Source organism: Flavobacterium bizetiae, assembly GCF_902804475.1.
Taxonomy (GTDB): domain Bacteria; phylum Bacteroidota; class Bacteroidia; order Flavobacteriales; family Flavobacteriaceae; genus Flavobacterium; species Flavobacterium bizetiae.
In genome coordinates this window covers 1-49,506 of the sequence record NZ_CADCSU010000132.1, presented here as the reverse complement: position 1 = coordinate 49,506, position 49,506 = coordinate 1, and the positions used below count along the sequence as shown (strand labels likewise).

The following is a 49,506-nucleotide window of genomic DNA, read 5'->3' as shown; positions in this document are numbered from 1 at the left end:
GTTAAAGTCTTATTAATTTTAAACAACATTTGTATTATTATTTTTTAAAATTTAGTTGCCGCACATTCCTGTAGTTTTTATTTTTAAGCTTGCATATTTTTTATGAATTAGATCTAATAAAGAATATTCGCCAAAAGAATCCTGAGCTATTTCCCAAATCATGATACCACCTGTATTTTGAGAAGCAAATTCTACCTTTTTAGAAATTGTCGATTTTCCGTTGTAATAGATTTTTCCCAATTCATCCTGATCTGCAAATTGAGTTCCTGCTATTATAATTTCATTATAAGTGGCACTGGTAACATCAGGATTGGTAAAATTATAACCGTAAAAAGGCACACCGAGCGTTAATTTATCACTTGGTACATTTTGAAGTTTATGCCAAAAATCAATTCCTTCTTTGGCAAACTCAAAAGAACTATGCTGTCCTGGTTTATTGGGAGACCACGGACCGGTACTGTCATAAGCCATGATATTGATAAAATCGAATGCATCTAATGCAGCCTGAGTTATATTTTCGAAACGGGAATTATTAGGCAAAGCTGCCGTTATTAATTTTTTACGATCTGCAAGACTCTTTTTTAATTCGATAACAAAGCCACTATATCCTGTAGTCACAGCATTCCATTCCAGATCTACATCTACTCCATCCAATTGATGCAATTCGACAAAATTGACGATGTTCTGTATAAAAGCAGGTCTGTTTTCTGGCTTATCTATCAAAAAGGACCAATTAGAAGCCTGTTCTTCTGATATTACTCCACCGGCAAGTGAAATACTAATTATAATTTTAGGATTAACCGCCTTTGCATATTTAATAAGTGCATCGAGATCGCCATTAAATAATAAATTTCCATTCTTATCCGGGTTTGCAAACGCGATATTGAGATGCGTTAATTGGCAAAACTGAATAGAATTCATTTTACTGAAATTATCCGAAGACAAATAACCTACAACTCTGGCTGTTTTAGTTTTTGAGTTTTCAGAATCAGATTGTTTTTCTGTTGAACAGCTGTATGCTGAAAATAGAGAACTTATAAAAAAAAGGATGCCTAATAAGGCTTTATTTTTTATCATAATTTTTAATTTAAACTTGTTGTTTTTAATTTTAATTAGAATGAAAATAACACCTTATTAGGCATAACTTTATATTTTGAGATTTTTTTTTAGTTTACATCCCACCAAACTTTACCAAACCAGTCATTCTTTCCTCCTAATCTAGCTAAAGCTTCCTGATAATTTTTTTCATTTTTTTGTAGCTCATCACTTGGATAGTACAAACGTGTTGGCACAATACCCCCCGTTCCTGAATCTGAATTTGTTATTGGTATTAAGTGAGGATATCCTGTTCTTCTCCAGTTCGAGTATCCTTCTATACTATTAAACAGGTAAGTAATCCAAATTTGTGTTCCAATTTGTTCTTTTTCTGTACCAGGCAATAAAGGTTTCGCATTTACATAAGCGTCGATGCTTGCCTGACTTGCAGGAGCCGCACCATAAATAGACAATTGTTTAATTCCTGCCTCAACACCTTTTTTGTAATATTCTGCAGCAGAACCTGAAACCCATCCTCTAAAAGCAGCTTCAGCTAGTAACAATTGGCTTTCTGAATAACTTACGTGCAGGAACGGAGTTGTTCTTAATTTTAAATAAGGCTGTATACCCGAAGCTGAATTTGATCCTCCGGAAAGTTCCCATCTAAACACTCCCGGTTTAACACCTTCGTACAATGTTTCTCCCGGCTGTAGTGGCGCTCCAGGAACTATACTACTACTGGTTTTAGGAGTAGCGATCATAGTCAATCTTGGATCTCCGTTATTTTTTAGATAATCTATTAGTAATGAACTAAAATGATCTCCCTGCTCATTTCCTATAAAACCATAAGACAATCCGTTTCCTCTATAGTCCAGTCTGGCTGGATCATCACTAAACGGAAAATCTAAGTGTTGCATAATACAGTTATCAGCATTGCTTTCGAAAACGCCATTTTGCAACGCCGCTTTTGCTTGTTTTTCTGCTTCAGCCGGGCTTACTTCAGAAATTCTCATCGCCGCACGCAAACGTATAGTGTTGGCTAATTTTTTCCATTTTGAAACATCTCCCTTATAAAACAAATCTCCTTTGATCAGATCTTTTCCAACATTTAATTGGTTATAAGCTTCTTCTAATTCTCTAAAAAATGAAGCATAAATATCTTGTTGCTTATCATATTTAGGTGTTACAATTCCTTTAGAAAAAGCCAGACCAGCTTCTGAATAAGGTACATCACCATAAATATCTGTTAATCGCTGTGCCACCATTACTTTCATAATTTTAGCAACTGCATTCATATTTACAGCCGAAGGATCTTTTCCGGTTACATCCAGAATATCAACAACACTTTTCATTTCGTGAGCATATACGTTTCTCCATAAAGCTACCGCATATTCCTCTGAATTATTAAATTTACCACCGTAGTTTGTTACTGCCCACGAACCAGAATAATGCTGCACAAAACCTCCGGCATAAATTAAATTGGTTCTATGCTGATAGTATCCGTCTCCAGACATACACAATTGGGTAAATGAAAGCTGACCTCCCGGATTGGCTGATAACGCCACAGGATCTTTTTCCAGTTCGTCAAAATTTTCTGTACAGCCAACTACCGTAAAAACTGCAAGCATGGCTATTATATATTTGATTTTCATAATCTACTTTTTTAGAATGTAATTTTAATATTAAAACCATACGATTGTCTTGATGGTAATGAACCATATTCAAAACCTTGTCCGTTTCCGGAAGTATACATAGACTCCGGATCAACGTTTGGTAAATCTTTATTGAATGTCAATAGATTTCTTCCGAATACAGAAACATAAATTGAATTTATTTTTGCTCCGCCAAAAACGCTTTTAGGTATATTGTACCCTAAACTTACCTCTCTTAATTTTACATATGAAGCATCATAAATAAATGGTGCCGGAGTAGCATCTGTAACATTTCTCCAGTATTCCTGAGGATCTACAGGTTTAGTGTTTTTTACATAAACAGGATTCTGAGCTGTTCCTGTATTTACCACTCCATTTGCTACATAACCGCCTGTAGGAACCCAATTATTGATGTCGAAATTAGGATCGTTTGCAGCAGCTTGAGTTCTTGCAGCGATATACGCATCTCTTCCTTCTGTAGTAATATCTAATAATCCTCTCATTGCAGCAACTGAATTTGTCATAGAATATACATCCATACCAAATTTCATATCTAATAAAAACTGAAGCGTGATTCCTTTATAAGTAAATCTATTGGTTAAACCCGCTGACCAATCCGGAACTCCTTTTCCTAAAACTACTTTATTATCTGTATATACAGGCATACCTTGTGCATTTACAATCATTTCTCCTGAAGGTGTTCTTTCAAAATCTCTTCCAATGATAGTACCGTATTTTCCGCCAACCTGAGCAACAATTGCTGCGTTAGCCCAACGAGCTTCAGAAATTGTGTACGTATTAATTTCAGGATGTAAAGAAAGAATTGAGTTTTTATTTCTAGAATAGTTTAAGTCAATTCCCCATTCAAAGTCCTTAGTTTTTATTGGTGAACCAGATAAAAAGATCTCAATACCTTCGTTACGCAATTCACCGGCATTTACAGAAAGATATTCATATCCTGATGTTGATGAAGAAGCTAAATCAAGTGTTTGATCAGATGTATCTTCACGATACACCGTTATATCAGCTTTTAATCTGTTTTTAAAGAAAGCTGTTTCTAAACCAAACTCGATTCCTTTTTTCGTTTGAAAAGTCAGGTTTGCATTTGGTGCCGATGTATTCTTAACATTTACCACACTTTGTCCGTCGTAAGAAGAATAAGTAGTATAGTTTAATGCATTTTTATAAGCGCCCGGAGCATTAGAAACTTTTGCCCATGAAGCTCTTAATTTTCCATAAGAAAAAGTATCTCCCTGAATGTTAAATGCATCCGAGAATACAAAACCTAATGAAGCTCCCGGATAGAAAGCATCTTTATTAATAACGCTAAACCAGTCATTTCTTCCTGTAAACTCAGCATACAGATACCCTTTATAATCCAGTTTTGCAGAACCGTAAACAGAATTTGTTCTTGTTCTTGTTTCTATTGGTGCATTTATTGTCTGCGTTGAAAAATTACTAATAAACTCTGTTCCCGGCTGAATAATATTGGTTCCCTCACTAGAATTTTCAGATCTTCTAAAATCTCTTCTGGTTGCTCCTAAAATTCCTGAAAAAGTCAAATCATTAGCTAATTTAATTCCGCTAAAAGTAGCAATGATATCCGTATTCATTTCAGAAACGGTGATATCACCTACTCTAAGATAACCAGTATCTCTTCCAGGCCATGTACTTCCAGGCACCATAAAATCTTTAGAATCAAAAATGTAAGTATCTAAACCAGTTCTAAAAGTCAGCGCAACCCATTTTTCTAGTTGATACGTTCCGGCAACATTCCCGGTAAAACGATTTTTCTTAGAAGTATTGTGGTTTGCATCTACAGTTAAATAAGGATTCAATTGATAAATATTATTATTCCATTTATAAACTTCTCCTGTCTCCGGATTTCCATAATTTTTCAACCACGCCTGATCAATATTTGGCGCCAGACCACTTAAAGAATACCCCACATTGTTTGGTGAATCACCCAATCCTGGTCTGTTATTTGTAGTCTCTACCATATAATTTACATTAGCATCTAAAGTAAATTTATCTGATTTTAATGTACCATTTAAACTGGCATTGTTTCTTTCTAAACCAGAATTAGGAACAACATCATCATTTTTAAGGTTATTAAATCCAAAACGAAGAAATGCATTTTCACTTCCTCCAGAAAGTGCAATTCCGTTTGTTGTTGTAACACCGGTCTTGAAAAAATCCTGAATATTATTTTCCACCCTTGCATAAGGTCGCATAGAACCGTCAAATATTTTTACTTGTGTTCCTACACTATTTGAAAATTTAGGTCCCCAGGCACTGGTCGTATATCCGTAAACTTCGCTAGGTGCTTTTGTCGGATCTGGCAAAACTCCATGACCTCCCGTACCATATTCAGTTTGAAAATCATCATATTTTGCATTTACACGGTCAAAACTAACACCACTCGTTAATTCTACTTGTAATTTCCCTTTACTTCCTTTTTTAGTTGTAATTAAAATTACCCCGTTTAACGCTCTTGAACCATATAAAGCTGACGCAGCTGCACCTTTTAATACAGTAAGACTTTCAATATCATTTGGGTTAAGACTTGAAATTCCGTCTCCGTTATCTCTTCCGTCAAACCATTTGCTGGCTCCGGCAGTGTCATTATTCAAACCTGAGTTATCAATAGGAACTCCATCAACAATATAAAGTGGCTGGTTACTCTCACCTATACTTGAAATTCCTCTAATAATAACTCTGGAGCTTCCTCCAACTCCTGTGGCAGGCATAGAAATATCAACACCGGCAATCTTACCTGAAAGTGCCGAAGCGACATTGGTTGTAATCACCTTATTAAGCTGATCACCTTTAATGTCCTGAACTGCATAACCCAATTCTTTTTTCTGTCTCTTGATACCTAATGCGGTAACAACAACTTCGTTTAAGTTTTGTGCATCTTCTGTGAGCACAACATTTACTGTAGCTGATTGTGTTACAGTAACTTTCTCAGTTTTGATTCCGATAAACGAAAAAACAAGCACATCTCCTGCAGATGCTTGTATCGTAAATTTTCCATCATAATCAGACTGGGTTGCGGTTTTCGTACCCTGAATAATAATACTTACTCCAGGCAGCGGCAATCCGTTTTGATCGCTAACTAAGCCTTTGACTGTTTTTACCTGAGCAAGCGAGAGCTGCGCCGTAAATACAATCATAAAGATTAACATAATTTTTTTCATTTTAACATGGTTTTGTTGGTTAAGCGGTAAATTTATTGTTAAAATTAACATAAATAAAACATTTTAAACATACGGCACAAAACCTTAAACGAACGACACAAAACAATCAACAATATGTTTTACGAAAACGATATACCACACAAATAATATAAAATATGTCTTTTTTTATAAAATTTTATTCAAAAGAATTGCGTTTTACCCAGTAATTGTTTAAAGTTGCACAATATTTCCAGGATACCAAACAACCAAATCTAAATCCCCAAATTAAAGTTGACCGAAATTCAAAAATTAAAATTTGATATTAAGCTCAAGAATCACGTATGGTTCTGGGGTAGCTATTTCACTCTTAATTTTTTACGATGGGGAGCTTACTTTAATGACTATCCTTATTCGTTTAAATCTAACCTAATCGAATTCTCTTTACACATCCCTTTAGTGTATTTTAATCTTTTTGTTTTAGTACCAAAATATGTATTGAAACAAAAATACATTACCTATACCCTCGCATTAATAACAAGTCTTTTTGGAATCTATCTGTTAAAAACGGTTTTAACCTATTATATTATATCCGAAAACATCTGGCCTGAAGCCAATAGAGAATATCATCCTTTTGATATTAATCATATCCTGGCAGTTTGTATTGGCGAATTGTACGTTCTAGCGATGGCTTCATCGGTTTACCTGACCTTAACCTGGTTGAGAGAACGTGAAAGAAACAGGTCATTAAGAGAAAACCAGTTTAAAATCAAATTAAAGTACCTTGAAAATCAAATTCAGCCGCATTTCTTTTTCAATACCTTAAATAATTTATATGCTTTGTCATTAGAATCTTCAGATAAGGTTCCGGATGTTATTATAAAACTATCAAATTTGATGGAATATGTTTTATATGATGTAAAAGGCACCAAATTTGTTCCATTAATTAAAGAAATTGATTACATTCAAAATTATATCGAAATCGAGAAGTTACGCTTTGAGAATGTAGAAGTTACGGTTAATCTCGAATCGAATATCGAAGATATTATTGTGCCTCCGCTAATATTCATTTCATTGGTCGAAAACGCCTTTAAACACGGGGGAATCAACAATAATAACTTAAAAATTAAGATCAATTGTAAAGTTATCGACAATAAAATGTTAGACTTTGAAATCTTAAATAATTTTGTAAATTCACAAAATCTAAATGCTAAAGGCGGAATTGGTTTAGTGAACACAAAAAAAAGATTAAAATTAATTTACAAAAACAATTTCACTTTAAAACATACAACGAAATTAAATTACTATATAATTCGTTTGCAAATACCTATTGAAAATGAAGATTAAATGCGTGTTGATTGACGATGAGCCATTAGCGATCAAAGTCCTGCAAAATTATTTTACAAATTTTACAGATTTTGAAGTCATTGGCACATTCAATAATTCTTTAGAAGCGCTCGATTTTATAAACAGTACTACTGTCGATGCCGTGTTTCTTGACATCAACATGCCAATGATGACAGGATTTGAGCTCATTAGCTTAATCGAAAACAAAACCAAAGTTATCATCACCACAGCTTTTAGGGAGTTTGCCGCAGAAAGCTATGATCTTGATGTTTTAGATTATTTAGTAAAACCCATTCCGTTACCACGTTTTATAAAATGCATTAATAAAATCACCACCGAATACAATCTAAAAAACAATATTAAAGTCGAAACCACAAAAGGCGATTCGCATATTTTTATCAAAGTCGATAAAAAAATGATGAAGATTAATATTGAAGAAATTTTGTTTGTAGAAGGAATGAAGGAATACATCAAAGTTGTTACCCCTGATAAGACTTATATTACCCATAAATCACTTACATCTTTGTCAGAAGAATTGCCTGCTGATCGCTTCCTGCGCATCCATAAATCTTACGTAATTGCGCTAAATAAGGTAAAATCTATCGAAGGAAACCGTATTCAGATACAATCTTACACCATTCCGATAGGCAGAAATTACAGCAAAGAGGTCAAAAACAAAATTTTAGAATAAACTTTAACTTTTAAATTCATTTTCTAAGTAGGTAAAAATTAACACATTGTTGAAAAAATGAGGCCGTTGGTTTAAATTTAACATTATTTGTGCCTTTTTATTTTTTTTTGATATACTTAACAAATATATTTACGGTCTTCAAAAAACAATAAAATAAAAAATTAACCTCTTAAATTATGAGTTCAGAAAATGTTCAAACCAAATGGGGACAGTTTATCTCGTTGATAATTGTTTTCTTCTTTTGGGGTTTTGTTGGTTCAGCCAATGATATCCTGATTCCCGTATTCAAAAAAGTATTTACTTTATCTCAGGTTCAGTCACAACTAGTAGCTTGGGCGTTTTATGCCGCGTACTTCGTAGGATCAATGATTTTCTTCTTAGTATCTTTAAAATTAGATGTTTTACAAAAATTCGGATATAAAAAAACCCTTTCTGCAGGTTTACTTCTTTCAGCAGTTGGATCATTTTTATTCATTCCTGCTGCAACAATGGAAAGTTTTCCATTTTTCTTAACCGCTTTATTTACTGTAGGTTTAGGATTCTCAATCCAGCAAATTGTAGCTAATCCATTGGCAATTAAAATGGGAAGCCCTGCAACAGGAGCTCACCGTTTGACATTAGCTGGAGGTATTAACTCTTTCGGAACTACAATTGGAGCAATTTTATTAGGAATCGCTTTATTCGGAATGGGTGACAACAAAAACACATCACTTTCATTAGAAGATATCAAATTACCTTTCGTTATTCTTGGTCTTGCATTTATTGCTGTGGCCGTTTTCATGAACTTCTCTAAAATCGAAGATCCTGCAAAAGAAGAGGAAGAAGTGGTTAAAGTAGCACACGAAAAATTCAACATTTCAGATTATCCACAACTATATTTAGGAATGTTAGGAATCTTCATTTACGTTGGTACAGAGGTAACTATCATTAGTAACTTACCTGCTTTATTACACACTGCCGAGTTTGGTAATGTTCTTGAAGATGCCATTGCACCATTTATTGCCCTTTATTGGGGAAGTTTAATGATTGGTCGTTGGAATGGTGGAGTTAACGTTTTCAACACTTCAAACTTAGTAAACACAGCATTAAAATTCATCGTTCCTGCAGTTGCATTTGGAGTAATTATCGGAGCTAACATTTTTGCTGCTCACGACGTTTCTGCATTCTATATCTACCCAATCTGGATCTTATTATTTATCGCTGTAAGTTTTGTAGGTGGTAAAAACGCCGGAAAAACTTTAATGCTTTTCGGAATATCAGGATTATTAATGATGGTAGCAGGATTAGTATGGCCAGATCCATCAATTGCTAAATTCTTCTTTATCTCAGGAGGTTTATTCTTATCAATCATGTGGCCATCGATTTTCGATTTAGCTATTGCAGGATTAGGAAAAAACACCGGAAAAGCATCTTCATTCCTTATTATGATGATTTTAGGAGGAGGAGTTATTCCATTAATTCAAGGAAGTATCTGCGATATTGACCTTACAAGCCCAGGAGGAATCTTCGGAATCACCTGGACTCACTTCTCTTACATCGTTCCACTTCTTGGATTTGCTTATTTAGGATTCTACGGTTTCTATTGCCCTAAAATCTTAAAAAGACAAGGAATCAACCACGTAGAAGGTGGCGGAGGAGGTCACTAAGCCAAAACATACAAAATAAAAAATCCCAAATTCCAATCCACAAAATTAGAATTTGGGATTTTTTTTATGCTCTAAAAAAAACATAAGCCCAACAACCTTTGCCCCTCTGAACCTCTGAACCTTTATTTGGCATTAATAACATTACTCAGATTCTGCTTAAAAACAGCCTTATTCTTCGCCGATAATGTATAAACAACATCTTTATCAGCATGAACAATAACCTTATCTATATTCGCCTCCAAAAGCGCTTTAGGATCTTTAATCTTCAAGGTACACGCACCATCAAAAAAGCCATCATCTTCAATAATCTTTTTAGCCTCGATAATCGTTCCGTCCGTTAATACCGCCGAGATAGTCATCGTTTTATTCAGCGTTTTCGAATAAAACCCATCCATAACCAACAACAATCGGTACGAATTTTTCAATTCCGGACCTTTAAATTCGTGCCTCGTAATATTATAGCGCAATCCTTTTGCAAGACTCTGAAACTGCACCGAACAATCCAGTTCAAAACTCGCCACATCTCCTGCCTCACTGACCTCCTTTTTTATTTTAGCAGCCTGAGCATTTACAGATAAACCAACGAACAAAAACACAAAAATCAAGATCACTTTTTTCATATGTATTTCTTTTTGAGACACATAAAAGTAAAAAAAAATCGCCACCCTTTTTACAAGGATGACGATTTTTAAACTATAAAGATCTGATTCTTATTTATTTCCTTTTTCAAAATCAGCTACAAATTGTGCTAATCCAATATCAGTTAATGGGTGTTTCAACAATCCGTAAATTGCAGAAAGAGGTCCAGTCATAACATCAGCACCAATTTTAGCACAATTTACAATATGCATTGTATGACGTACAGAAGCTGCCAAAATTTGTGTCTCGTAACCGTAGTTATCATAAATCTCTCTGATTTCCTGAATTAAGTTCAAACCATCAGTCGAAACATCATCCAAACGACCAATAAAAGGAGAAACATAAGTAGCTCCGGCTTTTGCAGCCAATAAAGCCTGACCTGCAGAAAACACAAGAGTTACATTCGTTTTAATTCCTTTATCAGAAAAATATTTTGCAGCCATTACACCCTCTTTAGTCATCGGTAATTTAACTACAATCTGATCATGTAATTCAGCCAATTCTTCACCTTCTTTGATCATTCCATCATAATCCAGCGCATTAACTTCAGCACTTACGTCACCTTCAACAAGATTGCAGATATCTACATAATGCTTCAAAATATTGTTTTTTCCAGTGATTCCTTCCTTTGCCATCAACGATGGGTTAGTAGTTACACCATCCAAAACACCTAAAGCCTGTGCCTCTTTAATCTGAGCTAAATTAGCTGTGTCAATAAAAAATTTCATAATTATATCTATTTAATTGTGTTCCTTTTTTGGGCGTGTCCCTCCGGGTCTCCCGATAGCTATCGGGATTCGGCTTTATCTTTTGTTCCGTTTCACTTCACAAAAGGATACCGCCTCTATCCTTCACGCAAAATTCCGTGCAAAATTACAATTTATAATTTCCATAAGGTAAAAAACTAAAAAAAATAATTCCTAATCATCAAAACCAAACAACATAGAACAAGAAACAAAAAGCTAATTTTATTTTTGTATTTTTAAAAAATAAAAAAACACCCCATAAAAGTGCTAGAAGATCATTTTAAACAAGATATTCTTAATATCGAAAAAATATCAATTGTCCCTACATTACTCAACGTAATTTGCCAAACCACAGGAATGGGTTTTGCAGCTGTAGCAAGAGTTACAGACGATCGATGGATTACGTGCAGCGTACAGGACAATGTTCTTTTTGGCCTAAAACCAGGCGACGAGTTACAAATTAAAACCACAATTTGCGACGATATACGAAAAAACCTGAGACCCGTAATTATCGACAATGTTAGCGAAGATCCCGAATATCACAATCATCATACGCCAGCAATGTACAAACTTCAGAGTTATATTTCTGTTCCAATAATGCGTAAAGACGGGACTTTTTTTGGCACATTATGCGCTATCGATCCAAAACCAAACAGCCTGAAAGAATTTAAAGTAAGCGAAATGTTCAAATTATTCGCTGATTTAATTTCATTTCACCTTACGGCAGTCGAGCAGGAAGATGAAAATAATACAATCCTGAAAGAGAAAAATCAGATAATAGCAAAAACCGAAGGCGAGAAAAAAAAGATCGAAAGACTAAACTCAGATATCGAGAAAAAGTTAATTCAAAAAAACATTTCGCTCGAAAAAATGAACAGTGAACTCGAAGCTTTCAATTACATTTCAAGTCACGATTTGCAAGAACCATTGCGTAAAATTCAGCTTTTTACCGATACTATTGAGCGCGAAGAAATCAATAATTTATCCGAAAAAGGCAAAACAGCGTTTCATAAAATTCGTACTTCAGCCTTTAGAATGCAGAATTTAATAAATGATCTACTCCTCTATTCTAAAACCAAATTTGACGATCGAAAATTTGAAATAAAAGATCTGAACAATATCGCCAAAGATGTAATTGACGATCTCACCGGAGAATTAGAAATCAAAAATGTAACCTTCGACATACAAGAATTAGGAAAACTATCTGTAATCGAATTTCAATTCAGGCAATTATTATACAACCTGATCAGTAATGCATTAAAATTCGCAAGCCCAGATAGAGATTTAATCATAACCGTTTCTGCAGCAATAACAAACGGAGAATTCGAAAAACTATCACCACTGACCAAATACCACAAAATAACCATTGCCGACAACGGCATTGGATTTGACCAATCGTATAGCGAAAAAATATTTGGATTATTTCAGGCCTTACACACCAAACCGTCAAAAAGTACCGGAATTGGCCTTACCATAGTAAAACGAATTGTAGAAAACCACAAAGGATTTATAAGAGCAGAAGGAGTATTAAACGAAGGAGCAAAATTCGAAATATTTATTCCTGTAAAATAATTTCAAATTTTGCTCCCGTATTTTTTTTTATAGCTTATAATGATTCATCAGCATTTTTTCGTAGACTTTATCCGGTAATGCGCGTTTTAAAACAATCGAAAACTTCTGCATAAAAGCCCCTACTTTATAATGAACATTTGGCTTTTTTTGCTGCATAATTCTATAAATTGCTTCCGCCATTTCATTAGGATTACTTCCCGCATCAACATGTTCATTCATCGTTGCCAGATTTTCTCCGTACACTTTTGCATAAGGCGAACCCTCTACAACCGGCGCATGATAACGCCCTGAAGCAATATTTGTAGCAAAATCACCTGGTGCAACACTTGTTATTTCAACTCCAAACGACTTTACTTCCATACGCAAAGCCTCAGTAATTAATTCTAAAGCCCCTTTAGATGCCGAATATACGCTGCGATATGGCAATCCCATATATCCTGCTATAGAAGTAATATTAATAATTAAGCCAGATTTCTGTTCACGCATTTGTGGCAATACCGCTTTCATCACTTCAATAGGTCCAAAAAAATTGGTCTCAAAATTATTTCTGATTTCTTCGGTCGGAATTTCTTCAAGAGGCCCTGTAATTCCAACACCAGCATTATTAATTACCACATCTAATCGACCTGAATTCGCAATAATTTTAGATACCGCCACCTTTATAGAATCGGCATTACGAACATCTAAAGCCACCAACGGAAAAACCGAATTTAAAACTTTCTCAGGATTTCTGCTCGTTCCGTACACGACAAAACCTTTTTTTTGTAAAAATTCTCCAATTGATTTTCCAATCCCTGAGGATCCTCCGGTAATTAAAACGACTTTATTCATTTTGAAAAGTTATGAGTTTTGAGTTATAAGTTATGAGAGATCACTTTTTTTTACCGCAGAGCCCACAAAGCTTTGCGAACTTTGCCTTTTCACAAAAAACTAAGAGTAAAAAAACTTAGCGTTCTTTGCGGTTAACTTTTTTTATCCCTCCACAGTTTTAGGATTACTCCAATAACTTTTAACTTACGAAGCACCAAAAATAAAAAAATCCTCCATAAGGAAGACCACTTTTAAATTAATTCTAAAAAAAAATCCCGAAAGAACGGGATAAAAAAAAATGGCAAGCGACCTACATCGCACCGCTCAACCACGTACCCTTGCTATGTTCCCATCCTGGGGGAGTCTGCAGGAGCTGGTCGTGTAGGACTTGCCGGTGCAAATATACAATCTTTTTATATTTTTGCAAGACCTTTGTTGCTATAAAAATATCGTTGTATATTGGCTTATTCAAATTTTAAACTATGAAAAAATATAACTTCCTAACTGTCATTTTATTAGGAATCACATTAATTGGATGTGGAGATAAAAATAAAGGTGAAAATTCTTTATTTAATATTGATGATTCTGCTTTTCCGGCTCATTTTACCCAAAAAGAAGCGCTTTCTGTTGGAATTTTGAACCCAAAATCGAAAGAAATCGACAGCATTGTTTACTTTGTTAATGATAAAAAAGTGGGAAGCACAAAAGGAGCTTCCAAATTTAATTTTCCTTTAAAAGATCAAAAATTAGGATACCAATACATAAAAGCAACCGTTTATTTTGGATCAAACTCTTCTGATGCGACCAAACGAATCGAATTAGTATCTGATGTCGAAGCAAAAGCTTTAAAATATAAAATCGTAAATACATATGCTCACGACACAAAATCTTTTACTGAAGGTTTAGAGTTCTACAAAGACACTTTGTACGAAAGTACAGGACAGGAAGGCGCATCATACATCAGAAAATACGATTACAAAACAGGTAAAATTTACAAACAAGTAGATCTTGAGAAAAAATATTTTGGTGAAGGAATTACCTTTATCAATGGTAAATTATTCCAGTTAACCTGGCAAAACAAAACAGGTTTTATCTATGATGCTAATACCTTAAAACAAGAAAAAACTTTTGCCTACGATAAAGATATCGAAGGCTGGGGAATGACAAATGACGGAAAATACATTTACCAAACAGATAAAACAGAGAAAATCTGGAAAATGGATCCTGCAACTCAAAAAATGGTAGATTATATCAATGTATATTCTGGAACTTCGAAGATCAAAGCCATCAACGAATTAGAATGGATTAACGGAAAAATCTATACGAATGTTTGGTTCAAAGACGCAATTGCAGTGGTAAACCCAACATCTGGAGCTGTTGAAGGAATTCTGGATATGTCAGGTTTACGTAAATTTATGCCAGATGTAACTAAAGATGATGTTTTAAACGGAATCGCGTACAACCCAAAAACGAAAACTATTTTTGTAACTGGTAAAAACTGGAGCAAAATGTTCGAAATAACGGTTTCAGAATAGAAAAACAAAAAAAATAAAAACACGAATTTCACAGATTTCACGGATTAGTTCGTGATAATTTGTGAAATTTGTGTTTTATAACACTATCAACAATGACAACATTAATTACCAACATACAAGAACTGCTTCAGGTTCGCGAAACTTCAATTGCTAAAGTTTCAGGTGCTGAAATGGCTATTCTTCCCACCATCAAAAATGCTTTTTTAATTTTAAAAGACGATTTGATTCATGATTTTGGATCAATGGATAATCTTCCTGAAATCAACGCCGATACAATTATCGATGCAACGGGCAAAGTTATTTTGCCATCGTGGTGCGACAGTCATACACATATTGTATATGCGGGAAATCGCGAACAGGAATTTGTAGACCGCATCAACGGATTTACTTATGAAGAAATTGCCAATCGCGGTGGTGGAATTTTAAATTCGGCTAAAAAACTCAACGAAACTTCAGAAGAAGAAATCTACGAACAATCGAAAGTTCGCCTGGAAGAAGTGATGCATTTAGGAACCGGAGCTGTAGAAATAAAATCTGGTTACGGTTTAACCATAGAAGGCGAACTGAAAATGCTTCGCGTAATTAAAAAATTGGCCGAAAATTATCCGATTGCTGTAAAAGCTACTTTTCTGGGTGCACATGCCTTTCCTGTAGATTACAAAGACAATAAAGCAGGTTATATCGACGAAATCATCACTAAAATGTTACCTGAAATTGCCCAAAACAAATTAGCTGATTATGTTGATATCTTCTGCGAAACAGGTTATTTTTCTGTAGAAGAAACAGAAAAAATTATGCAGGCAGGAATAGAATTTGGCTTAAAGCCAAAAATTCACGTGAATCAGTTTAATTCTATTGGAGGAATACAAGCCGGAATTAAATTTAAAGCCCTTTCTGTCGATCATCTTGAAATTATGAACCCGGAAGACATCGAAGCTTTAAAAAACACGGAAACAATGCCTGTAGCATTACCATCCTGTTCTTATTTTTTAAGTATTCCGTATACGCCTGCGCGCGAAATGATAAAAGCCGGACTTCCATTGGCATTAGCCACAGATTTTAATCCAGGTTCTACTCCATCCGGAAATATGAATTTTGTGGTGGCGACTGCATGTATCAAAATGAAAATGACTCCTGAAGAAGCCATTAATGCCGCAACGATAAACGGCGCATACGCAATGGGAATCTCTGAAACCCACGGAAGTATCACCAAGGGCAAAAAAGCCAATTTAATCCTTACCAAACCGATTTCATCCTATTACCAGATTCCATACGCTTTTGGGAGTAATTTAATAGAAAGTGTGTTTCTAAACGGAGAAATTTTCTAAAAGAAATTTTCTTTTACGTAATGAGGAATTGAGAATCTGCAATTTGTGCCATTAGGCACTAAATATTGGTAGAAATATAGTTTCGGCATACCTTAGCGTGCCGTAGGTACGCAATAAATTTTAGCTATTGCCGTACCTACGGCACGCTAAATTCATTGTACCATTTCTGTTTTCTACCAATATTTAATGCCTGACGGCATATTTTATCAACTGCTGATCGAATTATGCCATAAAAAAAGGTCTGTGAAACTCACAGACCTTTAATATTTTAGTGGTATTATTACCTAAGCGACGTTGTATTATCTTAAGTTAAAACTAGTTTTAGAAACTAATTCATCATTATCATAAACATTGATAAAATAAGCTCCTTTAGCGAAATCTTTACCTGGTAAATCTTCTACAACATTTACAGTTTTATTTTCATACTTTACAGTAGTTTTAAAACTATAAGTCAAAGTGTTTTCACCAAAGTTTTCTGTTTTCTTTTCACCTAAAACATTGTTTTTAGAATCGATAACTTGTACATAATACGTTTTGTCTCCTGACTTAGCAATTTGGTTTTCAGCAATAGTAAAACTAATTTTTAAAACGTCAGCACGACTTGCTTTGTCTGTTTCAATTTGTTTACCAGAGCTTCTTAATTTGTAAGCAGCAGTCTTAGTATTCAAAATTGATAACTTAGCACCTTTTTCAACAGTTTTAGCCAATTCTTCGTTTTGACCAACTAATACTTCATTATATTTCTTAGACTCACCTAAAACTACAATTGTACTATCTCTTTGAGTTGTTAAAACACCATTTTGCTTTTTCAATTCGTCGTTTTCAGCAACTAAAGTTTTCATTTTACCTTGCATTGCCTGAACTTGAGATCTAAATTTAGATACATCACCTTTTGATTTATTCAAATCATCCATCAAAGCCACTACTTTATCTCTTTCCTGAATCAATTCATCAGACATAGAAGTATTTTCAGCGATTGCAGCATCATAAGTTGTTTTTAGCTCTTGCAGATCTTTCATAACAGATTCTTTCTCTGTTAAAGTTGTTGTAAGTTCCGTCTTAACTACATCTGTATCAGATGATAATTTAAAAATATACACTAAGCTACCAATTAGTAGGACTGCTAAAACTGCGATTACCGCTTTTAGACTTGAGTTGTTGTTCTTTGGGTTTTCCATATTTAAAATAATTTTCTTTAAAACAAATTTAAGAATTAATATAAGGTTATAACGTAAGTTACTACAATTATATTATTTTTGGAAAATAAATTTTTTTCATGGAGAAATTAGTCCCGTTTACTATTAATGATTTAGCAAAAGTTACAAATCATCGAAGTGGTGAAATAAAATTTGGAGAAAAGATGATTATCATTCCTAAAGGAGTTGATAAAATTACTTTTCTAAAAGAAAGCGAAGCTAAATATGTATTACTCGGAATTCCGGAGGATATTGGTGTGCGCGCCAATTACGGCAGACCCGGTGCAGCATCGGCATGGGAAAGCGCCATAAAGAGTATTGCCAACATACAACACAATCGTTTTTCTAAAGGAAGCCAGATTATTGTTTTAGGACATATTAATGTTGCCGAAGAAATGCGTGAGGTCGAAAATCTGGATTTTAATGATATCGACGACAGATCAAAATTAAGTCAGTTAGTTGAAAAAGTTGATAAAGAGGTTTCGCATATTATCTTTACGATCATCAAAGCAGGAAAAACTCCTATTATCATAGGCGGAGGTCATAATAATGCTTACGGAAATATAAAAGGTTCGGCTTTAGCCAAAGGAAAACCTATAAATGCCATAAATTTTGATGCCCATTCTGATTTCAGGATTCTGGAAGGCCGTCATAGCGGAAACGGATTTTCTTATGCTTACGAAGAAGGTTTCCTGAAAAAATATTTCATCTTTGGTTTACACGAAAACTATACATCCAAAAGTGTTTTAGACATTATCAAAAAATTAGAAGACCGCGTTCGTTACAATACTTACGACAGTGTAAACATTCGTAAAGAAAAAGACTTTGACAGAGAAATGGCTTTAGCATTAGAATTTATAAAAACCGATTCTTTTGGTATTGAAATTGATCTGGATGCGATTCCTAATATTGCCAGCAGCGCTATGACAATAAGCGGGTTTTCGGTAGAAGAATTACGTCAGTTCATTTCCTTTTTCGGACAAAATAAAAACGCTACTTATTTGCATATTTGCGAAGGCGCACCAGATTTAGCGGATTCTCCTAACAATAATTTAATTGGAAAATTGATTGGTTATTTAGTAACTGATTTCATTAAAGCCAATAACGAAAAAGAGTAATTTACCGGAAGATGACGTACTGAAAACGAGTTCATTTGCCAAATAAAACAAGAATCAAATAAACGATTGATCGAATAAACCTATCTTTGCACAGAATTTTAGTACTTAAAACTAAATTCTTAATACCTAAGATATGTTATTCGAAGATTTATCACTTTCAAAAAGTATACAAAAAGCCGTATTTGAAGAAGGCTACCTAAACCCTACTCCTATTCAGGAACAATCTATTCCGATTGTTTTGGCAGGAAGGGATTTAATTGGTTGTGCCCAAACCGGTACAGGAAAAACTGCTGCATTTGCCATCCCAATCATACATCAATTACACCGAATTGTAGGCTCATCAAAAAAAGCAAAAGTAATTCGTGCCCTTATAGTAACTCCAACTCGTGAATTAGCGGTTCAAATTGGACAAAGTTTTGATACTTATGCCAAATATACTAACCTGACTCAATTGACGATTTTTGGTGGAGTATCGCAAAACCCGCAAGTTGACGCGTTGAAAAACGGAGTTGACATTTTAGTCGCTACACCAGGAAGATTATTAGATTTACAAAAACAAGGTTTCCTTGACCTGGATCATTTGCATACTTTAGTTTTAGACGAGGCCGATCAAATGCTGGACATGGGTTTTATAAACGATGTAAAAAAGATCGTAAAACTAACGCCTAAAAACCGTCAGACTTTATTATTTTCGGCTACAATGCCAATTGCTATTCGCGAATTAGCCGAAATGTTTCTGCAAGATCCTGCAAAAGTTGAAGTTTCTCCAGTTTCCTCAACAGCAGAAAATGTAGAGCAACGTGTTTATTTTGTTGAAAAAACAGAAAAAAGAAATTTACTTTACCACCTTATAAAAAACGAAGAATTATCAAACGTTTTGGTTTTCTCAAGAACCAAACACGGAGCTGATAATGTTGTAAAAGCATTGCGTAAAAAAGATATTCCTGCTGAAGCTATTCACGGAGATAAATCACAAAATGCAAGACAACGCGTTTTAGATGCTTTTAAAAATAAAGAAGTTGGCGTTCTTGTGGCGACTGATATTGCTGCAAGGGGAATTGATATTGATCAATTACCATTCGTAATCAACTTTGATTTACCTAACATTCCTGAAACTTACGTGCATAGAATTGGACGTACAGGTCGTGCCGGAAACGGAGGAGTTGCGATTTCGTTTTGTAGTAAAGACGAACACGGTTACTGGAAAGATATTCAGAAATTGATAAAAGTAGATGTAAAAACAATTACAGATCATCCTTATCAATGGCATGCCGGAAGTCCTGAAGAAGCAGCAAAAGAAAAGCCTAAAAACTCAAACCGAAGCGGCGGCGCTCATAAATCAAGAAAATCAAACGCTTCTAAACAAAATAAAAAACGCTGGTATTAATCGTATCAGCTAAATATTTTAAATAATTCCGAACACGAATTTCAAAAATCTGCACCAATTTCGATCGTTTAAATTAATTTGTAAATTAATTTAACAAGAGAGATTTTAGCAGCGATTGCTGAAATTCGTGTTTAGTTTTTTATACTCGTCTCGCTTTTTGCTTCGTGTATTAAGTAACTTATAATTTTAAACAATTTTACCGGCTCAAAAGGTTTGATGATAATATCGCTCATTCCTGACGAAATTGCTTCATCTGTTATTTCATCTTTATCAAAAGCGGTTAAGGCTACAATAGGCGTTTTTATGCCTTTTAAACGAATTCTTTTAGTCGTTTCAAATCCATTCATCAAAGGCATATTAATATCCATTAAAATAAGATCAAAATCCTCTTTGTCTAATATTTCTAAAGCTCCAAAACCATCATCAACGACTTTACAGATATAATTATTCTTTTCGATAATTTTCTTGGTAACCAGCTGATTGATCAGATTATCCTCGACAATCAGTATTTTATAAACATCGCTCGACGTTAAATCTACTTCGATTTCATCTATAATCTTTTTAGTCTTTTGCGGATCATGCTCAAAAGGAATCACAAACGAAAATGAAGTTCCTTCGCCAATATTACTTTTTAAACTAATTGTACTTCCAAAAAGTCCAAGTAATCGTTTTACAATACTCAGTCCTAATCCTGTTCCCTGATAATCTTCGTCTTTTCTGCCTACCTGAACAAATTTTTCGAAGATTTTACCCTGATCAACGATCGCAATTCCAACGCCATTATCCTTAATTAAAAAATCAAGATAATACATCTTTCCTTCTATCTTATTGAGTTTTACAATGATTTCGACTTCCCCATCTTTGGTAAATTTTAAGGCATTGCTCACTAAATTCATCAGGATTTGCGCCAGCCTTAATTTATCTCCAATTAAATATTCCGGAATCTCAGGATCAATAGATACGGATATGGTATTGTTGTTTTTTTGAGATAAAAACGAAAGGGAATTTTTGATCATTGTAATTTCATCCGAAATATTAAAGGTCAGATTCTCTAATACTACTTTATTTTCTTCAATTTTATTAATTTGAAGAATGTCGTTTACTAATGACAATAAATATCGGGCGGAAAATTTTAAGGAACTTAAATGCTGGCTTCTTGACAATTCTTTGTGTTCTTCAAGCAGCATATTCGTAATTCCGACTACACCATACAACGGAGTACGCAATTCGTGGCTTATAGTCGAAATAAATTGGGTTTTAAGCATCGAGGCTTCCTCTGCAATTTCTTTAGCCCTTAGAAGCTCTAAATTGTGCTTTTTCTTAAACTTGATATTTTTAATCAGCGTAATGATAAGAAAAACAAGTATGAAGGAGATCAGCACAAACAAGATGACAATAATCCTGGATTTTTTCAGACTTTGATATTGCGAATCTTTTTCATTTTCGATTTTATCAATTTGTCTTTTGTACTCGTCTAACTCAAGATTAAAACCCGCAATCGAAGCGCGCTTGAGTTTTTCTTTATTGGTCATTTCATCCCGGATCGTATTGTAAGACAGCATATTTTTATAAGCATCTTCAAACTTACCAATCTTATTTAAAAACTTCGAATACTCTAAATACGCATACAACAAATCTGTTTTTTCATCTATAGACTCTCCATAAGAAATGGCTTTTGAAAAATATTTATCTGCCTTATCGTTTTTATTTTCATTCGACCAATACATTCCGTTTAAAAAATTCAACGCAATATCATTTGACTTTCCTTTTAAATCGTTCTGATTTTTATTGATATACTTCAGGTAAGGCAAGCCTTCTTTAAAATTTCCAATCTTAAAATAAGACCAAACGATGTTAAGGTTGGTTATCGCAACTTCTTCAGCATATTTTGAGTTATCGCCAAATTTTAATGATTCTTTGTAATAAGCAATTCCGTCTCTGTATAATTTTCTTTCAAAAAAGCACAAGTTCCCTAAATTACTGGTAATCATCATTCGTAAACTAACGATATTAGATCTTTTAGCATAAGATAAAGCTTTGTGGTAAAAAAAATCTGCTTTATCAAGTTCTCCCAACTCATGAAAGTTAATTGCTATGATATTGTAATTTCGGGAAATTAAGGTATCATTTTTTATATTAAAAGCGTGCTGTAAGGCTATACCGGATTTCTCTAAAGACTTTTCGTAATTGGTATCATCTAAAAAATCACAGGCTTCTTTGGTTAAATCTTTAACTATTTCATTTGATACGCTACCAGTCTGAGCAACGAGCTCAGGACAAAATAAATTTAGAAAAACAAAAACTAAAAAATAAAACCTGTAATAAGACATAATTTGGGAAATGTTTATCCAAATATACATTTTTATAAGTTCAAAATAGCAGTATGTTTTTTGATAACGTAAAGTAATAATAATCAATATTTTTATCCTACTTATCATGATTCTAAGCAATCACAAATAGCAATAAATAAAAAACCGTAATGAAAGCATTCTCATTACGGTTTTTTATTTAAAAAGTATCAATTAATTTTCCGGACTATACTTCTTCAAGTCCTTCAATAGTATCTTCTTTATCATCTTCCCATTGTCCTACAACCGAAGTTGCTAAAGCATTACCTAAAACATTGGTAGCACTTCTGAACATATCACAAAAGTGATCAATTGGCAAGATCAGGGCGATTCCTTCTACAGGAATTTTAAACATACCACAAGTAGCCGCAACGATTACTAAACTTGCTCTTGGCACACCTGCAATACCTTTACTGGTTAACATTAAAACCAAAAGCATTGCCATTTGCGTTCCTAAATCTAAGTGAACACCATAAAACTGAGCAATAAAAATACTGGCAAAAGTCATGTACATCATACTTCCGTCAAGGTTAAACGAATAACCCAACGGTAACATAAATGCTACAATTTTGTTTTTTACACCAAAATCTTCTAATTCTTCCGTTAATTTAGGAAAAACTGCTTCACTACTTGTTGTTCCAAAAGCAATTGCTAATGGCCCAACAATACGTTTTAATAACTCCGTCATTCTTCCTTTAAGGAACATATACCCTACAAGAATCAAGACTACCCATAATGTACTGATTCCGACTAAGAATGATCCGAAAAATTTAAAATAAGTAATGATCAATTCTTCTGCATCTCTAATAGCAAAAACTCCTGCAATAGCACCAAATACCCCAATTGGAGCAAAGTTCATTACATAGTTTACCATTTTTAAAACAATATGCGACGCTTTATCAAAAGCATTTATAATTGGTTTTACTGTACTTCCTAATGAAGCTGCTGCTAAACCAAAAAAGATAGAGAATATTACAATTTGTAAAATTTCATTGGTTGCCATTGCCTCAAAAATACTTTTAGGAACAATATGCTCTACGAAATTTTCAACCGATAATATTTTTGTTTTTGCTGTAACTTCAGAAGCCGCAGCCATATCTACGTGCTCTAATTTTAAACCAACTCCAGGTTCTAAAACGTTCACAAAAAATAATCCAATCAATAAGGACACGAAAGAAGCTGTAAAAAACCACGCAAGTGCTTTTCCTCCAATTCTTCCCACCGTTTTTATATCACCCAGTTTTGCAATTCCTACTACTAATGTAGTAAAAACTAAAGGAGCAATAATCATTTGCACTAATCTGATAAAGATCGTTGCAAGCATTTTTATTTTATTACTAAAAGACAGTGCAGCTTCCTGCGAAATTGAGTTATGAATCACAATTCCTAACGCTGCCCCAAGCACCATTGCAATTACTATTTGCCCAGTTAACCCTTTAAGGAATGATTTTTTTTTAGTTTCTGTTACTTGCATTAATTTTTTATTTAGAATTAAAATATTAAGACCCTCACTGTCTTAATTTTTATTAATATGTTTTGTTGATTAAATAAAAATCAGCCAAAACAATTGCTGCCATAGCCTCTACAATAGGCACGGCACGCGGCACAACACACGGATCATGACGGCCTTTACCCGTCATTGGTGTTATGTTTCCTTTATTATCTAATGAATCCTGAGTTTGCATGATAGTCGCAACAGGTTTAAAAGCTACCCTAAAGTAAATATCCATTCCGTTGCTTATTCCGCCCTGAATTCCTCCTGATAGATTTGTTTTTGTTGTTCCGTCAGGATTGTATAAATCGTTGTGTTCACTTCCTTTCATTTCAGAACCAGAAAATCCGCTTCCGTACTCAAAACCTTTTACAGCATTGATAGAAAGCATTGCTTTTCCTAATTCAGCATGAAGTTTATCAAAAACCGGCTCACCTAAACCAACCGGAACGTTTTTAATTACACATGAAACTACTCCACCAACAGTATCTCCCTGTTTGCGGATATCACGAATGTATTCTTCCATAATCGCTGCTGATTTTTCGTCAGGACAACGAACTGGATTACTTTCTATTTTAGAAAAATCTAAATCCTGGTATGGTGTATCTAAATGAATTGGCCCTACAGACGAAACATAAGCATTAATTTTAATTTCCGGCAACATTTGCTTTGCAATGGCCCCGGCTACTACTCTGCTTGCTGTTTCTCTTGCAGAACTTCTTCCGCCACCGCGATAATCACGAAAACCATATTTTTGGTCGTATACATAATCAGCATGACTTGGTCTGTAATTGTCTTTTATATGAGAGTAATCATCAGATTTCTGATTCGTATTCGGGATAATAAAACCTATAGGAGTTCCGGTAGTTTTACCTTCAAAAATACCAGACAAAAACTGCACTGCATCCGGTTCTTTACGTTGTGTTACAATTGCTGATTGTCCTGGTTTTCTTCGGGACATTTCAAATTCAATTGCTTCTAAATCAAGTTCAATTCCTGATGGACAACCATCAATAATTCCGCCTAAAGCTTCACCATGAGATTCTCCAAATGTTGTAACTTTATATAGGGTGCCGTAGCTATTTCCTGCCATTGTAATTAGTTTTGAGCAAATGTAAGTTTTATGAATTAAATTAAAAAATTTAAAATACGTATTATTAACTAAAGGTTAAGTAGTTTAAAAATCACAATTTATTAAAATTGTAGCCAAATTGATAACCTTTTGATAAAATAAAGCCCGCCAAAGTTTCTTTTATTTGTTAAACTTCAAAAAAAGAAAAATTGAAAAAACGAAATGTCGAATTGGTCATTCTTTCAGATGTCCATTTGGGAACTTACGGAAGTCACGCTAAAGAACTAAACAACTACCTATCAAGCATTAAACCCAAAACATTAGTCTTAAACGGCGATATTATTGATGCCTGGCAGTTTAGAAAATCATACTTCCCTAAAGCACATTTAAGAGTCATTCAGCGTATCATCGGGATGGCATCTAAGGGCACAAAAGTGTATTATATTACCGGAAATCACGACGAAATTCTTCGAAAATTCAGCGACATGAATATGGGAAATTTTTCTCTGGTCGATAAACTGGTTTTAGAACTAGACGATAAAAAAGCCTGGATTTTTCACGGAGATGTTTTCGATGCTTCGGTTCAGCACTCAAAATGGATTGCAAAACTAGGCGGATTAGGTTATGATTATCTTATTTTAAGCAATCGATTTGCCAATTGGTGTTTGACAAAACTAGGTCGTGAACCTTATTCTTTTTCTAAAAAAATAAAAGCAAGCGTTAAAAAAGCCGTCAAATTTATTTCTGATTTCGAAACAACAGCGACAGATTTGGCTATCGAAAAAAAATACGATTATGTAATTTGCGGACACATACACGAACCTAAAATTATTACCAAAGAAAACAAAAACGGCTCTACCTTATATTTAAATTCCGGCGATTGGGTCGAAAATCTAACCGCATTAGAATACCATAAAAAACGCTGGAAATTATATTCGTATACCGAAAGTAATTTTACCGAAGAAGAGAATCTTTTTGAAATGGAAGACATTTTAACTTCGCAATTAATCTCTTCTATCATCCTAAAAAAATAATCCTAAAAAATGCTCCAAAACCGGCTAAATCATGCATTATTACTGATATAGTGGCTTTTAACAAATTTTGGTTATTCTTCAAAAATGTGAATTATATAACAATTTTCAAAAATATTATACGTTTGAACGTTGTGCATCAAAGTACATTTGAAAAAAATTAATAACCATTTTTATGAAAAAAATCATTTTATCTGCCATTATGCTATTAGGATTAGCTTTTACGGCCCAATCACAAGAAATTTCAAAACACGCTTTAGGACTGCGTTTAGGAGACAATAACGGATTTGGTGGCGAGGTATCATATCAATTAGGATTAAGTCAAAAAAACAGACTTGAATTTGATTTAGGATTTAGAAACAGCAGCAATGTAGATGCTATTAAAGCAGTTGGTCTTTACCAATGGGTATGGAACATTGACGGAGGTTTTAACTGGTACGCTGGTGTTGGTGGTGGTATTGCTACCTGGGATCACAGTTACAACAACAACAATTTTAGATATAAAGACAGCGGAACATATGTATTTGCAGCTGGAGACATCGGTATAGAATACAGATTTAGCGAAGCGCCTATTACACTTTCAATAGATGCAAGACCAGAAATTGGATCAGGATATTATGACGATGACAATTTTGGATTTGATGTAGGTTTAGGAGTTAAATTTAGATTCTAAAATTAAAACTAAAAAATAATTGTAAAAGAAATCCTGTCGTTTTTCAACGACAGGATTTTTTTTGTTTTTATTAGACTGAACAAGTCTTAGCTATAAAGTTAATTTAACCGCAAAGCACGCAAGTTTTTTTTCTGGATCACTTATAAAAACGCAAAGTTCGCAAAGCTAAGTCAATATAAAGCTTTGCGAACTTTGCGTTTTTATATAAGCCACATATAGAAAAAAACTTTGCGTGCTTTGCGGTTAAATTCAGTCAGAAATTTTCACATTTCGCATGTAAATTACTTTATAATAATCTCTTTTTTCGAATGCACTTTTACCACCGTATAAGGATAAGTAATTACCTGCATTACCATAGCATCTGCAGCAGGACTAATTTCTTTTACCGTAATGATAATATTCTTATCTGTTTCTTCTACTTTTTCAACCCCAATAGAGTAACCACCGGTGTTTTTCTCACCCATGTTTAAGATCACATAATTCGAACTGCTAATATCATCGTGTTTCATTTTTTCTTTCAAAAGCGGATCGTTTTCTAACATTTTGATTTCATTAGGTTCTGTCAAAATTTCGAAAAACTTAATATTTCCGCCACCATCAGATTGTTCCGTTAAAACCTCATACAAGACTTTAGAACCTGAATCTGTTGTTTTTTTAGCTCCACACGACATCAAAACAAAAACTATTACAACCGAAATTACTTTTTTCATTTACGCGTATTTTTAAATTGTGTTTTACTCTTTATAATCGTCTATTGCTTTTTGATACAAAGCTTCGTACTTAGGCAGAATATTTTGAATATCAAATTTCTTCGCCACCTCTAAAGCATTTGCTTTAAATTCACTCAGCGTTTTATCGTCTTTAAGAATTTTAATTGCATTGGCCGCCATTTCTTCGACATTCCCAACATTACTCAGGTAACCTGAAATACCATCAAAATTAACCTCTGGCAAACCACCTGAATTACTAGAAATTACCGGAACTCCGCAAGCCATTGCTTCTAAAGCTGCCAAACCAAAACTTTCCGTTTCAGACGGAAGCAGGAACAAATCAGTAAGACATAAAATCTTATCAATTTCATTACTGTTCCCAAAGAAAATTACTTTGTCGTAAATACCCAGTTCCATACATAAAACCTCGGCTTTTTCTTTTTCAGGACCATCACCCACCATCATTAATTTGGCCGGCATTTCTTTCTGAATATTATAGAAAATCTTAATAATGTCCGGAATACGTTTTACCTTTCTAAAGTTACTAATATGCGTTATGATGCGCTCATTTTCCTTCGCCATAACATAACGATGACAAGGCTGTTGCGGATCTTTTCTCATTTTATCCAACTCAATAAAATTCGGAATCACCTTGATTTTATTCCTGATCTTAAACAATTTCAACGTATCATCTTTCAAACTCTGAGAAACAGAAGTTACATAATCTGATTTATTGATACTAAACGTTACCGCAGGTTTATAAAACGGATGATTTCCCACCAGCGTAATATCAGTTCCGTGCAGCGTTGTAATCATTGGCAGATTAATCCCCTCATTTTTCAGCATTTGTTTCGCCATATACCCCGCATACGCGTGAGGAATAGCATAATGCACGTGAAGGACTTCAATCTTGTACAATTTCACCATATCGACCAATTTACTTGACAAAGCCAACTCATAAGGCTGATAATGAAAAAGAGGATATTCAGGAACGTTTACTTCGTGATAATGAACATTAGGATTCAAAAGTGCCAACCTAACCGGCTGACTATAAGTAATAAAATGGATTTCGTGTCCGCGTCTGGCTAATTCAAGACCTAATTCTGTAGCAACTACGCCACTACCGCCAAATGTCGGATAACAAACTATAGCTATTTTCATGTATTAAATTTAATACTACGAAAGTACTCAAAAATAGCGTTTCATTGAGTATCACTAATGTTAGATTTTCATAAAATTAGTCTAAAATTCAAGAATTCCATCCTTTATGATCTTCAACCTTCGCTACAAGTGTTTCAGTAAATAACTTTTATTTTTTTCAGGGAGCAAAAGATTTCCATTCAAAAGAACGATCCGTCCCGCTGTCCGCTATATCTTTTCTGCCGAACCCCGGCAAAAAAGGATATCACTCCCATCGGGGCTAGATTAGAGGTTTTAGTTTTTATAAGAACATTTTCCACGATGTTGTCATCCTGACGGAGGAAGGATCACATACGAAACTCCTCACAGTAATTCGTCAATCTTTGTCGAGTCACTAGTGTGATCCTTCCTCCGTCAGGATGACAAGATTGCGAAGATTTTCATTTCCAGAAACAAAAAAAGGTACAAAACTTTAAAGTTTCATACCTTTTAAAATATCTTAGAAATTCTTCTTAGAAAAATCTGCTATGCCAGCTATCAGCAGCAGGAACTTCCCAAGATTCGTTGTATTCTTCTATGTTGTTTACAAGATTATTAAAAACAATCGTATTCTCAGAAACCGATTTGTCTTTTACCATTTTCTTGAAATCAATTAATGGTTTGTGTGCGATATGTTCACCCAGTTTAAAAGTAACATTCATTTTGTCTAGCAAATCAACGTTATGTTTTTTCTCTAAACTCTGAATAAATTCTACCGAACTATCAATAGAACACCCTGTAGCCGCTTGTACATCCTGATTTACAGCCAAAATAATGAATCGGTTGTATTTTAGTTGGTACGAAGCTTCTAAACTTGTTCCGTGTGCCGCCCAGCTTTCAACGAAAGCTTTCAGGTCGGTTTCTATTTCAGAAAATTCTTCCTCAGAAAATTTTCTGTTCGATTGGTAAATCCAGATTCTGGATTCGCCTGGTAAATCTTCAAAAGGTATATACATTTTTAATTTTAGATTTTAGATTTTAGATTTTAGATTTGAAAAAGCCTCAAGCTCAAAACTTAGAACCTTAGCAACTCAGCCACTCAGAACCTTATTTTACAAATCCTGCGCATTAGCAATTAATTCAGCAATATCCATTACTTTAACTTGCCCTTCTTTCTCCTGGTGTTTAATACCATCTGTTAACATCGTATTGCAAAACGGACAACCCGCTGCAATAATATCCGGTTTTACTTCGAGAGCATCCTCAGTACGCAATACATTTACTTCTTTGTTTCCTGGTTCAGCATCTTTAAACATTTGTGCTCCACCTGCTCCACAACATAAACCATTCGCTTTAGAACGCTTCATTTCAACCAATTCTACATCAAGTTTTTCGATTAAATCCCTTGGTGCTTCATAAATTTTATTAGCTCTTCCTAAATAACAAGGATCGTGAAAAGTGATTTTCTTTCCTTTAAACTGACCTCCTTCAACTGTTAATCTTCCGTCATCCATTAATGACTTCAAAAATTCTGTATGATGCACAACATCATATTGACCTCCTAATTCAGGATATTCATTTTTTAAAGTATTAAAACAATGCGGACAAGCCGTAACAATTTTCTTGGCTTCATACGCATTCAAAACCTCGATATTCATCATGGCCTGCATCTGAAACAAAAATTCATTTCCGGCACGTTTTGCAGGATCTCCCGTACAACTCTCTTCAGTACCAAGAACCGCAAAAGAAACATTCGTACGATTTAAAATGCGTACAAATGCTTTCGTAATTTTTTTTGCTCTATCATCAAAACTTCCTGCACAACCTACCCAAAACAAAACTTCTGGTTGTTTTCCCTGAGCCAGCATTTCTGCCATTGTTGGTACTACTAAACTTTCTGACATCTTATTCTTTTATTAAATCGATTAATCGTTTATTTGTTTAATCACCTTTAAGCGATGAACAAAAACTAAAACCGAAATTATTTTAAAATCGATTAAACGGTTAAATAACTAACCGATTAAACAATAAATCTTAATTCTCGTTTTTCCAGTTTAACCTGTCTTGCTGACTGTATTGCCATGGCGCACCATTGTTTTCAATATTAGTCATCATAGCATTTAGTGACATTGGTGCAGCACTTTGCTCCATCACTAAATAGCGACGCATATCCATAATAATAGACAACGGACTAATATTTACAGGACATTCTTCGACACAAGCATTACACGAAGTACAAGCCCATAATTCTTCGGGAGTAATGTAATCGTTTAATAATGTTTTGTTATCCGGAACAAAAACACCTTTATTGGCATCAATGTTTTTTCCAACTTCCTGCAAACGATCTCTTGTATCCATCATAATTTTACGAGGAGACAATTTTTTACCTGTTTGGTTCGCCGGACAAGATGATGTACAACGACCGCATTCTGTACAAGTATAAGCGTTTAACAACTGAACCCAGTTTAAATCCTGAACATCACTTGCTCCAAATTTACTTGGCGCAGCATTTTCATCAACCGGAGCAGCCGCAAACGGATCTGCATTAGGATCCATCATTAACTTTACCTCTTTGGTAACCGAAGCCAGATTATCAAACTGACCTTCCGGATTTAAATTAGCAAAGTAGGTATTTGGGAAAGCTAAAATAATGTGTAAGTGTTTTGAGAAGTACAAGTAGTTCATGAAAACTAAAATACCTGCAATATGCAACCACCAAAAAACTTCAAACAGCAATCCAACCAATTCGTTAGACATTCCGTTAAACATTGGTGCAATAAACTGACTTATCGGAAAGCTTCCTGCTTTATGAAAATGCGAAAATCCTCCAGGAACATTCTGCAAATGCAAATCAGACGCATTCATCAATAAAAACAAAATCATTAAAACAGTCTCGAAATACAAAATATAATTTGCATCACTTTTAGGAAATCCGTTTAGATCCGGATTTATAAAACGTTTTAATTTTATAATGTTTCTTCTGATCCAGAAAACGACTACAGCAAAAATGACAAGTATTGCCAATATTTCGAATGAAGCAATTAAAACATCATAGACTACTCCTAAATAAGGCGCAAAAACTCTATGAGTTCCAAATAACCCATCTATAATAATCTCAAGTAATTCGATATTAATAATTATGAAACCTACATATACAAAAATATGAAGAATTCCAGCTACAGGGCGTCTCACCATTTTTGATTGCCCAAGAGCAATCAATGCCATGTTTTTCCAGCGCGCTTTAGAATTATCCTTTCGATTTACATCTACTCCTAAGTTAATGTTTCGGATGATCTTTTTTACGCTCGCTGCAAAAAAACCGAAACCAACTATAAGAAGTATGGCGAACAAAATATTATCTAAATAACTCATTTACAATTATTTTTTATCAGTTGAATTGGCATCTTCTGCCGGTGCTACATAGGGTTTATTTTTCTTTCCAAAAAGAGAAACATTTACATAACGTGTTGGATACAAACGTACATCCTGCAACAATAACTCTAACTCTTTTGAGGTTTTAGCCAAATTGTTGTACAAAGCATCATCACTTAATAATTTACCAGCTGTACCTTTTCCTGAATTTAAGTTACTCATAAGTCCATCAACTTTAGCCAAAGTCTGGTTTAGGTTTCTAACTGTTTTTCCTAAATCAGCTTTATTTAAAGAATCTGATATTTTATTGAAGTTGCTTGACATTTTATTAAAGTTTGTCACTACTCCGTTAATCTGACCTTTATTAGTATCCAGAATAGAATTCAAACTTCCTGAAGCTCTATGAAACTGCTCCATAGTCTGACTTAATTCTGCTAATGATTTTTTTAAATTTTCCTGACCCTGCTTGTCTAAAACATTGTTTAATCCGGATACCAGAGTATTTATGTTTAAAAGCATTAGATCTAATTTTTGCTGAATAGGTTCAATTTTCCCTCCAAGTGACTCTGTTAAGCCTAATTCTACTGCAGCTTCAAGCGTTTGCCCTTCTACAGCCGGATCTTTATCAGCAAGGTTTGGCAAAATCTTAATTTGTTTTCCACCAATTAAACTTGGCGAATACAAAGCAGCTTTACTTGTTTTAGAAATTGGAAAATCTGTTTTTAACTGAAGTTCAACTAATAATTTACCAGTTACTTCATTAATTGTAATTTTACTTACTTTACCTATTGAAAGTCCATTTATAGTAACGGGTGCTGACGGTGACAAAGTCTCAACATTATCATACTCTACATATAATGTCTTGTAATTTGTAAAAAGGTCTCTGCCTTTTAAAAAACTGTAGCCCCAGATAAATAATAAAATTGACGCGATGACTAAAATAGCCGTTTTAATTTCTCTTGTTAGTTTCAAAATTCTTAGTGTTTGTACAAAATTAGTATAAATATTCGAACTAGAGGCTATTATTTAATAGCGTCTTGAATACTGATTTTTTCTCCGTCTTTAGTTGCAACTAAAAAAGCGGCTCCATATCCTTTATCCTTAGCTTCTTCTAAATATTTTTTAGCAGCTGTATAATCTGAGGTTTCCTGATAAAAATATTTATAAATATTATTTTCGTACACCATTGTTACATTTTTTAATCCTTTAAAATTTTTAGGTTCTAAAGGTGTCTTTTTGATACTGGCAATAAGCTGTACTTTAAAGAACGTTCCTTTTGGAGTATTTTTGGCAACTGCAACAGTTTCTACCACTTTTGCTTTTACCGGAGTAGTGTCTCTTACAGGTCGCGCATCAATAGATTCATTAGATCCTGAACCAAAATATTCTCTTTTATAACTTATAATTGCTTCAGCAATAGCTTTTGCAATATCATTTTGTCCTTCTTCAGAATTTAAAATATTTCCTTCGGTAGGATTAGATATAAATCCGGTTTCAACTAAAACTCTTGGCATATACGCTTTATGAAGCACCATAAAAGGTGCTTGCTTTACTCCGCCTTGTCTTAGTTTTTTTCCAAGTTTTTCAAAGTTATCTTCAATTTTACTGGCTAATGAAATGCTGTTATCCTGATATTCTTCCTGCATTAAAGTCAATCCAATCATAGATTCAGGAGAATTTGGGTCGTAACCTTCGTATTTACGTTTATAATCTTTCTCTAAAGTAATAACCGAGTTCTCCTTTTTTGCTGCCTCAAGATTCGATGCCAGTTTACTTAAACCCATTACATACGTTTCGGTTCCGTCCGCAGCGGTATTTTTATTGGCATTACAGTGAATAGACACAAAAATATTCGAATTGGCTCTGTTTGCAATATTGGCTCTTTCGACCAAATCAATAAAAACATCTGTTTTACGAGTATAAATTACATTAACATTTGGCGTGCTTTCTAAAATTTTACCAACTTTTAAAACAATAGCCAAAGCAATATTTTTTTCAATCCGTCCGCTATAAACAGCTCCAAAGTCATGATCTCCATGCCCAGCATCAAGTGTTACCTTAAAAACATTTGACTGGCTGTATGCACAAAAAGACAATATCGTTAGAAAAAAAGTAAATATTACTTTAATTTTGTTAAATCTGTTCATAAATCTAAAAGTTAATTTTAATAAAACGTAACTGCTATAATTTTTACAATTGATTATTTTTGACAAAAAATTATATGTAAGTTTGACATGTCAAAAAACAAGCCATAATTTTACAAAAATAGCATTTAAACCTTTGCATACAAACTTATTTAATATCGTTTTATTATCATTTTTCCTAACATTAGGATGTGGTAATTTATATTCGCAAGAGATAAAAAACAAAAAAAAGCCGTTACCAACTGTAAAACAAACAGATAAACCCAAAACTGCTGTTACAGATATAACTCCGGCTCCCATAGCTGATACCATTAAGTTAGATACTGTAAAGACTAAAAAGAACGCTTTAGACGCGGTTACGAAGTATAAAGCTAAGGATTACGCGAAGTACGACAGGAAAAACAAAACGCTTACTTTATATAATGAAGCCGAATTATATTATAAAGATGTCGAGCTAAAATCGGGTATTATTGTTTTAAATCTCGAAAAAGATGAAGTTTATGCTGGCCGAATACGAGATTCTGCCGGTGTTTTAATACAATATCCAAATTTTAAACAAGGTCCGAGTGAAGTTCAGCCTGACTCTATCCGCTTTAATTTTAAAACAAAAAAAGCTTTAATCTATAATTCAAGAACCGAACAGGGAGAATTTAAAATCAAAGCTGCAATTACAAAAAAAGAAAACGATTCTGTTTACTTTTTAAAAGGTGCCCGTTTTACTACTGCAAAAGACATCGACGATCCCGAATATTATTTCAGAACAAATAAAGTAAAATTCGTTCCCAACAAAAAAGTTGTTGTAGGAACTACTCAAATGGTAATTGCTGATGTACCTACTCCATTAGTATTACCTTTCGCATTTTTCCCAATGACTAAGGAAAAAAGCGTTTCCGGTATTATCGTACCAAGTTATAACGACTCGAATACCAGAGGTTTCTCATTACAAAACATGGGATACTATTTTGCTTTAAACGATAATTACGACCTGACTGTTCTCGCCGATTATTATACCAATGGTAGTTATGCCATGCGCTTTGAATCTGCATACGCAACCAGGTATAAGTATCGGGGAAATTTAAATGTTCGTTTTGAAAACCTTATTAATAGCGAACGCGGTTATCCTGATTATAGCAAAGAAAACATCTATAACATTCAGTGGTCACACTCAAAAGATTCCAAATCAAATCCAAATTCAAGCTTTTCTGCTTCCGTAAATATGGGTAGTAGTAAATACTTTAAGCGATCGATTAACCAGGCCAACGTAGGATCTAATTTAAATAATACTTTAAATTCATCGATCTCATACAACAAAACCTTTAATACTATACCACAAGCGCGTTTTTCATTAACAGCAACGCACTCTCAAAATACACAAACAGAGCAAATTCAGATGACATTGCCGACTTTGCAAGCCAGCGTTGATCGTGTATATCCGTTTGTTGGAAAAGACGGGGTTAAAAAAGGTTTTATTAAAAACATCAACTTACAATATAACCTAAGTGGTAAAAACAATATCAATACTACAGATTCATTATTCTTTAAACCACAAATGTTTAGAGATGCACAAATAGGAATGCAACATAGTATCCCGATTAGTACGAACTTTAAAGTATTCAAGTATTTTAGTGCGGGTGCCTCTACTAATTATCAGGAAACATGGGTTACAAAAACTATTGATAAAAATTACGATCCTGAAAAAGGACAAATCGTAAATACAACCGTTAATGGTTTTGACGCTTTTAGAACGTATAATTTCAGTACGAATTTAGGAACTACTATTTACGGTACGTTTAATTTTGGAAGCGATAAAAAAATCCAATCTATTCGACACGTAATGCGTCCAACTGTTACGTATTCGTATACACCAAGTTTTGATCAATACTACAACAACTATACAGTTGATGCTACGGGAAGAATTTCGACTTATTCAAGATTTGACGGTGGTATTTTTGGAGCTCCTGGTAAAAGTAATTCTAACATTGTATCATTTGCTTTAAGCAATACTTTTGAAGCTAAAGTAAGAGACAGAGACAGCACAAAAACAGAACCTAAAAAGATCATGCTGTTAAACAACTTAAACTTCAGCACGAGCTATAATTTTAATGCTGACGGAAAAGAAACCTTAGCATGGCAGCCGGTTCTTGTAAGCGGTGGAACACAACTTTTTGACAATAAAATGAATGTGAATTTTGGCGCAACATTAGATCCTTATGCGATTGATAATGGAGGGGCCAGAATTAATACTTATAATATTGATAATGGTGGTAGTTTGTTTAGAATGACAAGTGCCAACGTAACTTTAAATTATTCGTTTTCGAATAAAGGAACCGGAAAAGAGCAGGAAAATAAGCAGAGTGAGCGGAACGGAGGTCGTAAAGATGATTTATTTGGTACAAACACAGACTTAAATGACAGCCGAAACAGCCAATTCGCCAATGATAAAGATGATGAAGACGACGTAATTACCGAATTCTTTAAAGCAAAGATACCTTGGGATATGACGATGGCCTATTCATTAACATATTCGAATATAAATCGCGAAAATAAGATTACAGGAAACTCTATTATGATATCTGCCAATATGGATATTACTCCTAAATGGAAAGGTGGGGTTTCTACCGGTTACGACTTTGTACAAAAAGGGGTTACTTTTACTCAATTTCGTTTTGAAAGAGACTTATTAAGCTGGAGAATGGCATTTAACTGGAGTCCACTAGGCGTAAACTCAAACTGGAACTTCTTTATCGGAATCAAATCCGGAATGCTTAGTGACATCAAATGGAACAAACGAAGTACTTCTAACCGATAATTTCCTTATTTAAAACTTATAACTCTTTTTAGTTATTATGAATTTATGTTTAAAAATTTAATCGTAATTTCATAATAACTAAGATTCTATAATTCTTCCGATTATTATATTTAAAACTATTACTATGAAAAAAATCATTTTTACTGACAAAGCACCAGCTCCAATTGGACCTTACAATCAGGCAGTATTATCAGGAAATACACTTTATGCATCTGGCCAGATCGCTATAAATCCAGCTTCGGGAGAACTTGTTATCGAAAATATAAACGATGAAACCACACAAGTAATGAAAAATATTGCAGCCATTCTTGAAGCTGCAAATATGACTTTTGAAAATGTAGTTAAAGCAACAATCTTTATTATGGACATGAATAATTTTGCTGCCATAAACGCTATTTACGGGTCTTATTTTGATGAAAAAACAGCGCCGGCACGTGAAACTGTTCAGGTGGCATGTTTACCTAAAAATGTAAACGTAGAGATTTCTATAATCGCTGTACAATAGCATTTAAAAACAATTGTGCCGTTGCCTCATTTGTAGCCAGCGGCACATTATGAACATCGCATATCCTGACCAGCATTTTAATATCTACTTCATGAGCATTGGTTACCAAAGGATCTGTAAACATAAAAACCACATTAATTTTGCCCTGGGCTACTTTAGACGCAATTTGAGCGTCGCCGCCCATTAAGCAGGGAAGCATCTTTTTTACCTTAAAACCTGACTTCTCAGCATTTCTCCCTAATATTCCTGTTGCAATTAATTTTATTTTATCATGTTGAAGCACAATTCCGTTTTTAATTAAAAACTGAATCATGTCTGCTTTTTTATTATCATGAGCAATAATCGCAATTAAAGTATGTTTTTTCATGATTTAGTAATAAATATAGACCAAATTTACACTAAAAACATACGTAAAATTATTACAAATCAATGAATATCAAATATTTAAGAATACTTCAATAAACATCATCAATTATATTATTATAATGAATTTTACAGGCAATAAAAAACCGTTTCAGTAAATGAAACGGTTTTGAGAATATATCTAAAAATGTAAAATTCTATAATTGCAGTGCGATAGCATTTAATAATAATTGAGCAGAAGCTTCATTTGTTGCCAAAGGTACATTATGTACATCGCAAACACGAATAAGCATATTAATGTCGACTTCATGAGCGTGGCTTGCAAGAGGATCTTTAAAAAAGAAAACCATTTGCGTTTTACCTTCGGCTACACGCGCAGCAATTTGTGCGTCGCCTCCCATTGGTCCTGAAAGCATTCTTTTTACCTTAAATCCGGCATTTACAGCTTTACTTCCGGTAGTTCCTGTCGCGATCAGCTTAATATTTTCCTGAAGCAAAAGCGTTTTGTTTTTATTTAAAAACTGAACCATATCTGCTTTTTTACCATCGTGCGCTATTATAGCTATTTCCATACTTACTTTTTAATTATTGATTAGCAACGTGATAAGCAATCAAACCGTCGATAGGTCTTCTTAAAACATTACCTAACTGAAGTTCATATTTATCAAATGTCTCCTGTAATTCGTCTTTTAGATAAAAAGCGATAGAACCTACAAAATGAACCGGAACTTCTTTGCAATTATCAAATTGCTTGATGTAATTTTTCACAAAAGATTTCATCCCTTTGAAGATGATTTTTCTGCAAAACTCAGTGTCTTTATGCTTGATTAAAAACTTAGCAAAAGTCGCTAAATAAGCATTTGGATTTGGTTCTTTGTATAATTTATTTTTGATATAATCAGGATCTAAATCATATTCTTTTTCAAATTCTACTGCCAGTTCTTTAGGCATTTTATTGAAATAATATTTTCTGATTAATTCTTTTCCAAAAACGTTTCCGCTACAATCATCCATGGCAATATACCCTAATGATTGTACTTTTTGATGCAATACTTTACCATCAAAATAACTACAGTTAGAACCTGTTCCTAAGATACTAACAATCGCTTCTTCTCCTTTTGGAGTAGTGGCATAAACTGCTGCGTAAGTATCTTCATGAACTTCTACAATAGCATTAACAAAATATTCCTGGAATATTTGCGAAAGCTCTGTTTTCATTCTGTCAGTTCCACAACCTGCTCCGTAAAAGAACAAATGTGTAGCATTTTTTTTATTTTGTAAAATATCAAAACGGTCATTTAATCTTTCGATAATTTCAGGACCTTCAAGAATTTCAGGATTTAATCCTAATGTTTGTGTGGTGAATAATACTTTTCCATTATCATCAATTGCAATCCAATCGGCTTTAGTAGATCCACTATCAACTATTAATTTCATTTTATTTAGTTTTTGGATTAGTTTTTCTTTAACTAAATAAAAAGTGTATTTTTTACATTAATTAAAGACCTAACAAAATACGAAAATCCCGTTATTTTGAGATAACGGGATTTTGCGTATAAATATAGTATTATTTTAAACCTGCGATGTGCACAGACAAATCAATTAATTTGCTTGAGTATCCGTACTCATTATCATACCAAGATACTAATTTGAAGAAAGTTGAATTTAAACCAATTCCTGCAGTAGCATCAACGATAGATGTTCTTTTGTCAGAGATAAAATCCTGAGAAACAACTGCATCTTCAGTATATCCTAAGATACCTTTTAATTCATTTTCAGAAGCTTTCTTTAAAACAGCCATAATTTCTTCGTAAGAAGTTTCTTTAGCTACTTTTACAGTTAAATCTACTACAGAAACGTCAGCAGTAGGAACACGGAAAGACATTCCAGTTAATTTTCCATTCAAAGCAGGAATTACTTTTCCAACAGCTTTAGCAGCTCCAGTTGAAGATGGGATGATGTTGATGCTAGCAGCACGTCCACCTCTCCAGTCTTTTCTAGAAGGACCATCAGCAGTCATTTGAGTTGAAGTTGTTGCGTGAACAGTTGTCATTAAACCTTCAACAATTTCGAAATTATCGTGAATTACTTTAGCTAAAGGAGCTAAACAGTTTGTAGTACAAGAAGCGTTAGAAACAACTAAATCAGTAGCTTTTGCAGTTTCATGGTTTACTCCCATTACAAACATTGGAGCATCTGCAGAAGGAGCAGAAATAATTACTTTTTTAGCACCACCTTTAATGTGCTCATTTGCAGTTTCGATAGTTGTGAAGATACCAGTACATTCAGCAACTACGTCAACATCAACTTCATTCCATTTTAAGTCAGCTGGATTTCTTTCTGCAGTGATACGGATATTTCTTCCGTTTACATAAAGTTTTCCTTCTTTTACTTCTACAGTTCCGTTGAAACGACCGTGAACTGAATCATATTTTAATAAATAAGCCAAGTGATCAACATCTAATAAATCGTTGATTGCTACAACTTCTACATTATCTCTATTGAAAGTTTCTCTAAAAACGATTCTTCCGATACGTCCAAATCCGTTTATTCCTAATTTTACTTTTGACATTTTACTTAATTTTTGCTTTTGTTTTTATTACACTACTTTAAAGTCTAATTTCCTCACAATAAACTTCTTTCCTTTTTAAACTTTTATTTTATGTTGACATGATATCAGACACTCTCAACAATTCTCTATCAATTTCAGATTTACCTTTAATTGCTTGTTCAAGAGGGGTTAAGGCAACTTTATCTGCCTGAAGACCTACCATGTAATTTGATTTACCTTCGATTAAAGATTCTACAGCTTTTACACCTAAACGGCTTGCAAGAACACGGTCGAAACAAGATGGAGAACCACCACGTTGCATATGTCCTAAAACAGATACCCTTACATCATACTCAGGCAAATTAGCTTCTACGTAATCTTTTAATTCGAATACGTTTTTACCAATTTTATCCCCCTCAGCAATAACTACTATACTTGATGATTTTCCTGAAGCTTTACTTTTTTGAAGAGAGTCTAGTAATCTGTCTAAACCTAAATCTTCTTCAGGAATAAGAATTTCTTCGGCACCAGCTCCAATACCTGCATTAAGAGCAATGTGACCTGCATCTCTACCCATAACCTCTACAAAAAACAAACGGTTATGAGAACTTGCTGTATCTCTAATTTTATCAATACAATCAACTACTGTATTTAAGGCAGTATCATATCCTAAAGTATGACTTGTACCATAAATATCATTATCAATTGTACCGGGAATTCCCATTACAGGAAAACCATATTCTGAATTAAAAATTAATCCTCCGGTAAAACTTCCGTCACCTCCTATTACAACCAAGGCATCAACTCCGGCTTTCACAAGATTCTCGTGTGCTTTTTTTCTACCTTCAGGGGTTCTAAACTCAACTGAACGAGCTGATTTCAGGATCGTTCCACCTTTGTTTACAATATTATTTACACTTCGGGGACCCATTTCTTTGAAATCTCCTTCGATCATTCCTTGATACCCTCTATAAATTCCTATGCATTCTATATTATGATAAGCGCACGTTCGAACAACTGCTCGTATTGCGGCATTCATTCCTGGTGAGTCTCCACCTGATGTTAGAACACCAACTTTTTTTATTGTTTTTGGCATTATTTAAGTATTAAAGTGTAAAATTAACAAACATTCACCACTTTTCAGGTGATGTTTATCATAAATTAATAAAATCTGTTAAATTCAAACGTTTTCGTTAATAAGTTTTTCGATAGTAAAAATTTCATTTAAAATAATAAAACGTGCTTATTTTAATTAAATCTTTAAAATTAACAATACATAAATGAAGTGTTATAAAAATTCGGCATCATTTTATATTTGTAAGAAAATAAATCAGCCCCTAATTTAGCACAAAAAAAACCATTCGGGGTAGCGAATGGTTTCTTTTAAGATTATTTTTAACATTATTGTCTAAAAGTCGTTGTCAGGGATTAAACCTTCACTATTATTTTTAGGCTGCTCTTTTTTCTCTTCTTCTTTTTTATCGGATTTCTTTTTGTCTTTTTCGGCATCTTTTTTATTCGAGAATTTAACAAAATCAGGATTCAGATACGAATCCTGCAAATCATCCGAAGAGCTTTTTATTGCCCTTTCTAATTTATGATTCTTGAACAATTTATTGACCAACTCGCTAAAAGTATCAAAATCGACTTCGTACGAAATACCAACTCCCTGCGTATATCCAATTCCCTGTCCTATATAATTAATGTCATTTTCTTTGTTGAACAAACGAAGATTCATAGATCCGTCCTCATTCACACGGTACAATATCTCGATATCCCCCACAATTGCGGACTCATTTACACCACCAATAGGTACACCTAATTTTCCGTTTATAGTGATTCTCTCGTTTACCTGAGAGGTGATATTAGCCACAAACTGACCATCGGCTTCCTGACCGATTCGTTTATCTGCTGATATAAAATTCAAATCGATATTGATCTTATCATTATCAGATTTAATAATTCCGCCTAATAAACTTGCAGCAGTTTCGGCAAATGTTCCTGATAAATCGCTTTGATTAAATCCGTCCGGACTCATAAACGATCCTGTCGAAAGCAAATACAAGGCTTGCGTCTGACGAACGTCTTTATCATCCAGCTTGTATTGAATCTCTGATTTAAGGACATTACTCACCGATGGAAACTGAATATCAAAATTAGGCTCAGGACTCGTTAAATCTCCTCTTAAACCAATAACAACTTCTACCGGTACTTTTTTATTGAAAGAAGAGTTCTCTAACAATACAGCAGGATTCGCAGATGTTTTATACACGGCTTCAAGATTTAACTGGGCTTTCATAGGGTTTCCTTCCCATATAATAGATCCTCCTTTTTTAACCGCGAATTTTTTATCTATTAAACCTCCGTATTTAAAATTATAAGTTCCTTCGTATGCCTGGAAATCTCCCCACATATTAAATTTACCCAGCGTATTGATTTTAAACAATAAAGATCCGTATCCTTTTCCTTTCATACCATGACCGGAATTTCTGTCCAGGATTACCTCTACTTCGGCATCGGGCGTAATATCAAAATCAAATTCTAACTCAAGACCATTGTAATTTCTTGTTTTTTCGATAATACCATTGGCCAAGTTGTATTTTTCTTTTGGCGTAACAAAATGTATCCAGCTGCTTTCTCCCACACTTTGCGCGTTGTTAATAGGAATTTTAACTTCGGTTCCTTTCTCTGATTTAGCATCTACTTTTATAAAAAGATTTTCTGTTGGTCCTTTAATACTTGCTGTACCATTAATAAAAGCAGTACCAAAATATGCAGCATCTTCACTGTCTTTTGTATCCAGCGCGAGCAATCGTTTTGAGGTAATGGTAAGATCCAGTTTCCAGTCGCCAAAATTATGATGTTCGATACTTCCGTTCAGCAAACCTTTGGTTCCGAACTTAGTATCTGTTAATTGATTGTTCCTGAATAAGAATTTCTCATCTGTTAAATCGATAACCGTTCGATCACTTAATTCATAATCGGTATTAAGGTACGGAACTGTCATTCCTGCTTTTTCTACATAAAGCCTTCCGTTGATCTCCGGTTTTTTAAGATTACCAACAACTGCCGCATTCCCGGAAACAGATCCTCTTACATTAGACAAAACATCTCCTCCTACTGTACCTAAAGTGGCCAGATTAAATCCTTCGAGTTTTAGATTTAAATCTAAGAAAGTCTCTTTATTTTCGATGGCGAAAGTTCCGTTTGCTCTAAACGATTCTGTAAAACCATTTTGAATGGAGGAATTTATCGTAAATTTTTTAAAGCTTTCATCTCCGGAAATATCAAATTTCAGAGTTCCTAAATCTACTTTATTTAAATTAAGATGATCTATAGAAATGGCCGCCGTGGGCTGATAAACGTTCTTGTTCTGCTTATAATTGATATTACCATTCAGGTTACCATTAAATACAAATTTTGAATTGAGCGGCGTAATCTTATTAATGTCGACGTCTTCAAAATTAAGGACGAGATCTTTATAATCACTTCCTTTTATGACTCCATTTAAATCAATTTTCTGATTTTCGTGCGATAAAATGATATTATCAATGGTAAAGTTTTTAAAGAACTGATCAAATACAATCTGATTATCCTCGCCGTCATTTTCGTTTAAATACCATAAATAGTCCTTAAACTTCATTTCAGATTTCTTGATTCCTACGATATTATTCTTGTTCTTATCAATCGTATGATACAAATCCAGATTAAAATAATCTTCTCCTTTTGATCCTCCTTTAAACTCAGAACGAACAAAAAGGGTATCTTTTGCAGTAACATTAATCAGGTTGAAATCGCGTATTTTATAATAAGGCGTTTTAATACTGTCTAACTCAACATAGGCGTTATAAAGCGCATTTTTATTATCAATATTAATTCGGATATTATCGAATGTATTTTTTGCTGCTGTAATTTTTTGAGATTTAAACCTGAATTTAAATTCCTGCAGATCTGAATCTATTTTTCCGCGCACTACGGTACTCGAATCAATATTGATTTCCGGATACAGCATTTCGACCACTTTATCATAGACATGAAAGTTGAATCGTAAAAACTGACCTTTTTTAACTTTATAAGGTTTATAATTGGTATACAAACTCCCTACCGAATTCATAACCAGCTTATCCAATTGTCCGAACTGAAACTTACCTACAATTTCTCCTTTTACAACATCGTCTGAGCTAATGGTTATCGTACGCAATTTATCAGCGTCGAAATTCGAGTTTACCGTTATTTCATCAAAAGTATAAATTGCTTTTGGGTTTTGATAAACGGCGTCTCTAATAGAAACCGTTCCCTGAAGGTTTTCTATCGAATTTCCGGTTACTTCAACTACTGCGTCCCCGCGGAAATTAGAAATAGAATCGTTAATGAATTTTAGTTTTCTAAGATCTGCATTTTCTACATTAATATGAAAATCATATCGGCTTTCGCGTTTACTCAAATCTACCAATCCGTCAAAGGTCAAATTCAAGTTTGGATCATTTACAGATAATTGTCCTTTATAATAAGGCAATTTAAAATTACCATTTACAACGATATTATTATAGGTATACTTATTATAATCTAATTTAGAGATATCTCCTTTTATAATCGTGTTCAGGTATTTCTCTGTAAAACCTACACCGTCAACATCTAAATTTAAAGTGGTTTTGCCAATATCCTTACGATCCAGCAAAGCTCCAACATTAAAATTATCCAGAATTATATTTCCTGAATACGATGCTTTATCAATAAAATCGATATTGTTCATGTGCAAATCTGCCTGACCATTACCGAGATCGGTTATCATTTTAAAATCAGCTTCTAATGCTGTTGTCGAGACTTTAGCTTTACCAACGATATTAAATTTACCGACTCTTTTAAGTTCTTTTGGAAGTTTTTTCCCAAGAATACCAGGCAATATCACCACTAAATTATCATAACTGGAAATCAGCTTATCAAATTTACCGATCATGGCAAACTTTTGCTCTTTTGTCCCTAAAAGATTTTTAAAATTAATGTTTCCATTAATCTTTGAACCATTTGTATCGGTTAAATTAAGGTGTTTTAAATTAAGATTATTTAATGGTCCGTCGATTTTAGCTTTAATTCTAAAATGCTGATTTTTACCCAATCCATCAAAGAAATAACGAATATCATTTGATGCAATTGAAGCAGAATCAAGTGCAACATCAAATTTTACTTTATCTGTAAAATGCAGAAAATCTTCTACTTTATAATTTAAAATAGCTTTTCCGTAAATCCAGGTTCTCTTGGTTTTTATAGCCAGATTTTCGACCTTGATTTGCTTTTTGGTATAACTAAATTTACCCGCAAAGTTGGAAACGTATAAACCTCGATGATCTAAAAAAGAAAACCGATGAATATTAGTATTTACATCGGGACCGTATAGTTTAAAATCACTTATGTAGGCGTTTAGTTTCTTAAAATCAAGAAATACCGGTGTGGTTTTGTTCTCGTCGACTACAGAAAATGAACCTTTTGAGATATACGCATTCTTAGCCGTTAGCAAAAAATGCTTACTGGACTTGGCTCTTTCCGGACTGGTTTCGAAAGATTTTATAAACTTATTGATATTGTTTTCGTCTTCGTTTTTATAGGTTTTTAAATTAAAAATTAAACCAGTTAATCGAAGATCTCCAAAAATTAAATCACCATCGAGCAATCTTTTAATGCTTAAAATATCGGTAGTAATAAGATCTGAGTATATTAAAGTTTTCTTGTGGTGGTCGCGAATCAGGACTTTTTTAAGTTTTACACCTCCAAAAATATTGATCGCTACTTTGTCTACAGAAATATCGGTTTTAAAATCGGTATTTAAAGTTTCTGTGACATACTTTGCGATTTTTGTCTGAACAATAGGCAAAGCCAAGGTAATAGCCAATACTAACAAAAGTAAAATTAACCCAATTAGGGTTCTGGATATTATTTTCTTTACTTTTTTGATAGCTGCTTTTATTTTAGTTTTCTTTTAAATTTATTTGAACAGACAAAGAACGACTGTTTTTGATAAAAATTCTTTAATTTTGGCTTCTCCTTATAATAAAAGAAAATCAAATATTTGATTTGTCAAATATAATTCAAAATTCGTGCCTTTATATGCAAAATTCAGAGGTTTTTATTCTTGCCATCGAAAGTTCATGCGACGATACTGCTGCCGCGGTTTTACATAACGACAAAGTACTCTCAAATGTTGTTGCCAATCAGTTAATTCACAACCAATATGGTGGTGTTGTTCCGGAATTGGCTTCGAGAGCACACCAACAAAATATTGTTCCGGTCATTGATGCTGCGCTTCGTAAAGCAAATGTACAAAAAGATCAACTAACTGCCATTGCCTTCACACAAGGTCCGGGTTTAATGGGCTCTTTACTTGTGGGAAGTTCTTTTAGCAAATCATTGTCATTGGCGCTGGGAATTCCGTTAATTGCTGTAAATCATATGCATGCCCATATTTTGGCTCATTTTATAGACGAAGAGGGCTTTGATAAACCAGAATTTCCGTTTTTGGCTTTAACCATTAGTGGTGGTCATACTCAAATCGTAAAAGTTAATGGCTTTTTTGATATGGAAATCATTGGCGAAACTACTGATGACGCGGTTGGAGAGGCTTTTGATAAGAGTGCCAAAATTCTTGGACTTCCCTATCCTGGCGGACCTTTGATTGATAAGTATGCCAAAGAAGGAAACCCAAAAGCATTTGCTTTTACAAAACCAAAAGTTCCGGGATTAGATTTTAGTTTCTCTGGATTAAAAACGGCGATTTTATATTTTATCCAAAAGAAAAAACTGGAGAACCCGAATTTTATCGAGGAAAATCTGAATGATATTTGCGCTTCTATACAATATACCATCATCGAAATTTTGATGGATAAATTGAAATTAGCGGTAAAAGAAACCGGAATTAAACAAATTGCCATTGGCGGAGGAGTTTCGGCAAATTCAGGTATCAGAACAAGATTAAAAGAAAGTGAAGGAAAATATGGTTGGAAAACCTTTGTTCCTAAATTTGAATATACTACCGATAACGCTGCAATGATAGGAATTGTAGGATATCAAAAATATTTATCAAGCCGTTTTGAAACTTCTGCAGTGGTTTCTAAAGCGCGAATTCAATTTTAATTATGCAATTATTTTACAATCCGGATATTGACGAATCAACTGAGAGTTTTTCTTTTGATAAGGAAGAAAGCCGACACATTATAAAGGTTTTACGAAAGAAAGATTCCGATATATTACACGTTACAAATGGTTCAGGCTTATTGTTTGAAACCGAAATCACTTTGGCTTCTGACAACAAATGTATCGTTCAGGTTCTTTCTATCAAAAAAACTGACGAACCAAAATTCCGTTTGCATCTTGCTGTTGCTCCAACCAAAATGAACGATCGTTTTGAGTGGTTTCTGGAAAAAGCAACCGAAATTGGTGTTCAGGAAATTACGCCTATTATTTGTGACCGATCTGAGCGTAAAGTGGTTAATTTAGAGCGTTTTGAAAAGATTATTCTTTCGGCAATGAAACAATCTAATGAAACGTTTTTACCAAAATTGAATGAAGCTATTTCGTTTAAGGAATTCATCAAACAAAAAAATGAGGGTTTGCAATTGATTGCACATTGTGAAGAAACTGACAAAAAATCATTGAAAGAAATCCTGAAACCTAATGAAAGTGTTACCATGCTTATTGGGCCTGAAGGTGATTTTTCTGAAAAGGAAATTGCATTGGCTTTAGAAAATAATTATCAACCTGTGACTTTAGGAAATACGCGTTTGAGAACGGAAACAGCTGCGATTGTGGCGTGTCATAGTGTTGTGTTTTTTAATGAAAGTTCTAATTGATTAACATTATTGTCATTTCGACGAAAGTGTTATTATGAAAATGATTGTCCTAGCCCCGATAGAAGTGGAAATCCTTTTATTTTTTTCCTTTAAAAAAATAAAAGATTGGAACGGATAGCGGGATCAGCTCCTGAAAAAAATGATTTGGTTTTAGTATAGAAATTGAAAAAACATATTCGTCAAAGATTAACGATACTATGTGGAGTTTCTAGTGTGATATCTCCTTCGTCGAGATGACAAAAAAAGAGATGACAAAAAATATAAAATTATATGAGAAAAATATTTCTTTTGTTTTTATTGGTTTCTATTTCTTCGTTTTCGCAGGAAATTGCTCTGCTAAAATACAGTGGTGGTGGCGATTGGTACGGAAATCCAACTTCTTTGCCTAACTTAATTAAGTTTTGTAATGCCAATATTAATACGCGAATAAAAGCAAAACCTTCGACTGTTGAACCTGGTAATCCTGATTTGCTTTCGTATCCGTTTGTGCATATGACGGGACACGGAAATGTGGTTTTTAGCGATTCGGATGTTAGTAATCTTAGAAATTATCTGAACGGTGGCGGTTTTCTTCATATTGATGATAATTATGGAATGGATCAATATATTCGAAAAGAAATTAAAAAAATATTCCCTAATAATAATTTAATCGAGATTCCGGCGAATCATCCTATTTTTCAAAAACCATATCCTTTCCCAAACGGATTGCCTAAAATTCATGAGCATGACGGAACTCGTGCGCAGGCTTTTGGAATTTTCGTAGAAAACAAATTGGTATTATTATATACGTATGAATGCGATTTGGGCGATGGATGGGAAGATGCCGAAGTACATAACGATCCGCTTGCTGTTAGAGAAAAAGCCTTGAAAATGGGTGCAAACATTATCAATTACATTTTTACCAACTAAAATTTAACTAGTGCAGCTTACCCACGAAGAAAATCAGTTTGAGAGAAAAACATTTCCGATAACATTGGTTTGTGATCATATTTATTTTCAGCAAAACATAGGTTCTCTTTTTAGAATCAGTGAAGCTTTTGGGGTCGAGAATATTATCTTTTTAGGAAAAGATATTCCGCTTACGCCAAGAAAAATCAACAAAACTTCGAGAAGCACGCATCTTCACGTGCCTCATACTATAATAGAAGAAACAGCAACTCTTGTTGACTATTTACTTGAAAATAACTTTGAAATTATTGCTTTGGAAATCGCCAGCAATAGTAAACCTCTTAAAGAAATTGTGATTCCTGATAATCGAAAAATTGCACTTTTGATAGGAAGTGAAATTGACGGAATCTCTGATGAACTTTTGAAAATTTCGAACCAAATTGTACACATCAATATGTTCGGGAAAAACTCCAGCATGAATGTTGTACAAGCGGCAAGTATAGCTTTGTATGAGATTACTTCTTTCTAATTTTTTGTTTTAAATATTGTTAAAATTGGAGCATATTCTAAAATAAGCTGCAAAACAAATCTGTAAAACCATCGACTAAAAGCAAATAAATACGGCAAAACGCATCTTAAAAATAAATAAGTAAGAAAAAACATCTTAAAAATAATTTTATTTTTTTTGTAAGAACTAGACTATATAAGGG

At 33.9% G+C, this 49,506-nt stretch carries 39 protein-coding genes and 1 other RNA gene; 16 read left to right on the top strand and 24 right to left on the bottom strand.

The window, feature by feature from the left end; all coding sequences use genetic code 11:
• Positions 1-51: 51 nt before the first annotated feature.
• From FLACOL7796_RS18460 to FLACOL7796_RS18450, 3 genes are all read right to left on the bottom strand, one after another.
• Positions 52-1,077 (bottom strand): glycosyl hydrolase family 18 protein, encoded by a 1,026-nt coding sequence (locus FLACOL7796_RS18460; RefSeq protein WP_173972196.1) that lies wholly within the window; start codon positions 1,075-1,077, stop codon positions 52-54.
• A gap of 89 nt (positions 1,078-1,166) precedes the next feature.
• Positions 1,167-2,687 carry a SusD/RagB family nutrient-binding outer membrane lipoprotein gene (locus FLACOL7796_RS18455; protein WP_173972195.1) on the bottom strand — a complete coding sequence of 507 codons (1,521 nt, stop codon included), beginning with the start codon at positions 2,685-2,687 and terminating at the stop codon, positions 1,167-1,169.
• 11 nt (positions 2,688-2,698) lie between these two features.
• Complete coding sequence (locus FLACOL7796_RS18450; protein WP_173972194.1) at positions 2,699-5,887, bottom strand: SusC/RagA family TonB-linked outer membrane protein; 3,189 nt, start codon at positions 5,885-5,887, stop codon at positions 2,699-2,701.
• A 270-nt stretch (positions 5,888-6,157) separates the two neighbouring features.
• On the opposite strand from FLACOL7796_RS18450, the gene FLACOL7796_RS18445 reads away from it, so the two are divergent.
• The 3 genes from FLACOL7796_RS18445 to FLACOL7796_RS18435 all read left to right on the top strand — a co-directional run bounded on the left by FLACOL7796_RS18445 (position 6,158) and on the right by FLACOL7796_RS18435 (position 9,547).
• A complete protein-coding gene (locus FLACOL7796_RS18445) occupies positions 6,158-7,210 on the top strand; it encodes a sensor histidine kinase (RefSeq protein WP_173972193.1) in 1,053 nt (350 codons plus the stop codon).
• Positions 7,200-7,901 (top strand): LytR/AlgR family response regulator transcription factor, encoded by a 702-nt coding sequence (locus FLACOL7796_RS18440; protein WP_089481263.1) that lies wholly within the window; start codon positions 7,200-7,202, stop codon positions 7,899-7,901. Before FLACOL7796_RS18445 ends, FLACOL7796_RS18440 begins: the two co-directional genes overlap by 11 nt.
• Before the next feature lie 176 nt (positions 7,902-8,077).
• A complete protein-coding gene (locus FLACOL7796_RS18435; RefSeq protein WP_173972192.1) occupies positions 8,078-9,547 on the top strand; it encodes an MFS transporter in 1,470 nt (489 codons plus the stop codon).
• 122 nt (positions 9,548-9,669) lie between these two features.
• Here the strand turns inward: FLACOL7796_RS18435 and FLACOL7796_RS18430 are convergent, their stop codons facing one another.
• A complete protein-coding gene (locus FLACOL7796_RS18430; protein ID WP_173972191.1) occupies positions 9,670-10,167 on the bottom strand; it encodes a hypothetical protein in 498 nt (165 codons plus the stop codon).
• 90 nt (positions 10,168-10,257) lie between these two features.
• Positions 10,258-10,914: a fructose-6-phosphate aldolase gene (gene fsa / locus FLACOL7796_RS18425; protein ID WP_065449355.1), complete on the bottom strand. Its 657-nt coding sequence runs from the start codon at positions 10,912-10,914 to the stop codon at positions 10,258-10,260.
• 282 nt (positions 10,915-11,196) lie between these two features.
• Between fsa and FLACOL7796_RS18420 the strand changes: the two genes are divergently transcribed.
• Positions 11,197-12,504: a GAF domain-containing sensor histidine kinase gene (locus FLACOL7796_RS18420; RefSeq protein WP_173972190.1), complete on the top strand. Its 1,308-nt coding sequence runs from the start codon at positions 11,197-11,199 to the stop codon at positions 12,502-12,504.
• A gap of 27 nt (positions 12,505-12,531) precedes the next feature.
• Here the strand turns inward: FLACOL7796_RS18420 and FLACOL7796_RS18415 are convergent, their stop codons facing one another.
• Both FLACOL7796_RS18415 and ffs read right to left on the bottom strand, forming a co-directional pair.
• Positions 12,532-13,335, bottom strand: coding sequence for an SDR family oxidoreductase (locus tag FLACOL7796_RS18415; protein WP_173972189.1), 804 nt, complete (start codon positions 13,333-13,335; stop codon positions 12,532-12,534).
• A 275-nt stretch (positions 13,336-13,610) separates the two neighbouring features.
• Positions 13,611-13,708, bottom strand: an RNA gene (ffs, locus tag FLACOL7796_RS18410) — signal recognition particle sRNA small type.
• 88 nt (positions 13,709-13,796) lie between these two features.
• Between ffs and FLACOL7796_RS18405 the strand changes: the two genes are divergently transcribed.
• Positions 13,797-14,849: a glutaminyl-peptide cyclotransferase gene (locus FLACOL7796_RS18405; RefSeq protein WP_173972188.1), complete on the top strand. Its 1,053-nt coding sequence runs from the start codon at positions 13,797-13,799 to the stop codon at positions 14,847-14,849.
• Between the two features lie 92 nt (positions 14,850-14,941).
• On the top strand, positions 14,942-16,177 hold the full coding sequence (gene hutI, locus FLACOL7796_RS18400; protein ID WP_173972187.1) for an imidazolonepropionase: 1,236 nt from the start codon (positions 14,942-14,944) through the stop codon (positions 16,175-16,177).
• A gap of 299 nt (positions 16,178-16,476) precedes the next feature.
• Here hutI and FLACOL7796_RS18395 read toward each other — a convergent pair whose 3' ends face one another.
• Positions 16,477-17,355, bottom strand: coding sequence for a hypothetical protein (locus FLACOL7796_RS18395; protein ID WP_173972186.1), 879 nt, complete (start codon positions 17,353-17,355; stop codon positions 16,477-16,479).
• Between the two features lie 98 nt (positions 17,356-17,453).
• On the opposite strand from FLACOL7796_RS18395, the gene FLACOL7796_RS18390 reads away from it, so the two are divergent.
• Positions 17,454-18,491 (top strand): formimidoylglutamase, encoded by a 1,038-nt coding sequence (locus tag FLACOL7796_RS18390; protein WP_173972185.1) that lies wholly within the window; start codon positions 17,454-17,456, stop codon positions 18,489-18,491.
• A gap of 133 nt (positions 18,492-18,624) precedes the next feature.
• A complete protein-coding gene (locus FLACOL7796_RS18385; RefSeq protein WP_173972184.1) occupies positions 18,625-19,878 on the top strand; it encodes a DEAD/DEAH box helicase in 1,254 nt (417 codons plus the stop codon).
• 131 nt (positions 19,879-20,009) lie between these two features.
• On the opposite strand, the gene FLACOL7796_RS18380 is transcribed toward FLACOL7796_RS18385, so the two are convergent.
• From FLACOL7796_RS18380 to aroC, 3 genes are all read right to left on the bottom strand, one after another.
• Entirely contained in the window at positions 20,010-22,238 is a 2,229-nt protein-coding gene (locus FLACOL7796_RS18380; RefSeq protein WP_232067404.1) for a response regulator, read from the bottom strand.
• Positions 22,239-22,413: 175 nt separating this feature from the next.
• Positions 22,414-23,700 (bottom strand): dicarboxylate/amino acid:cation symporter, encoded by a 1,287-nt coding sequence (locus FLACOL7796_RS18375; RefSeq protein ID WP_173972183.1) that lies wholly within the window; start codon positions 23,698-23,700, stop codon positions 22,414-22,416.
• A 52-nt stretch (positions 23,701-23,752) separates the two neighbouring features.
• A complete protein-coding gene (gene aroC, locus FLACOL7796_RS18370) occupies positions 23,753-24,811 on the bottom strand; it encodes a chorismate synthase (RefSeq protein ID WP_173972182.1) in 1,059 nt (352 codons plus the stop codon).
• Positions 24,812-24,999: 188 nt separating this feature from the next.
• On the opposite strand from aroC, the gene FLACOL7796_RS18365 reads away from it, so the two are divergent.
• Both FLACOL7796_RS18365 and FLACOL7796_RS18360 read left to right on the top strand, forming a co-directional pair.
• Positions 25,000-25,824: a UDP-2,3-diacylglucosamine diphosphatase gene (locus FLACOL7796_RS18365; RefSeq protein ID WP_173972181.1), complete on the top strand. Its 825-nt coding sequence runs from the start codon at positions 25,000-25,002 to the stop codon at positions 25,822-25,824.
• Between the two features lie 172 nt (positions 25,825-25,996).
• Positions 25,997-26,494: a hypothetical protein gene (locus FLACOL7796_RS18360; RefSeq protein WP_173972180.1), complete on the top strand. Its 498-nt coding sequence runs from the start codon at positions 25,997-25,999 to the stop codon at positions 26,492-26,494.
• Positions 26,495-26,775: 281 nt separating this feature from the next.
• Here FLACOL7796_RS18360 and FLACOL7796_RS18355 read toward each other — a convergent pair whose 3' ends face one another.
• The 7 genes from FLACOL7796_RS18355 to FLACOL7796_RS18325 all read right to left on the bottom strand — a co-directional run bounded on the left by FLACOL7796_RS18355 (position 26,776) and on the right by FLACOL7796_RS18325 (position 33,842).
• Positions 26,776-27,204: a protease complex subunit PrcB family protein gene (locus FLACOL7796_RS18355; RefSeq protein WP_173972179.1), complete on the bottom strand. Its 429-nt coding sequence runs from the start codon at positions 27,202-27,204 to the stop codon at positions 26,776-26,778.
• A gap of 24 nt (positions 27,205-27,228) precedes the next feature.
• Entirely contained in the window at positions 27,229-28,365 is a 1,137-nt protein-coding gene (gene bshA / locus FLACOL7796_RS18350; protein WP_173972178.1) for an N-acetyl-alpha-D-glucosaminyl L-malate synthase BshA, read from the bottom strand.
• 491 nt (positions 28,366-28,856) lie between these two features.
• The gene (locus FLACOL7796_RS18345; protein WP_173972177.1) at positions 28,857-29,339 is read right to left on the bottom strand and encodes an ABC transporter ATPase; all 483 of its coding nucleotides are present in this window, start codon (positions 29,337-29,339) and stop codon (positions 28,857-28,859) included.
• Positions 29,340-29,435: 96 nt separating this feature from the next.
• Positions 29,436-30,227: a (Fe-S)-binding protein gene (locus FLACOL7796_RS18340; protein WP_173972176.1), complete on the bottom strand. Its 792-nt coding sequence runs from the start codon at positions 30,225-30,227 to the stop codon at positions 29,436-29,438.
• Between the two features lie 130 nt (positions 30,228-30,357).
• Positions 30,358-31,695, bottom strand: coding sequence for a (Fe-S)-binding protein (locus FLACOL7796_RS18335; protein ID WP_173972175.1), 1,338 nt, complete (start codon positions 31,693-31,695; stop codon positions 30,358-30,360).
• Between the two features lie 6 nt (positions 31,696-31,701).
• Entirely contained in the window at positions 31,702-32,667 is a 966-nt protein-coding gene (locus tag FLACOL7796_RS18330; RefSeq protein ID WP_173972174.1) for an MlaD family protein, read from the bottom strand.
• 50 nt (positions 32,668-32,717) lie between these two features.
• Positions 32,718-33,842 carry an N-acetylmuramoyl-L-alanine amidase family protein gene (locus FLACOL7796_RS18325; protein WP_173972173.1) on the bottom strand — a complete coding sequence of 375 codons (1,125 nt, stop codon included), beginning with the start codon at positions 33,840-33,842 and terminating at the stop codon, positions 32,718-32,720.
• An 82-nt stretch (positions 33,843-33,924) separates the two neighbouring features.
• Here FLACOL7796_RS18325 and FLACOL7796_RS18320 point away from each other — a divergent pair, with 82 nt between their 5' ends.
• Both FLACOL7796_RS18320 and FLACOL7796_RS18315 read left to right on the top strand, forming a co-directional pair.
• Positions 33,925-36,648 (top strand): putative LPS assembly protein LptD, encoded by a 2,724-nt coding sequence (locus FLACOL7796_RS18320; RefSeq protein WP_394367912.1) that lies wholly within the window; start codon positions 33,925-33,927, stop codon positions 36,646-36,648.
• 124 nt (positions 36,649-36,772) lie between these two features.
• Entirely contained in the window at positions 36,773-37,153 is a 381-nt protein-coding gene (locus FLACOL7796_RS18315; protein ID WP_173972171.1) for a RidA family protein, read from the top strand.
• On the opposite strand, the gene FLACOL7796_RS18310 is transcribed toward FLACOL7796_RS18315, so the two are convergent.
• From FLACOL7796_RS18310 to FLACOL7796_RS18285, 6 genes are all read right to left on the bottom strand, one after another.
• Positions 37,134-37,520 (bottom strand): methylglyoxal synthase, encoded by a 387-nt coding sequence (locus FLACOL7796_RS18310; protein ID WP_173972170.1) that lies wholly within the window; start codon positions 37,518-37,520, stop codon positions 37,134-37,136. The two genes, FLACOL7796_RS18315 and FLACOL7796_RS18310, sit on opposite strands and share 20 nt — an antisense overlap.
• A gap of 193 nt (positions 37,521-37,713) precedes the next feature.
• Positions 37,714-38,088, bottom strand: a complete 375-nt coding sequence (locus FLACOL7796_RS18305) for a methylglyoxal synthase (RefSeq protein WP_065450326.1) — start codon at positions 38,086-38,088, stop codon at positions 37,714-37,716.
• A 13-nt stretch (positions 38,089-38,101) separates the two neighbouring features.
• Positions 38,102-38,953: an N-acetylglucosamine kinase gene (locus FLACOL7796_RS18300; protein WP_173972169.1), complete on the bottom strand. Its 852-nt coding sequence runs from the start codon at positions 38,951-38,953 to the stop codon at positions 38,102-38,104.
• 130 nt (positions 38,954-39,083) lie between these two features.
• Positions 39,084-40,088: a type I glyceraldehyde-3-phosphate dehydrogenase gene (gap, locus tag FLACOL7796_RS18295; RefSeq protein ID WP_173972168.1), complete on the bottom strand. Its 1,005-nt coding sequence runs from the start codon at positions 40,086-40,088 to the stop codon at positions 39,084-39,086.
• A gap of 88 nt (positions 40,089-40,176) precedes the next feature.
• Positions 40,177-41,163, bottom strand: coding sequence for a 6-phosphofructokinase (gene pfkA, locus FLACOL7796_RS18290; protein ID WP_173972167.1), 987 nt, complete (start codon positions 41,161-41,163; stop codon positions 40,177-40,179).
• A 312-nt stretch (positions 41,164-41,475) separates the two neighbouring features.
• Positions 41,476-45,963, bottom strand: coding sequence for a translocation/assembly module TamB domain-containing protein (locus FLACOL7796_RS18285; RefSeq protein WP_232067403.1), 4,488 nt, complete (start codon positions 45,961-45,963; stop codon positions 41,476-41,478).
• Between the two features lie 206 nt (positions 45,964-46,169).
• Here FLACOL7796_RS18285 and tsaD point away from each other — a divergent pair, with 206 nt between their 5' ends.
• From tsaD to FLACOL7796_RS18265, 4 genes are all read left to right on the top strand, one after another.
• Complete coding sequence (gene tsaD / locus FLACOL7796_RS18280) at positions 46,170-47,192, top strand: tRNA (adenosine(37)-N6)-threonylcarbamoyltransferase complex transferase subunit TsaD (RefSeq protein WP_173972166.1); 1,023 nt, start codon at positions 46,170-46,172, stop codon at positions 47,190-47,192.
• 2 nt (positions 47,193-47,194) lie between these two features.
• Positions 47,195-47,908 (top strand): 16S rRNA (uracil(1498)-N(3))-methyltransferase, encoded by a 714-nt coding sequence (locus tag FLACOL7796_RS18275; RefSeq protein WP_173972165.1) that lies wholly within the window; start codon positions 47,195-47,197, stop codon positions 47,906-47,908.
• A gap of 270 nt (positions 47,909-48,178) precedes the next feature.
• A complete protein-coding gene (locus tag FLACOL7796_RS18270; RefSeq protein ID WP_173972164.1) occupies positions 48,179-48,817 on the top strand; it encodes a DUF4159 domain-containing protein in 639 nt (212 codons plus the stop codon).
• Between the two features lie 10 nt (positions 48,818-48,827).
• On the top strand, positions 48,828-49,325 hold the full coding sequence (locus FLACOL7796_RS18265; protein WP_173972163.1) for a TrmH family RNA methyltransferase: 498 nt from the start codon (positions 48,828-48,830) through the stop codon (positions 49,323-49,325).
• Positions 49,326-49,506: the final 181 nt, after the last annotated feature.

Bases quoted from the DNA above. Each gene is read 5' to 3' on its own strand.
- FLACOL7796_RS18300 (WP_173972169.1), bottom strand. From the start codon at position 38,953: ATGAAATTAATAGTTGATAGTGGATCTACTAAAGCCGATTGGATTGCA.
- fsa (WP_065449355.1), bottom strand. From the start codon at position 10,914: ATGAAATTTTTTATTGACACAGCTAATTTAGCTCAGATTAAAGAGGCA.
- FLACOL7796_RS18455 (WP_173972195.1), bottom strand. From the start codon at position 2,687: ATGAAAATCAAATATATAATAGCCATGCTTGCAGTTTTTACGGTAGTT.
- FLACOL7796_RS18405 (WP_173972188.1), top strand. From the start codon at position 13,797: ATGAAAAAATATAACTTCCTAACTGTCATTTTATTAGGAATCACATTA.
- pfkA (WP_173972167.1), bottom strand. From the start codon at position 41,163: ATGCCAAAAACAATAAAAAAAGTTGGTGTTCTAACATCAGGTGGAGAC.
- FLACOL7796_RS18390 (WP_173972185.1), top strand. From the start codon at position 17,454: ATGGAGAAATTAGTCCCGTTTACTATTAATGATTTAGCAAAAGTTACA.
- FLACOL7796_RS18380 (WP_232067404.1), bottom strand. From the start codon at position 22,238: ATGTATATTTGGATAAACATTTCCCAAATTATGTCTTATTACAGGTTT.
- FLACOL7796_RS18435 (WP_173972192.1), top strand. From the start codon at position 8,078: ATGAGTTCAGAAAATGTTCAAACCAAATGGGGACAGTTTATCTCGTTG.
- FLACOL7796_RS18460 (WP_173972196.1), bottom strand. From the start codon at position 1,077: ATGATAAAAAATAAAGCCTTATTAGGCATCCTTTTTTTTATAAGTTCT.
- FLACOL7796_RS18385 (WP_173972184.1), top strand. From the start codon at position 18,625: ATGTTATTCGAAGATTTATCACTTTCAAAAAGTATACAAAAAGCCGTA.
- FLACOL7796_RS18340 (WP_173972176.1), bottom strand. From the start codon at position 30,227: ATGTCAGAAAGTTTAGTAGTACCAACAATGGCAGAAATGCTGGCTCAG.
- FLACOL7796_RS18440 (WP_089481263.1), top strand. From the start codon at position 7,200: ATGAAGATTAAATGCGTGTTGATTGACGATGAGCCATTAGCGATCAAA.
- FLACOL7796_RS18395 (WP_173972186.1), bottom strand. From the start codon at position 17,355: ATGGAAAACCCAAAGAACAACAACTCAAGTCTAAAAGCGGTAATCGCA.
- FLACOL7796_RS18430 (WP_173972191.1), bottom strand. From the start codon at position 10,167: ATGAAAAAAGTGATCTTGATTTTTGTGTTTTTGTTCGTTGGTTTATCT.
- FLACOL7796_RS18450 (WP_173972194.1), bottom strand. From the start codon at position 5,887: ATGAAAAAAATTATGTTAATCTTTATGATTGTATTTACGGCGCAGCTC.
- FLACOL7796_RS18360 (WP_173972180.1), top strand. From the start codon at position 25,997: ATGAAAAAAATCATTTTATCTGCCATTATGCTATTAGGATTAGCTTTT.
- FLACOL7796_RS18325 (WP_173972173.1), bottom strand. From the start codon at position 33,842: ATGAACAGATTTAACAAAATTAAAGTAATATTTACTTTTTTTCTAACG.
- FLACOL7796_RS18305 (WP_065450326.1), bottom strand. From the start codon at position 38,088: ATGGAAATAGCTATAATAGCGCACGATGGTAAAAAAGCAGATATGGTT.
- FLACOL7796_RS18375 (WP_173972183.1), bottom strand. From the start codon at position 23,700: ATGCAAGTAACAGAAACTAAAAAAAAATCATTCCTTAAAGGGTTAACT.
- FLACOL7796_RS18310 (WP_173972170.1), bottom strand. From the start codon at position 37,520: ATGAAAAAACATACTTTAATTGCGATTATTGCTCATGATAATAAAAAA.
- FLACOL7796_RS18355 (WP_173972179.1), bottom strand. From the start codon at position 27,204: ATGAAAAAAGTAATTTCGGTTGTAATAGTTTTTGTTTTGATGTCGTGT.
- gap (WP_173972168.1), bottom strand. From the start codon at position 40,088: ATGTCAAAAGTAAAATTAGGAATAAACGGATTTGGACGTATCGGAAGA.
- FLACOL7796_RS18335 (WP_173972175.1), bottom strand. From the start codon at position 31,695: ATGAGTTATTTAGATAATATTTTGTTCGCCATACTTCTTATAGTTGGT.
- hutI (WP_173972187.1), top strand. From the start codon at position 14,942: ATGACAACATTAATTACCAACATACAAGAACTGCTTCAGGTTCGCGAA.
- aroC (WP_173972182.1), bottom strand. From the start codon at position 24,811: ATGGCAGGAAATAGCTACGGCACCCTATATAAAGTTACAACATTTGGA.
- FLACOL7796_RS18315 (WP_173972171.1), top strand. From the start codon at position 36,773: ATGAAAAAAATCATTTTTACTGACAAAGCACCAGCTCCAATTGGACCT.
- FLACOL7796_RS18415 (WP_173972189.1), bottom strand. From the start codon at position 13,335: ATGAATAAAGTCGTTTTAATTACCGGAGGATCCTCAGGGATTGGAAAA.
- bshA (WP_173972178.1), bottom strand. From the start codon at position 28,365: ATGAAAATAGCTATAGTTTGTTATCCGACATTTGGCGGTAGTGGCGTA.
- FLACOL7796_RS18270 (WP_173972164.1), top strand. From the start codon at position 48,179: ATGAGAAAAATATTTCTTTTGTTTTTATTGGTTTCTATTTCTTCGTTT.
- tsaD (WP_173972166.1), top strand. From the start codon at position 46,170: ATGCAAAATTCAGAGGTTTTTATTCTTGCCATCGAAAGTTCATGCGAC.
- FLACOL7796_RS18345 (WP_173972177.1), bottom strand. From the start codon at position 29,339: ATGTATATACCTTTTGAAGATTTACCAGGCGAATCCAGAATCTGGATT.
- FLACOL7796_RS18275 (WP_173972165.1), top strand. From the start codon at position 47,195: ATGCAATTATTTTACAATCCGGATATTGACGAATCAACTGAGAGTTTT.